Origin of the sequence: Candidatus Phytoplasma luffae, assembly GCF_018024475.1 — a bacterium.
GTDB classification, from domain to species: Bacteria; Bacillota_I; Bacilli_A; order Acholeplasmatales; family Acholeplasmataceae; genus Phytoplasma; species Phytoplasma luffae.
Genome location: NZ_CP054393.1, coordinates 1 through 57,671, shown reverse-complemented (window position 1 = coordinate 57,671; position 57,671 = coordinate 1). Strand labels below are relative to the sequence as shown.

The 57,671-nt window shown below is 22.7% G+C and carries 51 protein-coding genes and 1 pseudogene (1 of these 52 running past the window's edge); 10 read left to right on the top strand and 42 right to left on the bottom strand.

Translation table 11 applies throughout. The annotated features are described in order from the left end of the window. The 4 genes from LFWB_RS00260 to LFWB_RS03975 form a co-directional block, all read left to right on the top strand. Window positions 1-865: the 3' portion of an IS3 family transposase gene (locus tag LFWB_RS00260; RefSeq protein ID WP_210954511.1), read on the top strand. The gene continues 80 nt to the left of window position 1, outside the view; only the last 865 of its 945 coding nucleotides appear in the window; its start codon lies off the left edge, out of view; it ends in the stop codon at window positions 863-865. A 732-nt stretch (window positions 866-1,597) separates the two neighbouring features. Beyond that, complete coding sequence (locus tag LFWB_RS00255; RefSeq protein ID WP_210954722.1) at window positions 1,598-3,634, top strand: ABC transporter ATP-binding protein/permease; 2,037 nt, start codon at window positions 1,598-1,600, stop codon at window positions 3,632-3,634. A 462-nt stretch (window positions 3,635-4,096) separates the two neighbouring features. Next, window positions 4,097-4,321, top strand: coding sequence for a hypothetical protein (locus LFWB_RS00250; protein WP_210954721.1), 225 nt, complete (start codon window positions 4,097-4,099; stop codon window positions 4,319-4,321). A 112-nt stretch (window positions 4,322-4,433) separates the two neighbouring features. Next, window positions 4,434-4,754: a DUF2963 domain-containing protein gene (locus LFWB_RS03975; RefSeq protein WP_210954911.1), complete on the top strand. Its 321-nt coding sequence runs from the start codon at window positions 4,434-4,436 to the stop codon at window positions 4,752-4,754. Between the two features lie 1,190 nt (window positions 4,755-5,944). On the opposite strand, the gene LFWB_RS00240 is transcribed toward LFWB_RS03975, so the two are convergent. Then, window positions 5,945-8,677, bottom strand: coding sequence for a cation-translocating P-type ATPase (locus LFWB_RS00240; RefSeq protein ID WP_210954720.1), 2,733 nt, complete (start codon window positions 8,675-8,677; stop codon window positions 5,945-5,947). A 39-nt stretch (window positions 8,678-8,716) separates the two neighbouring features. Next, a complete protein-coding gene (locus LFWB_RS00235) occupies window positions 8,717-9,988 on the bottom strand; it encodes a hemolysin family protein (protein ID WP_210954719.1) in 1,272 nt (423 codons plus the stop codon). 668 nt (window positions 9,989-10,656) lie between these two features. Between LFWB_RS00235 and LFWB_RS00230 the strand changes: the two genes are divergently transcribed. Next, window positions 10,657-10,803: a hypothetical protein gene (locus tag LFWB_RS00230; protein ID WP_210954718.1), complete on the top strand. Its 147-nt coding sequence runs from the start codon at window positions 10,657-10,659 to the stop codon at window positions 10,801-10,803. 493 nt (window positions 10,804-11,296) lie between these two features. Here LFWB_RS00230 and LFWB_RS00225 read toward each other — a convergent pair whose 3' ends face one another. The 27 genes and pseudogenes from LFWB_RS00225 to hrcA all read right to left on the bottom strand — a co-directional run bounded on the left by LFWB_RS00225 (window position 11,297) and on the right by hrcA (window position 36,202). Further along, entirely contained in the window at window positions 11,297-12,241 is a 945-nt protein-coding gene (locus tag LFWB_RS00225; RefSeq protein ID WP_210954511.1) for an IS3 family transposase, read from the bottom strand. A 530-nt stretch (window positions 12,242-12,771) separates the two neighbouring features. Further along, the gene (locus tag LFWB_RS00220) at window positions 12,772-13,407 is read right to left on the bottom strand and encodes a phase variable surface lipoprotein (RefSeq protein ID WP_210954510.1); all 636 of its coding nucleotides are present in this window, start codon (window positions 13,405-13,407) and stop codon (window positions 12,772-12,774) included. A gap of 36 nt (window positions 13,408-13,443) precedes the next feature. Continuing rightward, window positions 13,444-14,772 (bottom strand): toprim domain-containing protein, encoded by a 1,329-nt coding sequence (locus LFWB_RS00215; RefSeq protein WP_210954509.1) that lies wholly within the window; start codon window positions 14,770-14,772, stop codon window positions 13,444-13,446. 11 nt (window positions 14,773-14,783) lie between these two features. Beyond that, complete coding sequence (locus tag LFWB_RS00210; RefSeq protein WP_210954508.1) at window positions 14,784-16,265, bottom strand: replicative DNA helicase; 1,482 nt, start codon at window positions 16,263-16,265, stop codon at window positions 14,784-14,786. Further along, window positions 16,255-16,884, bottom strand: a complete 630-nt coding sequence (locus tag LFWB_RS00205) for a hypothetical protein (protein WP_210954507.1) — start codon at window positions 16,882-16,884, stop codon at window positions 16,255-16,257. The genes LFWB_RS00210 and LFWB_RS00205 overlap by 11 nt, the downstream gene beginning before the upstream one ends. Before the next feature lie 173 nt (window positions 16,885-17,057). Continuing rightward, a pseudogene (gene tmk / locus LFWB_RS00200) lies at window positions 17,058-17,705 on the bottom strand (dTMP kinase); the annotation flags it as partial. Between the two features lie 47 nt (window positions 17,706-17,752). Next, complete coding sequence (locus LFWB_RS00195; RefSeq protein ID WP_246454243.1) at window positions 17,753-19,111, bottom strand: hypothetical protein; 1,359 nt, start codon at window positions 19,109-19,111, stop codon at window positions 17,753-17,755. 445 nt (window positions 19,112-19,556) lie between these two features. Next, on the bottom strand, window positions 19,557-20,156 hold the full coding sequence (locus LFWB_RS00190) for a hypothetical protein (protein WP_210954528.1): 600 nt from the start codon (window positions 20,154-20,156) through the stop codon (window positions 19,557-19,559). Between the two features lie 23 nt (window positions 20,157-20,179). Next, the gene (locus LFWB_RS00185; protein ID WP_210954529.1) at window positions 20,180-20,650 is read right to left on the bottom strand and encodes a Panacea domain-containing protein; all 471 of its coding nucleotides are present in this window, start codon (window positions 20,648-20,650) and stop codon (window positions 20,180-20,182) included. Window positions 20,651-20,685: 35 nt separating this feature from the next. Next, entirely contained in the window at window positions 20,686-21,246 is a 561-nt protein-coding gene (locus LFWB_RS00180; RefSeq protein WP_210954530.1) for an SVM family protein, read from the bottom strand. A gap of 22 nt (window positions 21,247-21,268) precedes the next feature. Beyond that, window positions 21,269-22,054, bottom strand: coding sequence for a hypothetical protein (locus LFWB_RS00175; protein ID WP_210954531.1), 786 nt, complete (start codon window positions 22,052-22,054; stop codon window positions 21,269-21,271). 99 nt (window positions 22,055-22,153) lie between these two features. After that, window positions 22,154-23,779 carry a DNA double-strand break repair protein Rad50 gene (locus tag LFWB_RS00170; RefSeq protein WP_210954590.1) on the bottom strand — a complete coding sequence of 542 codons (1,626 nt, stop codon included), beginning with the start codon at window positions 23,777-23,779 and terminating at the stop codon, window positions 22,154-22,156. 3 nt (window positions 23,780-23,782) lie between these two features. Then, window positions 23,783-24,979 carry an AAA family ATPase gene (locus LFWB_RS00165; protein ID WP_210954909.1) on the bottom strand — a complete coding sequence of 399 codons (1,197 nt, stop codon included), beginning with the start codon at window positions 24,977-24,979 and terminating at the stop codon, window positions 23,783-23,785. 68 nt (window positions 24,980-25,047) lie between these two features. Further along, window positions 25,048-25,653 (bottom strand): hypothetical protein, encoded by a 606-nt coding sequence (locus LFWB_RS00160; protein WP_210954488.1) that lies wholly within the window; start codon window positions 25,651-25,653, stop codon window positions 25,048-25,050. Continuing rightward, a complete protein-coding gene (locus LFWB_RS00155; protein WP_210954487.1) occupies window positions 25,653-25,949 on the bottom strand; it encodes a hypothetical protein in 297 nt (98 codons plus the stop codon). The genes LFWB_RS00160 and LFWB_RS00155 overlap by 1 nt, the downstream gene beginning before the upstream one ends. Before the next feature lie 114 nt (window positions 25,950-26,063). Beyond that, on the bottom strand, window positions 26,064-26,699 hold the full coding sequence (locus LFWB_RS00150) for a YqaJ viral recombinase family nuclease (protein WP_210954501.1): 636 nt from the start codon (window positions 26,697-26,699) through the stop codon (window positions 26,064-26,066). After that, window positions 26,700-26,924, bottom strand: coding sequence for a hypothetical protein (locus tag LFWB_RS00145; protein ID WP_210954908.1), 225 nt, complete (start codon window positions 26,922-26,924; stop codon window positions 26,700-26,702). Beyond that, complete coding sequence (locus tag LFWB_RS00140) at window positions 26,917-27,357, bottom strand: hypothetical protein (RefSeq protein WP_210954485.1); 441 nt, start codon at window positions 27,355-27,357, stop codon at window positions 26,917-26,919. The genes LFWB_RS00145 and LFWB_RS00140 overlap by 8 nt, the downstream gene beginning before the upstream one ends. A 12-nt stretch (window positions 27,358-27,369) precedes the next feature. Next, window positions 27,370-27,660, bottom strand: a complete 291-nt coding sequence (locus LFWB_RS00135; protein ID WP_210954484.1) for an HU family DNA-binding protein — start codon at window positions 27,658-27,660, stop codon at window positions 27,370-27,372. Between the two features lie 15 nt (window positions 27,661-27,675). Then, window positions 27,676-27,999: a single-stranded DNA-binding protein gene (locus tag LFWB_RS00130; protein ID WP_210954483.1), complete on the bottom strand. Its 324-nt coding sequence runs from the start codon at window positions 27,997-27,999 to the stop codon at window positions 27,676-27,678. A gap of 4 nt (window positions 28,000-28,003) precedes the next feature. Continuing rightward, window positions 28,004-28,624, bottom strand: coding sequence for a sigma-70 family RNA polymerase sigma factor (locus tag LFWB_RS00125; protein WP_210954482.1), 621 nt, complete (start codon window positions 28,622-28,624; stop codon window positions 28,004-28,006). Continuing rightward, window positions 28,625-29,023: a hypothetical protein gene (locus LFWB_RS00120; protein WP_210954717.1), complete on the bottom strand. Its 399-nt coding sequence runs from the start codon at window positions 29,021-29,023 to the stop codon at window positions 28,625-28,627. 1,220 nt (window positions 29,024-30,243) lie between these two features. Beyond that, the gene (locus tag LFWB_RS00115) at window positions 30,244-31,236 is read right to left on the bottom strand and encodes a lipoate--protein ligase (protein ID WP_210954716.1); all 993 of its coding nucleotides are present in this window, start codon (window positions 31,234-31,236) and stop codon (window positions 30,244-30,246) included. A 95-nt stretch (window positions 31,237-31,331) separates the two neighbouring features. Next, window positions 31,332-32,441 (bottom strand): molecular chaperone DnaJ, encoded by a 1,110-nt coding sequence (dnaJ, locus tag LFWB_RS00110; protein ID WP_210954715.1) that lies wholly within the window; start codon window positions 32,439-32,441, stop codon window positions 31,332-31,334. A gap of 104 nt (window positions 32,442-32,545) precedes the next feature. Beyond that, window positions 32,546-34,414, bottom strand: a complete 1,869-nt coding sequence (gene dnaK / locus LFWB_RS00105) for a molecular chaperone DnaK (RefSeq protein WP_210954714.1) — start codon at window positions 34,412-34,414, stop codon at window positions 32,546-32,548. Then, window positions 34,398-35,144, bottom strand: a complete 747-nt coding sequence (locus tag LFWB_RS00100) for a nucleotide exchange factor GrpE (RefSeq protein WP_246454222.1) — start codon at window positions 35,142-35,144, stop codon at window positions 34,398-34,400. The genes dnaK and LFWB_RS00100 overlap by 17 nt, the downstream gene beginning before the upstream one ends. Before the next feature lie 32 nt (window positions 35,145-35,176). Continuing rightward, the gene (gene hrcA / locus LFWB_RS00095) at window positions 35,177-36,202 is read right to left on the bottom strand and encodes a heat-inducible transcriptional repressor HrcA (protein WP_210954713.1); all 1,026 of its coding nucleotides are present in this window, start codon (window positions 36,200-36,202) and stop codon (window positions 35,177-35,179) included. A gap of 222 nt (window positions 36,203-36,424) precedes the next feature. Between hrcA and LFWB_RS00090 the strand changes: the two genes are divergently transcribed. After that, the gene (locus LFWB_RS00090) at window positions 36,425-39,238 is read left to right on the top strand and encodes a S1 family peptidase (RefSeq protein WP_210954712.1); all 2,814 of its coding nucleotides are present in this window, start codon (window positions 36,425-36,427) and stop codon (window positions 39,236-39,238) included. A gap of 220 nt (window positions 39,239-39,458) precedes the next feature. Here LFWB_RS00090 and LFWB_RS00085 read toward each other — a convergent pair whose 3' ends face one another. Continuing rightward, window positions 39,459-40,184 carry an ATP-binding cassette domain-containing protein gene (locus tag LFWB_RS00085; protein ID WP_210954711.1) on the bottom strand — a complete coding sequence of 242 codons (726 nt, stop codon included), beginning with the start codon at window positions 40,182-40,184 and terminating at the stop codon, window positions 39,459-39,461. A gap of 332 nt (window positions 40,185-40,516) precedes the next feature. Continuing rightward, window positions 40,517-41,983: a leucyl aminopeptidase gene (locus LFWB_RS00080; RefSeq protein ID WP_210954710.1), complete on the bottom strand. Its 1,467-nt coding sequence runs from the start codon at window positions 41,981-41,983 to the stop codon at window positions 40,517-40,519. Between the two features lie 256 nt (window positions 41,984-42,239). Between LFWB_RS00080 and LFWB_RS00075 the strand changes: the two genes are divergently transcribed. Next, entirely contained in the window at window positions 42,240-42,728 is a 489-nt protein-coding gene (locus LFWB_RS00075) for a hypothetical protein (protein ID WP_210954709.1), read from the top strand. A 100-nt stretch (window positions 42,729-42,828) separates the two neighbouring features. Here the strand turns inward: LFWB_RS00075 and LFWB_RS00070 are convergent, their stop codons facing one another. The 7 genes from LFWB_RS00070 to LFWB_RS00040 form a co-directional block, all read right to left on the bottom strand. Continuing rightward, window positions 42,829-43,512, bottom strand: coding sequence for a hypothetical protein (locus tag LFWB_RS00070; protein ID WP_210954708.1), 684 nt, complete (start codon window positions 43,510-43,512; stop codon window positions 42,829-42,831). 117 nt (window positions 43,513-43,629) lie between these two features. Next, entirely contained in the window at window positions 43,630-44,367 is a 738-nt protein-coding gene (locus LFWB_RS00065; protein ID WP_210954707.1) for an ABC transporter permease subunit, read from the bottom strand. 70 nt (window positions 44,368-44,437) lie between these two features. Next, entirely contained in the window at window positions 44,438-45,421 is a 984-nt protein-coding gene (locus LFWB_RS00060; RefSeq protein ID WP_210954706.1) for a type 2 periplasmic-binding domain-containing protein, read from the bottom strand. Window positions 45,422-45,502: 81 nt separating this feature from the next. Further along, window positions 45,503-46,606 (bottom strand): metal ABC transporter permease, encoded by a 1,104-nt coding sequence (locus LFWB_RS00055; protein WP_210954705.1) that lies wholly within the window; start codon window positions 46,604-46,606, stop codon window positions 45,503-45,505. 2 nt (window positions 46,607-46,608) lie between these two features. Beyond that, a complete protein-coding gene (locus tag LFWB_RS00050) occupies window positions 46,609-47,679 on the bottom strand; it encodes a metal ABC transporter permease (RefSeq protein ID WP_246454221.1) in 1,071 nt (356 codons plus the stop codon). 53 nt (window positions 47,680-47,732) lie between these two features. Continuing rightward, window positions 47,733-48,449 (bottom strand): metal ABC transporter ATP-binding protein, encoded by a 717-nt coding sequence (locus LFWB_RS00045; RefSeq protein ID WP_210954704.1) that lies wholly within the window; start codon window positions 48,447-48,449, stop codon window positions 47,733-47,735. A 16-nt stretch (window positions 48,450-48,465) separates the two neighbouring features. Then, entirely contained in the window at window positions 48,466-49,551 is a 1,086-nt protein-coding gene (locus LFWB_RS00040; protein WP_210954703.1) for a metal ABC transporter solute-binding protein, Zn/Mn family, read from the bottom strand. A 957-nt stretch (window positions 49,552-50,508) separates the two neighbouring features. Here LFWB_RS00040 and LFWB_RS00035 point away from each other — a divergent pair. The 3 genes from LFWB_RS00035 to LFWB_RS00025 all read left to right on the top strand — a co-directional run bounded on the left by LFWB_RS00035 (window position 50,509) and on the right by LFWB_RS00025 (window position 53,158). Beyond that, window positions 50,509-50,679, top strand: coding sequence for a hypothetical protein (locus tag LFWB_RS00035; protein ID WP_210954702.1), 171 nt, complete (start codon window positions 50,509-50,511; stop codon window positions 50,677-50,679). Between the two features lie 275 nt (window positions 50,680-50,954). Further along, window positions 50,955-51,548, top strand: a complete 594-nt coding sequence (locus tag LFWB_RS00030; RefSeq protein ID WP_210954701.1) for a hypothetical protein — start codon at window positions 50,955-50,957, stop codon at window positions 51,546-51,548. Between the two features lie 35 nt (window positions 51,549-51,583). Continuing rightward, a complete protein-coding gene (locus LFWB_RS00025) occupies window positions 51,584-53,158 on the top strand; it encodes an ATP-dependent metallopeptidase FtsH/Yme1/Tma family protein (protein ID WP_210954700.1) in 1,575 nt (524 codons plus the stop codon). A gap of 99 nt (window positions 53,159-53,257) precedes the next feature. Here the strand turns inward: LFWB_RS00025 and trpS are convergent, their stop codons facing one another. The 4 genes from trpS to dnaA are packed head-to-tail and all read right to left on the bottom strand — an operon-like array spanning window position 53,258 to window position 57,671. Beyond that, window positions 53,258-54,277, bottom strand: coding sequence for a tryptophan--tRNA ligase (trpS, locus tag LFWB_RS00020; RefSeq protein WP_210954699.1), 1,020 nt, complete (start codon window positions 54,275-54,277; stop codon window positions 53,258-53,260). Continuing rightward, window positions 54,250-55,089, bottom strand: coding sequence for a hypothetical protein (locus tag LFWB_RS00015; protein WP_210954698.1), 840 nt, complete (start codon window positions 55,087-55,089; stop codon window positions 54,250-54,252). Before LFWB_RS00015 ends, trpS begins: the two co-directional genes overlap by 28 nt. 54 nt (window positions 55,090-55,143) lie before the next feature. Then, window positions 55,144-56,280 (bottom strand): DNA polymerase III subunit beta, encoded by a 1,137-nt coding sequence (gene dnaN / locus LFWB_RS00010; RefSeq protein WP_210954697.1) that lies wholly within the window; start codon window positions 56,278-56,280, stop codon window positions 55,144-55,146. A 38-nt stretch (window positions 56,281-56,318) separates the two neighbouring features. Then, the gene (dnaA, locus tag LFWB_RS00005; RefSeq protein ID WP_210954696.1) at window positions 56,319-57,671 is read right to left on the bottom strand and encodes a chromosomal replication initiator protein DnaA; all 1,353 of its coding nucleotides are present in this window, start codon (window positions 57,669-57,671) and stop codon (window positions 56,319-56,321) included.

Genomic DNA, 57,671 nt, shown 5'->3' with positions numbered 1-57,671 from the left:
TAATTTGGTTAAAAAATTTAAAAATAACTTAAATCTTACTACCATTTTAAAAACTATCCAAATCAAAAGAAGTACTTATTATTACTGGTTAAAAATTAAAGAACAATTAAAATTAAAACAAGAAAAATACCTTTTGCAACAAAAAAGAATCGAAGCTTTATGTTGTAATCATGAATATTTTTTCGGTCATCATAAAATTACTGTTTTATACCAAAAAACTTTCAATGAATCAATTACTAAGAAAAAAGTTTATCTCATTATGAAAGAAAAAAATATTTTTTGTCGGTTAAGAATTAAAAAAAATAAACATCATTATAAAAATAATTTACAAAATAAAATTAAAATAGTACCTAACTTAATCAATCAAGAATTTATTTCATCTCGACCCCTACAAAAACTATTCACTGATATTACTTATTTTAAAACTCCTCAAGGTTTTTTATATTTTTCTTGTGTTATAGATTCTTTTAATAATCAAATTATCGCTTCACATACTTCTAATTGTCAAAATAAAGATTTAGTATTAAAAACAATCCAAAAATTACCTAAATTAAAAAAACCTTGTATTATTCATTCTGATCAAGGTTCAGTTTATCAATCTCTAAAAGTTCAACAAATCCTAACTAAAAAAGGTTTTTTAATCAGCATGTCCCGCAAAGCCACTCCACGTGATAACGCAGTAATTGAAAATCTGTTCGGCCAAATGAAAAGTATTTTATATCATCGTCATCCTTTTTTATTTCAAAAAACAATTCCAAAAATCACAAAAATAATTAATCAATTTCCTTCTTTTTGGAATCATAAATGGCTTTTAACTAAATTAAATAATTTATCCCCTTTACAATATTTTCAAACTCTTAGATAAATTATTAGTTAAATTTACATAAATAATATAACCTTATAAAAAAGGTTACTTTTCTGCACCCTTTTTTTAAGAAAAATATTAAAATTATATAAAAGATTATTTTCTTTTTATTTTGTAGACACCTTTTTAACTTTTTTTACCTAACTATATATATGGAAGGGTAAAATATTGAAAAAAATATCTTTTGAAACTAGCAAATTATTAAAAAACTTTAGACACTTTTTAATTTAATTAAAAACAACTTTGTTAGTTTGAAAAGATATGAAATTATCTACTTAATTTTAAGTTTTAAAGAACAATTTTAAAATTAAAATATGTCCAAAAAAATGGAACAGCGCAGTGAGCACGATGATAGTCAAGTTTTATTTTGGTCTTGATTTAACATTAAAGGTTTAAGTTTAAAAGAATTAAAAAAACAAATTGATGTTGGTAATTTGGATTTTCAGTTAATAAAATTTTATTTAAAAATAAATATTAAATATGATTTTAATTTAAATAATATAAATACGATTATGTTAAAAAAATATTATTCTTTTTAATGTTAAATATTTAAATAAAATTATTTTGTTTATATAATTATTTAAAAATCAATCATATTTAATATAGTATATTTAATATATTGAAAAAAAAGAAATATTAATTTTTACTTTTTAAAAAATATGGTTTTTTAAATTTAAATATAAATTAAATTTATTATAATTAAAAATATCAGAATAGGATTTTTAAAGGTTTATGTTATTTATTAAAAATTTATCTAAAATTTATTATAATAAAAAAACAAAAGAAAACTTTTCTATTTTAAAAAAAATTACTTTTTCATTACCTAAAAAAGGGTTTGTTTTTATTTTAGGGAAAACAGGAAGTGGAAAAACCACTTTAATGAATATTTTAGGTGGTTTAGATAATTATAATCATGGAGAAATTATATTTAAAAATAAATCTACTAAAGAATTTAGCCAAAAAGACTTTAATGCTTATCGTAATACATCAATCGGTTTCATTTTCCAAGATTATAAATTATTAGAAGATTTTACAGTATTTCAAAATATTAGTATTTCTTTAGAATTACAAAATCAAAAATTTGAGCAATCGCATATAAAAAATATTTTAAAAAAATTAGATTTAGAAGGTCTTGAAAATAGATATATTAAAGAATTATCAGGTGGCCAAAAACAAAGAGTAGCGATCGCAAGAGCTATTATCAAAAATCCAGAAATTATTCTTGGAGATGAAGTTACAGGTGCTTTAGATAGCCAAACAGGAAAAAATATTTTAGATATTTTGAAAGAAATTTCCAAAGAAAAATTAGTAGTTTTAGTTTCTCATGATATAGAAAATACTTATGCTTATGCTGATCGTGTTATCGAGATTCAAGATGGTAATATATTTTCTGATAAAGTAAATAAAAAAGAAAATATTTTTCAAAACGATTTAGCTTTAGATAATGCTGATTCTTATCTCGCTATTAAGTCTCGTTTACCATTCAAAATAGCTTTGCGAATCGCTTTGAATAACATTAAAAGTAAACCAGTTAATTTATTTTTTAATATTTTTTTAATGGTTATGTCTTTAGTTTTTTTAGGTGTTTCTTTGTGTTTTTCTTTTTACAATAAATCTGATATCGCTAAATATACATTTAAAAATAATACATATATACCTTTAATTATTTCTCCAAAAAATAAAGATTTTTATAATAAACCAAATTATCCAGATTTTAAAAATGAGAATGAGGTGGAAGAATTTAAAAATAAATATCCTAACGCTCATTTCCAAAATGTATACACGTATAAAAATAATGCTGATTTATTTATGTCAAAAAACCCAGATTTAATTTTATACTTAAATCCAAAAATAAATTTTGTTGTAATTGATAAAAAGGATATAAATTTTTGGAATAATATAGGAGTTATAAAACCGAAAGAAGAAGACCTAAATACAGATTATAATTATTTTGTTAGTAAATATATTTTTGATAAAATTCCAGAAAGTCTTCGTTATGAAAAACTAAAATCATTTGCTTTATCAAAACCTGATAATCGTTTTGATGATGTCTTAAATTTATCTGAAGAAGAAATAAAAAAAATAGGAGAAGATTTTATGAAAAATATTGTTAAAATCGTTTCTTTAAGTTTAAATAGATTGGATAAAGATGAAGGTATAAATAGTTTATGTTTTATAGATGAAAAACAATTTACAAAAAATAAAGCAAAATTTAAACTTAAAAGTTTAATAGGGAATGCAAAAGACTTAAAAGAGCAACAATTAACAGAAATTGTTAAAATGCATTACGATAATGTTTATTCTAACTTATCATTACAAAACATACCTGCTATTTCTTTTATTGATGGTTCAGAACCTATATTTAAAAAATTAAGTTTGTTTCTTTTATTTTTGAGTATAAATTATAGTATATTTTCGTTTATTTTAATATTTAATTTCATTTCAAATAGTATCCAAAAAAGAATAAAAGAAGTCGGAATCTTAAAAGCTCTTGGAGCGAATAATTTTGATATATCTACTATTTTTACAATTGAAGTTTGTATTCTTGCGATTATTAATTTATTATTATCTTTTGGTTTAATCAAAACAATCATTTGGTATGGTAATAAAATGATATCTAATTTAATTTGGGTTAATTTAGTTAGTTTTAATTTTACCGTTATGAAAATTATTTTTTTAATTACTTTTTTAGTGATGTTTTTGGCTACTTTTTTTCCTATTTGGAAAATTTCTCGCAAAAAACCTATCGAAATTATTATTCAAAGATAAAAAATTCCTAATCACAACAGTAATTGTGTTTGAATGAATAATAAAGTAGTTTATTTGAAAGGTTATTTTTAATATAGTTATTAATATCTTAAACGAATATATAATATATTTCAATTTTAAATTAAACTAGTTAAATATATTTATATAAAATTAAATAATATTTAAAATTTAAAAAAAGATATTATTAATTGTTTTTTTATAATTTTTTTTATTTTTTTATTAAAAAAAGACTCAATTAATTGAGTCTTTTTATTTTTATATTTACTTTTTTATTTAAAAATCTTTTGTTTAAAAAAATAAATAAATTTATAACTTTATGTATTTTAATTAATATCTTCATCTACTTAAATAAATAACTTTAGTATCAAAAGGTATTATTTGTTTTTTTTTTTTTTTTGTTAAAATTAAAGCGTTCTTATTTTTTTACATTCGATAATAAAAGAAAAGGAATTCATTTTATATATGTATAAAAATAATTATCCACAATCTAAGAAAAATAAGAAAAAATTAATAATAATATTTTCTATAATTATTTTGATCATTGTTGCTGAAATAATAATTAAATTGTTCTTTTTTTCTAAAACCAAAGAGGTAAAAGATTATCAATGTCAAATCAATAAAATTTTTTATCGATCTGATGAACAAATTAATCATATAGATGTTTATGATTCTCAAACAAAAAAATAATTAAATTAGTTTTTTTACAATATCAACGATTCAATGAAAGATTACACTCCTGAAGTAAGAAAAGAATTAGAAAAAATATACTGAAAATAGAAAAAAATAATTCAATTCATCCATTATATACGATACAGATGGTAAAATAAATAAAACAACATTTTATAATAATGAAGAAATTAAACAAACCTTTAAAAATACTTATGATTCTAGCGTAAAATTAATTAAAAAAGATGATTACAAATATGAAAGTGACAAAATTTCTTCTTCTCTAGAATATGATTCTAATGAAAAATTAATTAAAAAAACATTTTGTAAAGATGATGGTACAAAAATTCAATATATCCAAGAATTTAACCTTCAAACAGGAAAATTAATCAAAATGACAACATACAATCCTACAAGTAGCCAAATTTTCTTCTATCGACGAATACGATCTTAAAAGATACAAATTAATCAAAAAATAACTTTAAACATAGATGGCACAACATTTTCTCAAACACAAACATTTAATTTTGTAACAAGAAAACTAAACCCACCAAAAAAATAATACAAATATTATTATATAAAAAAGACTCATTTATTGAGTCTTTTTTATTTGACGAAAAAAATAAAATATTAAATTAAATAAGATTTGATTTGTTTAATTTTGTAGCTAATAATACGAAATCATTAGCTCTTTTTAAAAGGTTTTATTTTTGATTCTATACTTTTAGGTTAGGAGTCGCTTGGCTGTTTCAAAAGTTTAGACACTTTTTTAAAAAAATATTCTTTAAGAATAACTGAATTTTTAGTCTTTTTTTAAAAAAAGATTAAAATAATTTTTTTATTTTCGTATATTTTAGAAGGTTGCCGAAGTTTTAAATAATAATTATTTATTTTGGGTTCGTAAGACTCTAGTAATATTAAAATAACAGGTATTATTGCTGCGAAAATAAGACTTAATATACCTCCCCCCAACAGTCTTTAGTTACCTAGTTGATATTTCCCTTGATATAAAATAATTAACGAAATAGTTATTATCATTGTAATGATAGTAATGATAAAAATACTAAAAATATATTCAGGGATAAGTATCAAAATATAACCTATTTTCGCAGTTATGATTGATAGAAATGAGGTTAATATATTATGGGTATTATGGGTATGATGATATTGAGTTGTTTTTTGCGGGTAATTGAGGATGATAATTATTTTTTTATATTACACATTCTTTTTTCTTATTAAATTATTAAAAATTTAAATACATTATAATAAAATAATAATATTTAAATTCATTTGAATTTTAACAAAAAAGCAAATAATATTTTTATATTAATTATCAAAATATAACCAAAAAAATGTTGATATATCAACATTTTTTATTAATAAAAAAAAGACTAACTTAATATTTAGTCTTAAATAATTTTTTAAAAATAAAAAATATCTAAACCGTTGTAACATCGCAACTTTTTTAAATAACACTAATTGATTTGTTATTGATTCAGGTTCAAATTATTTATGTTTATTTTTGTTTTAGAAAAATGAAAACAATTTAAGTTATTATTTTGAGTTTTTTATAAAAGTTTTTTATATCTAAAAATATTATGCTTAAAAATATTTTATTTATCAATATTTTTTTATTAAAAAAAATTATAAAAAAGATTTTATCTTTTTTATAATTTCCATCAAAAATAAAGGCATTACAGAAAAAATAAAAATAATTAAAATATTGGAATAAGATAAATTAGGAGATAAATTAAAAATTTGTTTACCAAAAGGTATTATAATAACAATTATTTGTAAAAATACACTTATAATAAAAGAAAAGATTAAATAAAAATTAGTTTTTAAAAGAAAAATAGATTTATTAAAACTTCTTAAATTAAAAACATGAACCAATTGAGATAAAGACAAAACAATAAAGGCAATAGTTTGTCCATCTTGGTTATTATTATCATTGTATTTATAACCTATAAAAGCAGCTAAAAATGTTAAAATACCAATTATAAAACCTTCTATTAAAATTTTTTGAATATTTTGTTTATTCAATAAAGCATTTTTTATAAAACGTGGTTTTTCTTTCATTAAGTTGTTTTCTGGATGTTCCATTCCTAAAGATATGGCCGCTAAAGAATCAGTTACTAAATTAATCCAGAGAATTTGCGCAGTGTTTAAAATAATAAAATTTTGATTAAAAAATAAATGTCCTAAACAAGTATTTAATAAAATAACTATTATTTCGCCTATATTACAACTTAATAAAAAAATAACGCTTTTTTTAATATTATTAAAAATATTTCTTCCTTCTTTAATAGCGTTTGTAATAGTGGCGAAATTATCTTCGACTAAAATAATATCTGATGTTTGTTTTGTTATATCTGTTCCTGTTCGTCCCATAGATATTCCGATGTCTGCTTTTTTGATACTAGGAGCGTCATTAACTCCATCACCTATCATAGCTACGATTTTATCTTTTTTTTGCCAAGTTTTAATAATTTTTAATTTATGTTCAGGATTAGTTCTAGCATAAATTTTTATTGAATTTAATTTATACGCTAATTCATCTTCACTCAAGAGATCTAATTGTTCGCCTGTTATAGCTAAATCTATTTCAGGATTAAATATTTTTAAAGAAGAGGCTACTTTGATAGCTGTTTGTAAGTGATCACCAGTTATCATTATAGGCGTAATAAAAGCTGTTTGCAATTCTTTCATAGTAGGAAAAATTTCTGGACGTATTGGATCTTCAATACCTACTGCGCCTAAAAAAATTATTTTATTTTTTATTAATTTTAATATTTCATCTATATTTAAATTATCAAAATCAAGATAATTTAAGTTTATTTCCGTATAAGCTATCCCTAAAACTTTATAACCTTCGGAGGACATTTTATTCAAATCATCTTCCGTTTTTTGAATATTATTTTCTTTTTTAAGAATATTTTTTTGATAGCGATTAATATAAGAAGATAAACCTAAAATAATTTCATATGCCCCTTTTATAATTAAATATTTTTTTGTATCTTTTTGATGAATGGTCAACATCAATTTATAATTACTATCAAAAGGAAATTCTTTGATTTTAGGATTTTCTTTTTGAATTTCTAAAATATTTAATTTCCATAAATAACCTAAATCAATAAAAGATTGATCGATTGGGTCGAATAAGAATTTATTATTAACAATTGTTTTATTTTTTTGAGAACTATAATTACTATTACATAAAATACCAAAACAAATTAATTTTTCTATATCGGGTTCAGAAATTAAATCTGAGGAACTGACATCTTTAATAGAGTTATTTAAATATAACTTTTTAATAGTCATTTGGTTTTTGGTTAAAGTTCCTGTTTTATCCGTACAAACAATATTAACAGCTCCTAAAGTTTCTAAAGTTTTCAAATTTTTAATAATAACTTTTTGTTTTATTATTTTTTTAACTCCATAAGCTAAAATAATTGTTATTATCGCTAATAAACTTTCAGGAATAACAGCCACAGCTAAAACAAAAGAAGATAATAATAATTTTTTTATTGTGTCAAAATCTATTATCTTCTTAAAATAATAATGTTTTAATAAATTTAAAAATAAATTTATTAAAACAATCAAAAAAATAATAATGGTTAAAAAACTAGATAATTGTTTTATATTTTTTTCTAAAGGTGTTTTATATTTTTTTTCTGTTTTTATCAGATGATGAATTTTTCCTATTCGAGTATATTTTCCTGTAGCGATAACAACACCATAAGCTTTACCTGAAATAACAGTAGTATCCATAAAAACTAAATTAGAAAAATTTGTGAAAACGGCTTCATCTTCTTTAGATGGAGTATTTTTAAGAACAGGCAAAATTTCTCCTGTTAAAATAACTTCATTTGTTTTTAAATAATTAGCTTCAATTAATAATAAATCAGCGGGAACAACATCGCCAGCTTCTAAAGTAATAATATCGCCTAAAACTATTTGTTCCTTAAGTATAAATTGTAATTTTTTATCTCTCAATACTTTAGCGTAAGGTTTAGTTTTTTGTTCAACTAACAATAAAGAGTTTTCTTTGCGATTTTCAAAAAAAACGCCTAATAAAGCGTTTCCTAAAATTACTATTAAAATTAAAAAACTTTCGAATAATTCTTCTTTTTTTTGTTCAATGATACCAATTATTAAAGTAAATAAAAAAATTATTAATAAAATATAAACAAAAGAATTATGTAACTGATATAAAAATTTAACCCAAAAATTTGGTTTTTTAATTTCTTTTAATTTATTAAGGCCATCTTTGACATATTGTTTTTGAACTTGTTTTTGCGTTAATCCTTGGGCAAAATCAATATTTAATTTTTGTTCTAATTGTTTTAAAGAGCATTGAGGTAATGGTTGATCCACAATTATGTGACTTTTTCTAATTTGAATTTTAAATAATAATTATAAAGACGGTTCCAACTTAGGAACTTTAGTAACACGAACCATTTTAATAACTAAACCATCATATTTTTCACTTTCAAATTTCCAATCATTATGAATTATTTGAATTTTTTCATTAGGTTCAGGCATTCTTTTTAATTTTCCTAAAATAAAACCATTTAAAGTATCGTAATTATCCAAAGGCAAATCAATTTGTAAATTATTTTCTATTTCGTCTAGATGAGTTGTTCCTTTGATTAAATATTCTTTATCAGAAATTTTTGTAATATCTTTAGATTGTTGATCATATTCATCTTGGATATCTCCTAAAATTTCTTCGATAACATCTTCGATAGTAACAATACCAGAAGTTCCACCATATTCATCAATTACGATAGCGATATGATTTTGTTTTATTTTCATTTCTTTAAATAATTCGCTAATATGTTGAAATTCTAATACATAATAAGGTTTTCTTAAAAATTTTTTGATATTAAATTTATTATTACCGTTTGTTAAAAGTCCTTTAAAAATATCTTTAACATGAACAATACCGATTATTTTATCCATATTATCTTCATAAACAGGAAATCTAGTATATTTTTCGTGAGAAATAAATTCAATTAATTCTTCTTTAGTGATATCTGAATTTATAGCTGCAATTTCTTTTCTATGACGCATAATATCTGAAACTAAAGTGTCATCAAAATCAAAAACATTTTGAAGCATATTTTTTTTACTAGTGTTAATAACACCTGTTTTATAAGAAGAATTTAATAAAAATCTAAGTTCTTCTTCTTCTATATTAGAACCTTTAACATTAGTATCTATTCTTAAAATAAATAATATAAAATCACTAATTTTATTTAATACCCAAACAAAAGGTTGCATAAAAAAACAAATAATATTGAAAAGACTAATAAATAAATAAGCAATTTTTAAAGGAAAAGCTAAAGCAATTCTCTTCGGTAATAATTCACCAAAAATAAGAGAACATAAAACAACTGATACTTCTATATAATAATGATTGTAATGATCGTTTTTTTGTTGAAAATTATTTATTATAATACCTTGAGAAAAAGTTAAAATATGAATTATTATTTGTACAACAGATAAAAAAAGATTAGGTTTTTCCTTTATTTTTTTGATTTTTAAATCTTTTTTAAACCCTTGTTTAACTCTTAACTCTATTTTATTTGGATTTAAAGAAATTAAAGAAACTTCAATAAAAGATAAAAAAGCATTTAATAAAATCAAAATAAAGATAATAAAAATAATTGTAATTGTTTCCATTTTATTTCACAACCTCTTTGTTTAAAATAAACAAAAAGAGATTATTCATATTCGTATCAAGATAATCGTCTGATTCCTTATGTCCATGTCCCATAAAATTATTAATTTAATTAATTCTCCTTTAAATTATTTTAAAATTATTTTAATTTATTTATTAACTATCTTTATTTTAACATATTTTAACAACAAACATAAAATTTAATATAAAAAAATAATTTTAATTCATTATTTAATCAAATAACGATTTAAAATTATTTTTGTGTTATTTTGTTGTTATAATAATAATTATTACATTATAAATTTGATTTTCAATATTTTATATAAATAACAACTATTTTGCATTAAATAATCAAATATCAAAATTATTTTTTTATATTTTTAAAAAAAGAAAGGATATTGTGATAAGTTTGGAAGAAAAATATTCAAAAAAAATGTATTTCAAATTATTTTAGGTTTTCTTATTTTAAATTTCGGTATTTATTTTTTTTGTTATCCCTTTAAAATTAACCACTGGTGGCTTAGAAAATTTTTTACAATTAATAGGTCGTTTTTATCAAATATTCAATTCTAAGTTTGATATTAGTAAATTAACAACAACTTATATTATTATTTTAACTCATTTTATAATTGGTTTTTTGGGAAAAAAATATTTAAAAAAATCAAAAATTATGTTCAACACATTCTTGGTTGTTTTTGTTTCTATAATTATTATTTTTGTGTTAGAGAAAAGTAGTATAGATAACAACATGATAATCAATTCAATAAAAAAATTATTTAAGGAGAAGGAAATATTAGGTAAAAAAATGAAATATTAAGTAAAATTTGTTTTTTTTTTATAATAGTATTTTCTTTAGTTTCAGGAATTGTTTTAATTTTGATAAATCAATCTACTTCTGGTGGAATAAGTATTATACAATTGATTTTAAAGAAAAAAACTAATCTTTTATTTTTTTATATCTTCTTAATGACTGCGCTGTTCCATTTTTTTGGACATATTTTAATTTTAAAATTGTTCTTTAAAACTTAAAATTAAGTAGATAATTTCATATCTTTTCAAACTAACAAAGTTGTTTTTAATTAAATTAAAAAGTGTCTAAAGTTTTTTAATAATTTGCTAGTTTCAAAAGATATTTTTTTCAATATTTTACCCTTCCATATATATAGTTAGGTAAAAAAAGTTAAAAAGGTGTCTACAAAATAAAAAGAAAATAATCTTTTATATAATTTTAATATTTTTCTTAAAAAAAGGGTGCAGAAAAGTAACCTTTTTTATAAGGTTATATTATTTATGTAAATTTAACTAATAATTTATCTAAGAGTTTGAAAATATTGTAAAGGGGATAAATTATTTAATTTAGTTAAAAGCCATTTATGATTCCAAAAAGAAGGAAATTGATTAATTATTTTTGTGATTTTTGGAATTGTTTTTTGAAATAAAAAAGGATGACGATGATATAAAATACTTTTCATTTGGCCGAACAGATTTTCAATTACTGCGTTATCACGTGGAGTGGCTTTGCGGGACATGCTGATTAAAAAACCTTTTTTAGTTAGGATTTGTTGAACTTTTAGAGATTGATAAACTGAACCTTGATCAGAATGAATAATACAAGGTTTTTTTAATTTAGGTAATTTTTGGATTGTTTTTAATACTAAATCTTTATTTTGACAATTAGAAGTATGTGAAGCGATAATTTGATTATTAAAAGAATCTATAACACAAGAAAAATATAAAAAACCTTGAGGAGTTTTAAAATAAGTAATATCAGTGAATAGTTTTTGTAGGGGTCGAGATGAAATAAATTCTTGATTGATTAAGTTAGGTACTATTTTAATTTTATTTTGTAAATTATTTTTATAATGATGTTTATTTTTTTTAATTCTTAACCGACAAAAAATATTTTTTTCTTTCATAATGAGATAAACTTTTTTCTTAGTAATTGATTCATTGAAAGTTTTTTGGTATAAAACAGTAATTTTATGATGACCGAAAAAATATTCATGATTACAACATAAAGCTTCGATTCTTTTTTGTTGCAAAAGGTATTTTTCTTGTTTTAATTTTAATTGTTCTTTAATTTTTAACCAGTAATAATAAGTACTTCTTTTGATTTGGATAGTTTTTAAAATGGTAGTAAGATTTAAGTTATTTTTAAATTTTTTAACCAAATTAAAAACTATTTTTTTATCAATTTTAGTTATTTTTTCAATCATTTTTTGCAATAATTTGAATTTTTGTTTTAATTTTTTCATTATTAAACACTATTTACCTTATTTTTTTTGATTATATTAATAATTATAATTCAAAAAGGTTTTTAAATCAAAAAAATACCATTAATTTGTTTTATTTTTTAGTTTTGCGCTGATGAAATTGGTAAGGTTTGAAAAAAAAGGGGGGCAGCGCAATGGGGGGATTCTTTATTATTTTTCTTTTTATTATGTATTCTTTTTATTTTTGTTAGCGCTCCAGCGCTTATATTATTTGATTTATATTTTTATAAACAATCTTTTTCCAATGGAAAGGGTTTTAAAAAAGAGATGTTATTTATATCGATAATTAATAATAATTTAAAAAAAAGATATATCGACAATATCAAATATCGAATATCATTATCATTATCGATATAAAATATCAAATATCACTTGTTAAATAAGCTTGTTGCAAAAAGGGTTTTTGGGGGCAGTAAAGTGTCAGTAAAGTGTCAGTAAAGTGTCATAAAAGTGTCATAAAAGTGTCATAAAAGTGTCATAAAAGTGTCATAAAAGTGTCATAAAATTGTTAGTTAAATAATTTGTTTTGTTTTAGATATATATTTATATTTGGGATGTAATTTTCTGATGCGATATCCTCGTTTATCTTTGGTAATAAAGAATTTAATGTGTTTTAAATCTTCTAAGCGATAATAAATAATATTTAAACCTTTTTTATAATTGCTTTTTAAAGGTTTATCATATTTATCTTTTTTATGATTATCTAATTTAAATAATTTTAAAGTATCTAATTTATTGATATTGATTTTGCTCATTAATTCTTTTATTTGGTTTTTGGTTTCATTTTTATAATTGATTTGGAAAATATTAAATTGATGTTTAAGGGTATTATTTTGAGTTTTAAGAGGGGTTGAAGGGTTAAGTAATAATTTTGTATTGTCATCTACTTTTATGGCTTTAATTATGTCTATTTTGTATTTTTTAATTTCTTCTAAGATTTTTGGATCTATAAATAAAGTTTGATTTTTAGGGCGATAATTAGCTTCTTGGTAGGTATTTTTCTTTTTGGAATGATTAATAATGGTGAGGTTAATTAAATCTTCTTTTAAAGTTTTCAAAAAGTGTTTGATTTGTTCTAAATCAGTGGGAGTATTTTGTTTATTAATTTCACCTCCGATTCTAATTTCTTGATTGGTATTGTTTTGCATTATTTTATTTCTCCTTTTTTTAAATTAATTAATAAATTATTCGTTAATTACTTCTACTTTATCTTTGCCAAAGTAATATATAGCTAAATCTACTATTTGTTTCTTTTTGGCCGCTTCGTAAGAAATATATGGGTCTAAGAAACATTTTTGATAAGCTTGGATTCCATATTGTTTAAATAAATCATCGACATCTTTACAAGTTTGATTATAAGGTGGTAAAATGTGTCTAATTTCATAGATAATATTTTCTTTTTTTAATTGTTCACCTAATAATTCACTACGTTTTTTTCCTGTTTCGTCATTGTCTAAGGCAATAATGATTTTAATATTTTCTTTTTTAAGAATGTCTATTTGTGTTTGAGAAAATAATTGTGTGACACAAATTAATCCCACAACGTTTTTAATTCCATTTTGCCAACAACTAATGACATCAAAAAAGCCTTCATGAACAATCATAATTTTAGTTTGTTTAATGCAAGGGAATGCTTCAAAGAAACGATAACTAAAATGAAAAGTGGGGGTTTGGCTGAAATTATTAAGAGATTGATATTTGGGTTGAAAATAGCTAGTATCGCAAAAATGGTTTTGATAAAAGTGAAATGTTTTAGCATATCCATTTTCAATCGGGATAATGATAGAACCATGAAAAGTATCATGATAATATTTTTTTCCTTTGAAATTAGTTTTTTCTTTGATAAAACCATATTCTACTAATTTATCAATATTAACATTTTTCTTTTTTAAGAAATTGATTAATCTAAAAGATAATGGTTTATTTGATAATGGAGCATAACCTAATTTAAATTCTTTAATTGTTTCTAAATTTAATTGGCGCTTTTGTGTTAAATAATCTAATCCTATTTTCCTTTCATCATTTTGATTGGATGTTAACAAATAATTATAATAATCTCTTATTTGATTAAATAAGGGAGATATTTCTTTGAATAATTGTGTTTTTTTGATATTAATTTCTGTTTCATCTATTGGGTTATGGGGTTTGGGAGGATGATATTGTAATTTGAAAGGGTTGGAGGATATTGAGGTGTTAGTTTTTTCTTTATTTGTTAAGATTTCAAATTTTTGAGAATGCATAAAATTTAAAATCTTTTTGACTGCATCGTTAAAGTTTGTGATTCCACGAATTTCTTTATAAACATCAATAATGTCAAAATCGCGACAACATTTCCAACAGTGAATGTTATTGTTATCATTTATATGACAAGTTGTTGGATTTAGACCTTGATGGATGGGACAAGGAAAACGATATTTGCTGTTGAAGTTTGATGGGAGGATGTTTAATTTTTTTAATAAAACTATCATGGGGAAATTAGTTTTGATGTAGTTAATTTTTTCTTGATTATTCATTTTTTTACTCCTTAAAAATCTTCTATTTGGTAAGGTAAAACATAACCTACTTCTTGAAAAGTTTGAGTTGTCATTTTAAAATGATAGACTAAAGTTTTTTTAGTTCCGCTGCGATTTTTTTTAATATTTACTTCAATTATTTTTTGATTATCATTGTCATCAGCTTCTAAATATAGTTGATTTAAGGTTGAAGTATAGATATTTAGGGGTTTGGTGGTATTTTTTTTAATATTTGGGTTAAATTCAGACATAATTAATACTATGTCGGAATTGGTTTCAATTCCGCCAGAGCCTTTTAGTGCGGTGATTTCTGGGGATTTTCCGTTATAATTAGAATAAGTATCTCTTGAAAATTGAGATAAAATGATAATGACAATTTTTAATTCGATGGCGATTTCTTTAATTTTGGTCATGATTTCATCAATGGCTAAACGGTCATTATCCATTTTATTACTCGCTTTTGTGATTTGAAGGTGATCAATGACTACAATTTCTATTTTGGATTCTAAATGAAGACGATACAATAAATCAACAATATAATTAATATTTTTTTCTTGGTCATAACTAAAAGATAAGTTGATATTAGTAAAAAATTGTTTTGCTTGTATCATCTTTTTCGTATAGTGTTGTTGTGTGATATTATCAAAATTTTTATCTAAAATAACATCTAAAGGAATTTGAGTTTGATTAGATAATAAACGATTTAGGTTTTCTTCTGAAGTCATTTCAAAAGAAAAAACCAACATATAAGGATAATGTTGGTTTTCTTGGTATTTAGTTTTGGCTAAATCTAAAAGAAGATTATAGATAAAAGATGTTTTACCTAAACCAGTATAGCCTCCAATGGTGATGATTTGACCTTTTTTGAACCCTTTAGTGGCTTGGTTTAATCCTTTGAAAGTGTCTGATAAACGATAATATTCTTCTTGGATTTTTTGTTTGGAAATGTTGTCGGTTTCAAAGACTTCGGGATAAAGTTTTGTCATTTGGTTCAAGGTTAATAAAGTTTTATCTTTTTTGTTTGGGATAAGATTAATAAAATTTCTTAATTTATCAAAGATTTCTTGGTAGTATAAATGCTTATGATAAAGATCTTGATTATCAAAAGAAGGGTTGATTGTTTTTATTAATTGTTGAAATAAAGTTTCTTGGGTATAAGTATGTTTTAAATTTTCTAAAAGATGTTCATTATGGATATTATTATTGTTTAAAAACATCAAAGATTCATTATTAAAATTTTCTTGAGGATAATGAGTTTGAAGATAAGTTAGTAATTCTTTAATAATTGTCTCTTTGGTTTTGATTTTATCCCAAGGATGAGTTGATTTTTTTTCTAAATATAAATATTTTAAAGCGTTATATATTTTTTGGTGATTGGATTTGGTTAAATATTTAGGGTTGATTATTTGACAATAAAGTTTTAATTTGTTCCACTCCCCTTTTTCGATGTAATTAATAATTTGAATTAAGGCTTGGTGTTCGTTAGTTAACATTTTTATTTAACTCCTTCTTTTTAATTAAATTAATATTGGGAAAAGTGATGAATTCATTCATTAGTAAGGTTTTTAAGAAGAGATTAGCATTATCAGAAAATAAATTAATTACTTTATTAATTGACTGTACTTTACCGTTTTTAATTTTATTATTGAGTTTTTGAGTTTCAACTTCATCGTTTGTTAATAAATAATATTCAAAACGAGTGTCTAGTTTTTTTAGTTGTTGTGCTTCAATGATGGCTTGTTTGTATCGTTCACGAAGGCAAGTTTTGAAATTGAAGGCGATAATGCGTTTGGTTTGTGTGAATAAAACCAAGTCGAATTTGATGTCGGGGATGAAAAATAAATATGATTTAGGATATAAACATTTAATTCCTTTATGGTTTAAATAAAGCAAAATCAGGTATTCGTTAATTTTTCCGCGAATTGATTTTTGGGATTGGGAACAAAAGTTGTTGGTTTCGAAATAATGATTTAATTGAATGTGATTACTTTTCATATATTTATCAATAGTAAGATTCAAAGTTGCTTTGTTGAAAATAAGCTTTATGATTTGAACTGATTTTGAGTTGGTATTTAATTGGTTGATATTAATAAATTCTTGGTTAGTTAACATTTTTAAATTCCTTTCTAAATAAAAAAGACCCTTTTTGAGGGTCTTTGGTTTGTTTTAATAGATTTTTTTAGTACGCCAAGTAATAATTCCATCTTTATGAATTGTTTTGATTTTGCCGTTGCGAAAATAGATATATAAATTACCGTTTTGACATTTTTTCTTTATGATTTTTTTCATTTTATATCTCTTATTAATTTCATAATTTTAGTAACATTTGATTGAAGGGAATCAATACCATTTAGAATTAATTGTTTATTGTTTTGATAATGAGTTAAATAATGATAATAACCTTTATGGACAGTTTGGTGATAAGTTAAGGATTTTTGTTCGATAATATCTAATTGATGGTTTTTTTGGGTTTGTTTTCTTTCTTTACCAATAAGAGGATTAATATCTAGATAAATTAATAAATGAGGTTTAATAAATAATTTTTTATGAGTGATATCAAAAATTTCTTTTAAATCGAAACAAGATTTTGTTTGTTTAAGATAAGGAAATAATTGGTAGGCATATGTTGATGGTAACCAACGGTCTAAGATTATGAGTTGATTTTGTTTTAAATGAGGATAGATGAGTTCTTTTTGGATTTGAGCCATATTAGTGATGCTAAGATAAAAACGAGTAATGTAATCAACTTGGTTATAATTTAAAAATAAATTTCTTATTTCTGTTCCAATAGAACTACTTCCTAAACCTTGATAAATTTTATTATTTATTTTTTGTTTTTTTAGTTTTTGTTGTAATTCTTGAATTAAAGTTGTTTTGCCGCTACCATCTAGTCCTTCAAAAACTATAAGTTTCATTTTTTTCTCCTTTAATTGGGTTTTAGATAATAAAAAAAGACTCTACAAGAGAGTCTTTTAAATTGTTATTTAAAGCTTAATTCAATTCTTTTGGGTGGGGGAGTGGTGTTATAAAAATTATAAAAAATATTAGAATTACCAACACAATTATGACCATTAACAATCCAATCATCAGAGAAAAAACCTGGGACATATTGATACCAACATGTATTTCCGTTTTCATCATAAATAATTCTCGATGTTTTTCCAAATTTATTTCTTATTTCTTGAGCTGAATAAGAACATCCATATTGAATGTAACATTGCTTTAACCAATTTATATAAGCATTACGATATTGTTCGGCGAGTTTAATTTGGAGTGTATCATTACAAACTACAAAATAAATACAATCATCAGTTTCTAAACATTGGAATATTTTTTTAATTTGAAAAGGAATATCTATTTTTTTATAAGAAGGAGAAGTTATTTCAATATCCCAATTTCGCTTTTCTGTTTCTTCTTTATATTCACTTTCTTTTATTAAAGGAGGGAAAGTATAAAGGTTGTTTTCTCTTTTCCAATCTCGGATAGTTTGATAAGGGTCTAAAGAGTCAGGGAGTTCAATAATTTTTTTTCTTTTTTGAACATTAAGGAAGAAAAGATAGATGTTTTTGGCACCATTTGAGAGTTTTGTTAAGTCTTCGATAGTATATGATTGAGATTTAATAATATCTTCTTTTATTTGATTGATGCTTTCATTAATTTCATTAATGCTTTCTTGATAGACAGTTTTGAAATGTGTATCTTCACATGAATTTTGTTTTATTATAACTTCTTGTAGAAATTCTTGTTTCCATTCTAATCGGTTTCTTAGAGATTGTATATTTCGATTTTCAGATAATAACCTTATGCCGTCATCAAAATAAATGGCATCAATTTCAAATTCAAATAAAAATTTTCCAAAAGGTAAAGGCAATACTAATCCAGTATGAGGTGTTGCGTTATAACAACCTAGTTTAATTAGTTTTGGTTCTTTAATGATGTTGTTTTTGATTAAATAATTATTAATTGCTTCTTCTTTGTTTTGGTCAGCAAACATTTCAATTATTATTAATTCTATATTTACATTTTCTTCTTGAGGTTTTTGTTTTGTATCCCAAAAGACAAAGGCTTCTTCGATGGCTATTCCGTAATCAAGGAGTTCTTCTAAGGTGAATTCATCATCTTCATCAGGATATTTGATATTAAAAGGGTTATGTCTTGGTTTGAAATAAGCCCCAATTAAACCTGAAGGAGGGTTTTTGAGTTTAGCGTCGAAGAAAGTGTAATCATAAGGATTGTAGGAGGGAGTTGAAATATCATAAAGATAAGCTTTGATATTAAAATATTTTAAGATATCAGGGATGCTTTCTTTAGATAAAACAGGAATGTCATATCTTTTCATTTTGGGTTGGGTCGCTAACCATTCTTGTTGAAGGGTTTGGTAGTCAGATAGTTTTATTTTTGATTTAGATTGATGATGAAAATAAGGATGAGCGGAGATAGAAGGACAACAAATCAAAAATAATAATAAATAAATAATGATGAAATATTTAGATAAAAGGAATTTTGATTGATTTTGACATAATTGTTTACCTCCTTTTTTTTGTGATTTGGGTATAAAAAAATACCCCTCAACTAGAGGGGTGGTTATAAATTAGGTTTAAAAATGATCCGTTTTAATTTATGCCAAAATTGTAAAAATTAAAAATACGTATTTACAAGGTTTTTTGAAGGTCACTTAGAGGCTAAATTGGATTTAAGGGTGTATAAATCAATCCCTAAGGTTTAAAAAATTAATTGTAATTTAATCACAGCGAGAGGAGCAAAATAATGCGTTTTAGAGGAATTTATTTTTGAATTTTAGAATATTTCTCATCATAAAAAAAATTATAAACCCCAATATGAATATAAAAATCTATTTCAGGGAATTGTTTTACTCTTGTTTTTATAATCCAATCACTATTTTTATATTTTATTTGTTTATTATGAAAATTATTATTATTGCTTTGTTTTTTAATAATTTTTTCAATTTCTTCTAAAATTTGATTAGGTTTAAATTCTCGTTTTAAAACAAAAAAAATTAATGAAATTTTGTTATCTTTTTCTGTTGTATTATAAATTAGTTGTTTATATTTTTTTTCAATTTTATAACCACAATCTTTTTCTTTTAAAGTAGCACATTCTGCTATGTACTTTTTTTCATTTTTAAAAGGTATTATAATATCTGTTTTGCCATGATTATTGTTAGCTTCACAATTAACGAAATTTTCGAACGAAGAAGGATAACTGTTTAATTGTACAAAAATATTATCTCTATAAATAGCTTCAGTGTCTTGTGGATTAGAATTGTTATTTTTTCTTAAGTTTTTAGTTCTAGAAATACTAACACAAACACTATGAATTGTTTTGATAATTTCTTCAAAATTATCTTTATTTAAATTTTTCAAACAGCAATTTACCCCTTACACAATTAAATTATATTATCTTTAAAAAATTTTTCTAATAATTGGTGAGTAATGATGTTATTTTGCCATTTTTTACGAGGATTATAAGCCTCTTTCCATGGAACTTCTTCATGAGTTTTAACACTTAATTCTCTGGCACTGAAAGAAGAATATTTATTAATTACTTTTTCAATAATTTCTTTAGCTTCTGTAGTTAATTCGTTTTTACTAGCACCTTTACAAACATAATCATTAGGAATTGGATTATCAACAAAATTGAAAAATTCACTGTAAATATTTAAAATAACAGGACCAAACAACCATGCTTCAATTTTTTCTGGAAAAAGTGTTTTTCCTGTTTGGGCTATATAATGACCTTGAATGTAATATAATAATTTATTAATTTTCATATTGGAAATTTTATATTTATTAGTATCCGTTTGGCTAATTAAATAATTAGCAATATCAAAAACATTAATTTGATTATTATTTTTCATTTTTTAAACCTACTTTCTAATTTTTTTTATTTCTTTTATCGTCTTCGATTGTTATTTGGTGGATTTGGATTATTTTGTAATTGTTGAATTATAATATTTATTTGTCTTCGGTTTTGGTCCATTCTTATTTGAATATTTCTTAGCACGTTAATTTGTTCTGTTGAAGCATAAATGGGTATATTATTAATAGCTGTATTCATTTCTTGTATTAATGATAAATGTTCTCTTTCAAGTTGAATTTTTGTTATATTGCGTTCAAAATTTATCATAAATTGATGCTGATTATTGAGTTGTCTTTGTTGATGAGTTATTATTTGTTGGTGTATTTGTTCGCTTTGATTTAACAAAGTATTAATTTCAACTTCTGAATTATGATTTCTAAGAGCATTAATAATTTGTTGAATTGTTCTTTCTTGTATAGATAATAAATTTTGAAAAATCCTATACTCATCTATATTATTATCGCCATTTGAATTATTTTGGGATGGATTATTATTCATACCCATAACCTGTTTGTTATCAACAATAAATAATAATCCTAAACAAATGATAAAAAATAGACTAAACAAAGATAATTGTTTTTCTAATTTAATCATTATTAACGACTCCTTTTATTTTTTATCCCTCAGTCGAGGTGATTGTGTAGATGGAGTTGAGGGAAGATTCAGCTGTTTTTTTATCTTGTTCGATATCCCTATTTAAACTTTTAATTGAATCTTGTTTTAAGTCTTCCATATGTCGGATTTGTTCGGAGTACAAACTGTATTTACTTTCTAGTCCTTCGATTTCAGATTTGATTTCTGAGATTTGTTTGGTTATATTACCTTCTTGGGTTCGCAGTTCTTCTAATGCAGGTCTTTGAGTTTCATCCCACAATTGAAAAACTGATTTTTCTTTTTCTTTTTTTTCACTTGCAACTATTTTTAATTGTTGTTCTAATGATGTTAATTGTTTTTTTAGTTCTTCGATTTGAGAAATTAGGGGTTGGCGTTGGGATTCTAAGTTGTTTATTTTTGTTTGGTATTCGTCAATCCAAGGCTGACGACAATCTTTACAAAATTTTAAATTATTAATTAGTTTTTGTTTTATTTTTTCAATCTCTGTTTTTTCTTCTTCAGAAAGGTCATTTGGTAGTAAGGTATTGTCATCGGATTCTGAGAAAACATAAGTTTTAATTTGGTCGAAACGAGCAGCAGTGGTTTTAATTTTCGGTTGGGGTGTTTCTTCCGTAGAACGTTTTATTTTTGAAGGGATTTGTTGGGGTTTGTTCTCTAAAGGAGATAAATAATTTTTTTCGTTTTGATAATCATTAAATCCTTGATAAAAACCAATTATAATCGCTATTCCAAAAAGAGATGTGATAATAATAGTTACTAAATGTTTTTGAAAAAAATTATTATTCATAAATTTCATTTCCTTTCTGATAATAGTGATTATTATCAAATATTGAAATATGAATATATCACTATTATATAATTTTATGAATAAAATGTTTAAGGAAAATTATTTTTTATTTGGTATCATAACCATTTCAGGGATTTTACCAACTCGTCTAGCTTGAAGGCGTTGTTGGGCGCGGGCATAGTTGGGATTTCTTTGTCTAAAATATTCATCTTCAATTATGGCTTTTTCATCTTGAACTTTTTCTAAATCTAAGGTTAAATTGTATTCATTTTTGTTTAATTCGTTTATTCCTATTATTTTTTTTCGTTGTTGGATTAATTCATCGGTAATTTTTTTATATTCGATGATCCAAGATTTGAATTCATCTTTATTATTTTTAATTAATTTTTCAGAATTTTGTAATTCTTGACCTAATTTATCTTGTTCTATGCGATTATTATATTCTTCTAGCTTTTTTTCGTAATCTTTGTAGTCGGCGTCAAGTTTGGCTAAATCACGGTCGATGTCTTGAGTATACATTTTTAAAGCTTCTTCGGTAATCATTGGTGGATGTTCTTTGTTTTCTTGCGCGACTTCATTATATAAATGCCACAAACGGTGGCCTTCGTGAAGAACTAAAGTAGCTTTTGACATACCTTGAGCGAACTTACGTGTAAAAGTAACTGCTTTGCCCATAATTTTCATACCATATTTAGCGGGGATTAAGTCAGTTACTTTATCAAAAGCTTTGAATCCCCATTTTACTATGTTTCCAGCTGATGCTTCATGTTCTTTTTCATAGGTTTGCATGCGGTTATGCATTTCGCGATATTTTATTTTTAGGGATGTATATAAATCTTTTTCTAATTTGATTTCTTCAAGTTTTTTGGTGATTTGATAAATGTTGGTTTTGATTTCGGATTGTATTTTTTCTTTGGATTTAATGCTATTAAAAAAAGACTTTTCATCATTATTTAATGTATCGTATCTTTTTTCTAAATCTTGTTTTAAGTCTTCCATATGTCGGATTTGTTCGGAGTACAAACTGTATTTACTTTCTAGTCCTTCGATTTCAGATTTGATTTCTGAGATTTGTTTGATTATATTACCTTCTTGGGTTCGCAGTTCTTCTAATCTTTTTCGCAATTTTTGCATTTCAACGTTGTCAGTAGTATTTTTTATTTGTTCTTCCGTTGCTTTAATATTTCTTTCATTATCTTCTTTATCTTTTTCTAACTGAGTTAGCTTGCCTTTTAAGATAGTGATGTTACCTGTTGTGTTTTTTAATTGTTCTTTTATTTCTTTAATTTTTGTTTCATTTTGTTCTAACAATTCATGGATTTGTTCTTTTTGTTTTTGGGAGGATTCTTGGGCATTGTAAAGTTCTTTTAATTCATCTTCACATTTTTTTAATTCACTTTCCCAATTAGTTTTTAATCCTTTGTAATTATTTATTGTATTTTCGTATTTATCGATGGCTTTGTCGATTTTATTGACTAATTGCCCTGCATATTTAGATGATGGTTCTGTTTTATGAAAGAAACATAAATAAATGAAACTTAAAATACCAATTATAATTAAAAAATAAGTTAAATAGCCTTTCCATGATGTTGTTGATTGTTGAGTGGGTGAAAGTTTTCTTTTAAAGAAAACAAATAGACCAAAGATGGTAGTGGCTATTAAAAAACAGGTGAAATAAGATTTAAATGATAAAAATCCTTTGATTAAGTCAAATGGTGTTAACATATATTATTCATCTCCTTTTTGGTTTTTTTCTATTTGGTCTAATATATTTATATTAGGAGAAATTATCATTTTATATGCTTGTTTTAAATCTTCTTTGTTGATTTCATTTCTTCTAGTTTCACCTTGACCTCTGTTTTTCGCAAAGATTGTTACTGTTGTTTTTAAGAGGTTTTCCAAAGTACGATTGGCTTGTTTGAATTGATGGTTTGGCGGTAATATTTCTAAAGCTTCGTTAATGACTTCATATAAGTATTGTTTGGCTTCTTCACTATAAGGGTTTTTACGTTTGTTGATTAAAAATTCTAGGAATTGTTTTCTTTCTTCTTTGTTGCCTGGTTTGACTTCGATATTGTAAGTGAATCTTGATTTGATGGCATCATCGATTTGGTTAATGTGGTTTGTAGCTCCAATGATGAAAATAGGTTTTTCAGGGTTGTTTTTAAAAGATGTCAATTCAGTTTTGAATTGATTCACAACATTGGCAATTTCTGAATCAGTTTCTAAAGTGCTTAAATCAGTAAAGATAGTTTCGCATTCATCTAAAAAGATGATTGCGCCATTGTTTTGGGCTGCTTCTTCGCGAGCTGTCATAAATAAATCTTTGACTAATTGAGGGGCGATACCTTTGTATTTTTGTGAGAATAAAGAGCTGCTTACTTCAAAGAAGGGTAAATTAGTTTCTTTGGCTAAGGATCTTGCGAGAGTGGTTTTTCCTGTTCCAGGGGCTCCATACATTAAAATACCTAGAGGAGATTCGATTTCTCCAATATTTTGGTAGTTTTCTTTGTTGTTGAGATAATCAATAAATCCATCTAATGCTTGTTTTTCTTCTTTGAAACCGATTAGTTGGTTGAATCCTGGGAATTTATTGTTGTTAGAAGGTTTAAATAATAATTCTTCTTGGTTATCGTTCGGGATTATTGTTTTTTCTTGTAATTCTGATGAAGAAAAAGTTTGAATTTTTTCTGGTGATGAATTATTTTTAGTTATTTGGTCTTCTAAATATTTTTTAGTTTCTTGGTTAGTTTTGTTTTGGGTTTCTAATCTTTTATGATGATTTAGGATTTGGGTTTGATTTTCGATTAAAGCTTGATGGTGGATCCAAACTTGAATTCCTAAAAATAAAATGATAGATGTTATAATGATTATTATTAAATTAGTTGGATTTAAATTTTTATTTTGATTTTTTTTAATATTCATTTTCATATTAATACCTTTCTGAAAAATAAAAAAAGACTAATACAAATTTTGTTTAGTCTTTTAATATTTTATTTTGCTAATTGAGCAATTTTGTTTTCGATAGTTTGATTTCCGCCTTCGAAAGATTTACCTTGGGAATCGACTAATTCGTAATCACAAATTAATTCTAATTGAGGGTTTTTGGAATTGATGATTTCTTTTTGTTCGATGCTAATTTGAATTTTAATAATTCCAATACCTTTGTCGTTTAATATCATTTGGGGACGTTTTGTGTCGTCATAATCATTGTTATTAACTTTGAGGCTTATGTTTAAATATTTTTCTGGGTTGTTAAAGGATTGGTTAGTGTTATATTGGGTTGATAATTTTAAATATAAGGGTATTGAAATATCTATTCCATTTGAGTTAAGGATTGCTTCGTGTTCGATAGTAATTAAGTGATTGTATTTTTTTTGGCTTAAGTTAGGAATTGAAATCGGCAAAAGTATTTGATTTTCGTTGTTGCCACCCGTTCGTTCAACAGTGAAAATAGGAAAATCATTTATTAAATTTATTTTTTCTTTTCTTTGTTTGTTAAAGTAATCGTTTAAAGCATAAATTGAGATAATTGAGAAAAATAGAACAATTACAAATGTTATGATAATTAATATTTTATTTTTATTTTGTGTTTTCATTATTTGTTTCCTCCTGAAAAAATTGTTTTAATTAAATCGATAAAATTATTGATTCCTGTTGTTAACCAAGGGATTTGGTTTTGGTAATAAATAACGTTGACATGTAAAATAAAATATAAAATGATAGTTAAATAAGTAATTATTTTTAATAAATTTAGTTTATTGATATTAGGAGTTGGGGGTGAAATGTGATGATTGAGTTTTTTTGTTTCTGGGATTGATATTTTTTGATTTGGGTTTTGGGTTTTGGTTAATTTTTTATTTGGTTTTTTAGTGATAATTATTTTTTTTGACATGTTTTTTCTCCTTTGTATTAATTATTTATTTCTTTGTTACTTTCTAAATTGTTTTTTTCTTAATAATTATTTTTGGTTTTTTTGGATTTTCATTTTTAGTTTCCTTTCTTTTTTTTATATTTTAAATTTACTTAATTTTTTTAAATAAGTTGTCTGTTGTAATTCTTGTTTATTGAGTTTTAATAATTCTAAATACTTTTTGCCGTCTGCAATCATTTGGTTAATAAAATTATTATCTTGATAAACCCTAACAACATGATAATTAGTGTCATTAAAATAAACAAAGAAATAAGCGAATTTAGATTGAGAACAATATAATTGACATTGAACTTGCGCCCAGTAATTAGAAGGGATTTTTTTATGTGAAAAGAAACCATTCCAAGTAGAGGAGATGTTGTTATTTTCATCTACATAAGGACATTTAATTTCTAATAAAGTGTTGGTTTGTTCGTTATAACCGTCAAGACTTGCAGAAAACATATCTAAAGTATCATCAGTAAAGATGGTATCAGGGAATTTTAGATTAGTTATTTTTTCAAAAAAAGTTCTCGCTAGGGGTTCGGTTTTGTTGCCGTGTTCGGTGAATTTATTGCTTGTAAATGTTGTTCCAAATATTTTGTCATGTATTAATTGTTCTAAACTTCTAAATTTGTCATTTCCTGTAATACTTCCTATTTCAGAGGCATTGATATATTTTTTGCGATGATTATACCACTCAGAAGTTCGTTGGTTTAAATTATTAATTTTCATTTAATTATTTTCACTTTCTAAATTATTTTTTTCTTTTGAATTGTTATTTGGGTTTGGAATAATTGAAGATGATTTATTGGGTTTGTTATCTTTTTTAGTTTCATCTGTTTTATTAATTTCTGGTAATGGAAAAAAATTAAAAAAGATTTTTTTGATAATAAACATTAAAGCAGTTGCGAATAGGGCGCCAACGATAAATCCAATGGCGAAATTAAGTTCATTCATTTTCATTTTCCTTTCCGTGAGGTTTGTTGTTGTTTTTTAATTTTAGTATTTTTTTTCTTGCTTTTTTCTCTTGCCAATGAGCAACTTTTACTTTTTGCACTTCTAATTGGGATTGGAGTTTTTCTTGGTTTTCATTTATTTTATCTAGTTTTTTTAATAACTGTTTTTCTAAATATTCTTGTTTGGCGTTTTGGATTTCTAAATTTTGGAGTTTTTTGTTGGGGAAAAAGAGGCCTAAAATCAAATCTTTGACGAAAATCAAAATATTTGCAATTAATTTAAAAATAGGTTTGAAACCAGAGACAATAAGAATAGTGAAAATCGTTGTTTGGATTCCGTCTATTCTTCGTTCAAGGATTTCGGTAGTGCTAAATCCTTTAGAGTAATTTAAGATAAAATTGCTAATTGTTGCAAATAATGAAAAAATAAACATAATTTATTCTCCTTATTTTAATTTAAGGTTTTTGACTTCATCTTTAATAGTTTTAGAAAGTTTAAAATTTACCACAGTTTTTGTAGGGATTTTGAGTTTTTTACCTGTTTGGGGGTTTCTTCCCACGCGGGCTTTTCTTGATTTTAAGATGAATTTGCCAATTGAAGGTGATAATACCACTTCTTCGTTGGATGTGATTGCTTTGATTAAAGCATTTTCGAACGAGTTGTAAAAATCTTGGGTTTGAGTAACCGAAGTTTTATGCATTACTGCGATAGTTTTGATTAATTCTTTTTTTGTCATTTTAGTGACTCCTTTTTAATTTTGGGTTGGGGGGTTATTATCTAAAAAGATAACATTGTTTAAAATAACTTTAGTATTGGTTTTGTTTTGGTTTTCGTTATTAGTGTATTTTTGAATAGATAATGTTCCTTCTATATATATTTTTGAACCTTTGTGTAAATATTTACTCATGTTTTCTGCTTGATTACGAAAGGCAACACAGTGGATGAATTGAACTTTATCTTTATTGTTGATAGCTAAGTTGAAATCAATTTTTGTGATTTGTTCATTATTAATATGAATGTATTGTGATTCTAGGGCGTTAGTGATGCGGCCGATTAATTGAACTTTATTTAACATTTTTTTATTTCTCCATTGGTTTTTTAGGTTTTAATTTTAGAATAGCTATTTTTTTGATGTTGATTATTGTTTGAAGTTTTAAATTTATTTTTAGCGCGATCTCTTGGTTGGTATGAGGTCGTTGATAAGTTTCGTTGATGTTGTCTAAAGTGATACCAAAACTTAAACAAATAATATTAAATCCTGTTTTACTTAATTTCTTTTTTAGTTTTTTTAACAAACATTCGTGATTTGTTTGTTTTAACCATAATTGATGAGGATTGGGGTTGCTGATTTTATAAGGTTGATATTTTTCTTCTTGAAAACTAATATTGTTTGGTTTAGTAGATTTTTGTGGGATTGAAGGAGAATAACTTTTTCTTATTAGTTCATTGATTTCAGATTTAATTGTTGGTTTTGCATAGGCGATAAAGTCATAACCTAAATCTTGGTAATTACTTAGGGCTTTCGTTAATCCTAAAACTCCTTCTTGATATAAATCTTGTTTTTGGAGCAATTTAGGATAATATTTAAATTTACCAACAATTTTATTTATTAATGGCAAATGAAGATCAATTAATTGATCTCTTATTTCTAAATTCTTTTTATTTTTTAAAAAATCTTTAAATAATTTTTTTCTTAACATTTAATCCCTTTCTAAAAACGTTTTTAGAAAAGATATGAAAATTAATTTTATTCTTAGAGAATAAAAAAAGACTAACTTAATAGTTAGCCTTAAAGAAATTTTAAAAAACAAAAAGTGTCTAAAGTTTTGGAACACCTCATTTTGTCCTACTAAATGTTTATTTTGGCGAATCTTTGTACCTTTAAATTCTTCTGAAATGTCGTAATAAACTGAATATGGTGAAGAAGTGTTGTTGGAAGGATTTTTAAGAAAACGAAAAGAAGATGATTTATCAGGAGGATAAGAAGACATTCTAGAAGGAATCATTGTTTTTGGCCGATTATAATACTTTATATTCAAAAAATCATCAACAAAATGTATACTCTTAATATTTTTTTCATCTTGATCAAAAACATCCAAATCATGATGATAATCGCTTTCTATATATAATTTCGCTAATTTATTATTAGGGGTTATTTCTATCTAAGAATTTTCATCTTGATAAGATATTTTATAATTACCATTAGTTAATTTTTTCTTTCTTTTTCTTGTAAAGGAGGTTTAGGTGTTCCATCTGGATTTTCTCTATTTGATTGTATTATACTTTCGGCTATTTCAATAGAAGATTCTTTATTAACTTTCCTATCAGAATATTTGTAAATAAAATTAATAGCGATAACAAAAATACAAAAACCTACGCCTATAATGGATAAATATTTTTTGAGATTAGAGTTTTTTGGTTAGAAAAATAATACATATTGATATTTCTTTTCCTTTATTATTGTTAAATTATAATTTTAAAATTATCAAGGCTTAAAACCGTTTTATAGTTAATTTAAAATTAGATTTTTTTAAAAAATCAATCTTATTTGTTTTTATTATAACATGTAGAAATAAAAAAAATAAAAAACCAATAAGTTCAGTCCTTTTTTTAAGAGGGTGTTTTTAATATATTTCATATTTTGTATAAATATTTAATTAAAAAATAATTAATGTTTTTTTATAAATTAGAATTTAAATAATTATTTTTTTCAAAATAATTATTTAAAAAAGTGTTCGGTTTTAAATATTTATTGTATTTTATTTCTCTGTAGTTATTGTAATAATTAATATAGAGTTTGATAATGATTCTTGTTTCTTTTTCTGTCAGTTCTTTTATGTTTTCAAATCTAAAAGTTTCTAATTTTTGAATGCTCTTGTAATTAAAAAAATTTATTAAGTTTTCGATTGTAATTTGTTATTGTTTCTTTTTTAATTAAAATAATATTGAAATTGTTAACGTCTTCTAAATATTGAATAATTTTTTTAAAATCAAAAATAAAATCTTCTAAACATTTTTTTAAATATCTTTTTTTGTTTAAAAATTTAATTTAAGATTTAATTATAAAACAAACCAAATCTTATTTAATTTAAGATTTGGTTTGTTTAATTTTTATAACTAATAATACGAAATTAATAGTTTGTTTTAAAAAGTTTAATTTTGATTTCTATACTTTTTGGGTCCGAACTAGGAGGAAACTGCTGCTGCTAATCCAAGAGAAGTGCCACTTTATAGACTAAATTAATTTAGATTATTTATATTTTTTATATTTAATTGAGAAAAAAATAAAAAAAATATAAATAAAAAAATTTATTTATATTTATAAATCTAAAATTCCTGTTTCTAATAAATCAAAAAAATCTTTGTTATTAGAGTTTAAAATATAATCACTAATATCTATTTTTTTTGAAATTTCTCTTAAACTTCTTTGAGTATAAGGAATATTTTCGAACTGAGCTAAAAATTCTAATGAATTATCTTTTTTATGAAAAAAATCACCTTTTAAAAACATTTTTTCAATCTTACCTTTTGAAAGAGATAATAAAATTTCTAAACAACCCCAATCAAAATGTTTTTTTAATTTTTTATTATATTGAGGATGTTCTCCGAGAATCCATTCTGAAGAAGAATATTTTTTAGATAATTCTTCTATTTCGTTAGTTTCTTGATTGTTTAAAATATATTGTTTATTAGTTAAATAATTATTTAAATAAGCGCTTAATTCTGCTTTTGTCATACCTTTTAAATGTTGTTGTAAATTGACAATTCTAGAAGAAACACTTTGAATACCTTTTGAAATTAATTTTTCTTGATCTGGGGTGATACATCTTACCATAGTGTCAACGTTACAATTATAGAGTATCGTTCCATGAATAATAATACCATTTTTATTTTGTAAAAAGGCATTCCCAGAAACCTTTTTATCCCCTAAAAGGATATCATTTCTAGCACTCAAACATAAATTAATCCCTATTTTTTCAAAAGCTTCTACAATTTTAGATAAATATTTTTTAAAATTAAAATTTTTATCTTGTTTTTTAACAATAATACTAAAAATTAAAGTGCCTGAATCATTATAAACGCAACCGCCACCTGTTGGTCTTCTAAAAACATCAATTTTGTTTTTACGAACAAAATCTAAATTAATTTCATTTTCTATAATTTGATTTTTACCAATAACTATACCTTCAATAACCCATTGAAAAAAAAATATCTCATCTTTTTTTAAAAGATTATTTAAAATATATTCTTCGAGAGCAAAATAAAAATAAGGTTTTAAATCATTTCTTTTATCATATTTAACTAAAATCATTATTTTATTATTAAAAAAATCTTTCTTTTGGGTTTTAAAAAAAATAATAAACAAGTTATATATTAAATTATGATATATTTAAAATTAAATAATAATTAAAAAAACCAAGATTTATCTTTTTTAATATTTTGTTTTGAAGAATCAATTTCTTTAATTTGTTCGATAAGTTTTTTTTCATGACTAGTTAATTTAGTAGGAATTGTAACTTTAACAGTAATATAATGATCACCTTTACGATAAGAAGAATTTAAATAAGGAATACCTTTATTTTTTAATTTAAATTGAGTATGTGATTGTGTTCCTGATGGTATTTTTAAATAAACTTCTCCATAAATAGTATCGACAACAAAAGTATTACCTAAAATAGCATCATAATAATTAATAAAAAAAGTTGAAAGAATATTTTGATCTTCTCTTATAAAGGTTTTATGTGATCTTACTGAGATATTAATCAATAAATCGCTATTTTTAGCACCTAAATGTCCAATATTACCTTGATTAGGAACTTTTAAAGTCATACCATCTTCTACACCTGCTGGTATAGAAATCTCTAATTCTTTTTCATTAAAAACTCTTTTAGAACCTTTACAACGAGAACATTTTTTATTAATTTTTTGACCTTGACCTCGGCAATAAGGGCACATTTGTTGAGTAGTAATATTATTAAACAAAAATTTTTGATTTACTTTAATATATCCTAAACCATTACAATGAGAACAATTTTCAACATCTTGTGGATTTTCAGCGCCTATACCATGACATTGCGAACAATCTTCTTTAATTTGAAATTTAATTATTTTTTTAACCCCTAAACAAGCTTCTAAAAATTCAATTTCAATTCTTATCGTTGTATCTTCTGCATAATTTTGTCTTTGACGTGTTTGACTTTGTCTTTGATTACCAAAAAAATTTTCAAAAATATCTCCAAAATCAAATCCATCACTAAAATCTTGAAAACCGCTGCCTCCACCAAAATTATTATAATTATCCTGATGCCCGAAACGATCATAATTACTTCTTTTTTGGCTATCATTTAAAATTTGATAAGCTTCTTGAACTTCTTTAAATTTTTCTGAAGCATTTGCTTCTTTAGACACATCCGGATGATATTTTTTGACAAGTTTACGATAAGCTTGTTTTATTTCATCTTGGCTAGCATTTCGAGAAATTCCTAAAATTTCATAATAATCTCTTTTAACGTCCACGTAATACAACTCCTATAAATTTTAGATAATTAAATTAGATTAATAAAATTAAACCAAAAAAAGAAATAAATCTTTTTTTGGTTTATCTTTTTTTATTAAAGAAATTATTTTTTTTCTTTAATTTCTGCATCTACTGTTTCTGATTCAGAAGATTGTTTTTTTTGTTCTTTATCATCATTAGATTGTTGATTTTTATTTTTTTCTTGTTCTTTTTGATAAACTCTTATAGCGATGGCTTGAGCTTCTTTTTGTAAAACACTTATTTTGTCTTTTATAACTTGAACATCATCTTGTTTCATAGCTTCTTCTAAATTTTTAATTTGTTCTTCTATTTTTTCTTTTTCTTCTGGTTTAATTTCATCTTTTAAAGAATCTAAAGATTTTTTTGTTTGAAAAATCAAATTATCAGCTTCATTTAAAGTATCAATTTTATCTCTTTTGATTTTATCAGCTTCAGCATTTTCTTCAGCTTCTTTAATCATTTTTTGAATTTCTTCTTCTGTTAAAGAACCTTGACCAGAAATAGTAATTTGTTGTTCTTTATTAGTACCTAAATCTTTAGCTTTTACCGAAACAATACCATTTACATCGATATCAAAAGTAACTTCTATTTGTGGCACTCCTCTTGGAGCAGCAGGGATATTATCTAAACTAAAACGACCTAAAGTTTTATTTTCTCTCGCTAAAGGTCTTTCTCCTTGTAAAACATGAATAATAACTGAAGGTTGATTATCTTCTGCAGTAGAAAAAACTTGTTTAGCAGTTGTTGGAATTGTTGTATTTCTTTCAATTATTTTAGTAAACACATTTCCTAAAGTTTCTATCCCTAAAGAAAGTGGAGTAACATCTAAAAGAACGATATCTTTAACATCTCCTGTTAAAACGCCGCCTTGAATAGCAGCACCCATAGCAACTACTTCATCAGGATTAATACTTTTATTCAAAGTATCTTTATTTAATTCTTTTTGTACTAATTCTTGAATAGCAGGAATTCTAGTTGAACCACCTACTAAAAGAACTTGATGAATTTGTTGAGGTGTCATATTAGCATCTTTTAAAGCACGTTTTAAAGGAATTAAACAACGTTCGACTAAATCTTGAGTTAATTCATTAAATTTATTTCTTGTTAAATTATATTCAAAATGAATAGGTTTTTGAACTGAATTTCCGCCTTCTTTAGTTTGAACCATTGTTAAGAATGGTAAAGAAATTTGAGAAAATGTAGCGTTACTTAATTCTTTTTTAGCGTTTTCAGCGACACTTTTCAATCTTTGCATTACAGATTTATCTTTGCTTAAATCAACTAAATGTTCTTTTTTAATTTCTTTAAGTAAGAATTCGATAATCTTATTATCAAAATCATCTCCACCTAATAAATTATCACCTGCAGTAGATAAAACATCAAAATTTCCTTCTGCTAAATTCAAAATAGAAACGTCAAATGTTCCGCCGCCTAAATCAAAAACTAAAATATTTTGTTCTGTATTTTTTTTATCAAAACCATAAGCTAAAGCAGCAGCTGTTGGTTCATTAATAATTCTTTTAACTTCTAAACCTGCAATTTTGCCTGCATCTTTAGTAGCTTGTCTTTGAGCATCGTTAAAATAAGCAGGCACAGTAATAATCGCGTTACTTACTTCAGCTCCTAAATAATCTTCAGCTTGTTTTTTTAAATTTCTTAAAATCATCGCGCTGATTTCTTGAGGAGTATATTTTTTACCTTTAACATCAACCTTATAATTTTTGTCACCCATATATCTTTTAATAGATACTATTGTATCTAAATTAGTTAACATTTGTCTTTTAGCAACTTCACCTACTAAAATCTCTTCGTTACGAAAAGCTACAATAGAAGGAGTAGTTCTTCCACCTTCCGAATTAATAATAACTTTTGCTTCTTTACCTTCTAAAACAGAAACACAAGAATTAGTAGTTCCTAAATCAATACCAATAATTTTATTTGTTTTCTTCATTTTTATCACTCCATTCATTAACTTTAACCATAGCTGGTTTTATAACTAAATCTTTATAAATAAAACCTTTTTGCACAACATCTAAATTAACTCCGTTAGGTTCGTTTTTATTTGAAGTTTTTTCTATAGCATGATGTTGTTTAGGATTAAATTGTTCATTTAAAGCCTTAATTTCTTGAACACCTTCTTTTTTTAAAACATCTTTTATCTGTTGATTGATCATTTTAAAACCTGATAAAAAATTCTTTAATAAAGGTTCTTCATAAGACATTTGTAAAGCTTGTTCTAATTGTTCTAAAGGAACTAAAAGATTAGTAATAAACTCTACAGATGAATATTTTAAAAAATTATCATTTTCTTTTTTTATTCTTTTTTTAAAATTTTCTAAATCTGCTTGATGTTTTAATTTATCATTTTGTAATTTTTGTTGTGCTAAAACTAATTCTTCTTTTAATTTATTAAATTCTTTTTCTAATTTCGAAATATTTGTTTGTAAAACTTCTTTTTCTATTTCTTCCACAGAAGGAGAACATGTATCACATGTTTGCTTTTTATTCACATTTTGAGAAAAAGAAGTTTTACATTCTTTATCACAAGATTGTATACAATCTTTTTGAGAACATTTTTCTTTTTGAGGGCATTTTTTTGAACAATTTTGAGTAAAACATTCTTTGGAATTCATTTCTTCTGAATTATTTTTGTTTTGATCTTTATTTTTTTTATCTAACATAAATACTCCTTTTTTTTAAAAAATAAAAATTTTTATTTTTTTTCATATAAATGAGATATATGAGCTGATAAATATTCTAAAATAGGGATAAGCTCTTGATATTTCATTATATTAAAATTTAAAACAGCTAGAAAACCTTTTTCATTTTCATTAATATTATAAGGAATAGATAAAAGGATAAATTTTTGATAAGGCATTAAACTAATTTGATTAGCCAACTTACAAATAACTTCAGGCGGATTGCAAAAAAAATTAATCAATTTCTTTTTGTCTAACGCTTCATAAAAATCTTTTATAACGATATCCGTTTTATGTTCATACGAATCTAAAAAATTAGATAAACCATAAATAGAAACATTACTCAATAAAAACTTATAAAAAGAATCTAAAAAAAATTTAATAAATTTTTCTTTATATTCGATATATTTTGAAATTTTTGTTATAAAAATATCACTTTGGATAATATCTAAAACTTCATATAAATATTTATCAACTAAAAAATCATTAAAAATAACAACAACTTTTTCTAAATTCTCTAAAACTAATTCTTTCCCTTCTTCAAAAAAAATATTTTTATATTGTAAATTACCTTTATCAGTTACCGTTAAAATAACTATTTGTCGAGAATTAATAAAAATTAAATCAATTTTTTTTATTTTACTTGTTTGTAAAATATTAGGTCTTATATTTATAATTACATTATTAGTTAATTCAGAAACCAATTTTAAAATCTCTTTAATTATTTTTTCTTTATTTAAATTATTTTTGTGACTGATTTGTTCAAATAAAGAAAAAATTTCAATAGTTTCTTGTTTCCTAGTAATTAAATTATTAAAATAAAAAATATACCCTTTTAAAGAAGGAATTCTTCCGCTAGATGTATGAGTTTTTTCTAAATAACCTTTTTTTTCTAATTGATTCATATCATAACGAAGAGTAGCACTAGAAAAATTTAAATAAGGTATTTTAGATAACAATTCAGAACCTATCGGTTTTTCATATTTTAAATAATTTTCCACTACAGCTTTCAGAATTAATCTATTACGATTAGAAAGCAATTTAACACCTCTAGTTTTTATTATTTATTTATTCTAGCACTCATTAGTTATGACTGCTAATATTATTTTATTATTTTTTTAATTAAATGTCAATAGAAAAACAAAAAATTATAAAAAAATACATATTTCAAATTAAATTAATATATCATTATAATAGTTAATATTGCTGAAATTTATATTAATATCGGATTTAAAATTTTTATAGAAATGAAATAAAAAAAATTGAAAATAAAAAATATTAATTTCTTATTCAAAAATAAAATCACAAATTTAATTTTGTTTTATATTTTTTTATTTTTTTTACTTTTTTATTATATATGTTTATTCCAAATAAATAAAAAACAAATTTTAAAAAATGATTTTCCTAAAAATAAAAATACAATTGAAAAAAACGCAATAATAAAAGACAAAGCTAAAATTATTGAAAAAATACAAAAAGAAATCAAACAAATATTTAATAACGAAAAAAAAGAAAAACCATGTTTTGATATAAATCCTTATTATTTTGAAAAAGGAGAAACAGTATATGCTTTTAATTTAGATGTTCCTACCGATACACAATCTTTCCAAGAAGGAATTATAAGTGAATCATATAACATTGATAATATAAATAAATTACCAATTTCTATTAAAGGAGAAAATAATAAAATTTTTTTTAATCAAAAAGGAAAATTTATAGGTATTTCACTGCCGGAAAAAAACACCAATGAAGACATTAATTATATAATAACCTCTAATTCACTATTTTATTTTGTTAAATGTAAAAACCACAAAATAGATAATAGTGTTTCAAACGAAGAACCATATTATTTTTGGATCCGAACAGAAGATTCTCCTGAACAAAAAAATAAAATTTTATTGAATGAAAAAGGATTATTTACAGGATTTAACCAAAAAAATATACAACAAAATCAGATACAAAATGTGATATATAATCAAATAAAAGAAATAATTGAATATCATCTTTGTTTGGATTATAAAAGACAACTTCAACAAAAAATTAAACAAAAAATACCAAAAACAAATCACCGAAACAACGATCAAATAGAAAAAATTAAAGACATAGATAAAATAACTTTCGCAATAAAAATAGAAAATAATAAAGATGATTCTATAATTCTAGGTTCTGGTTTTATATTCGAACAAAACCCAATAAATATTAATAATAACGAATACAAATATTATTTTGTAACCAATCGTCACGTCATTGATAACAAAAAAAACAATTATGATGATAAAAACACTTATATAACAATTTATAATAAATTTTTAGAAAAAATAAATAATGTAAAAATAATAGGAACATTAGATAATGATGATATATACGACGATATAGCTATTTTAACTTTTACAAAAAAATTTGAAAACAACAATAAACCAACAGAAATAACAGAAATTTTAAAAAAAGCTTTTCCTGAAAAACAAATAGACATCCATCAAGGTGAAGTTATTTATAGTATGGGTTCGCAAAGAACTAAAACATCAGAAAAATTTCCAGAAACAACTTCAGAAAGAGTTTATAATAAATTTAATTTGTTAAAAAAAGGGAATATTATATCTTACCATGATAAAGAAATTAATTTTGATATCACTATTGATTCAGGTAATAGCGGCGGCCCTGTATTTAATGAAGAAGGTGAAATAATAGGTATAAATAAAAGTACTATTAAATCTGAAAATAGTTTTTACGATAAAATTTCTCAATGTATCAATATCAAACATATTAAAAAAACATTAAATAAAATTTTTGAAATTTTAAATAATAATAATAATAATAAAATTAATCCTTTTTTAACAGAATTAAATAAATATGATCCTTTTTTAGAACAAGAATTAAATTCTTTTCCACCTTTTTCAACAAATTCTCCATCTAATAATGAATATATAAATGATATAAATATATCTATATCAAAATTCATAAATTATTTGAATTGGCAACCTAACCAAAAAATAAAATCCAAAATTATAAAATCAAATATCCCTGAAATAATATTTAATATGGATTTAATTATATTTTTTCAAGAAAAAGATATAACTTTTTCTATTGATCCTACCGAAGAACAAATAGAAATACATTTAAATAATAAAAAGAAAGAAATTATTTTTACAAAATACTCACAAAATAATCAAAAAGGAGAAATTATTAAAAAATATAATATAAAAGATATAAACGATTTTGATTTTTTTTCTTTAAAAATAATTGAAAATCCAAATAAAAATAATATAATTACTGATAAAAAAACCAATTTATATAAATTAAATAAAATAAAAAACTCTTTAATAGTTTGGGAAACGAATCACAAAAAAAATAGTAAAAACGGAAATGGAATTATTTTTCACAAACAAAAAATTTCAGAAAAAAAATATTTATATTTTGTTATATCAACTTTTAATATTGATAAAAATAATTTAGAACATTTAACAGAACCTATAAAAAATATATTTGAAAACAAAATCAAAATAAATACTTATTTTAATGAATATCATAAAAAAGAAAAAGGAGAAATAAAAAGTTTTTTATTTGATAAAAATGATTTAGTTCTGATCACTTTCGAATCTGAACACAACTATGATGTGATTAAACACAGACCTATAGAAGATTTAAATTTAGGAGAAGAAATATTTTTTTTAATTAATGACGATAATGATGATTATATTCCTCAAATGTTTAAAAGTGCTATCGGAAACAAACAAGAAAATCATATTCTTTGTGATTCTGTTTTTAATTTAAAAAACAAAAATAAAAAAATAAATAAATATAAATTTATTTTTTTCTATTTTGATTCGGAAGGTAATTTAATAGGAATGAATAATAATTCTGAAAGCTCTAATAATATTCCTGAATATTTTAACAAAGTTTTTTCTTTAGAAAAAAGCACTATTGAAAAATTAATTTTAAATAGCCAAATTAAAAAATTTTTAAATATTGGTTTTTCTATATTTTTTATCAATAGTATTTTTTTTATTTTTATCACATCTAAGAATTATAAAAAAAATTATAAATTATTTCGAAAAAATTATCATATATTAAATTAAATTTTTTTAAAAAAATATATATAAAAAAAATGATTTTCTCAAAAAAATAAGAAAAATCATATGGTGTTCAATTCAATTAATTAAAATTTTATTAAAAAACTGTTTTTTATAGACAGTTTTTTAATATATTAAAATTTTTTTAAAAAAATTTAAATAATTAGATTTAATAAAATTATTAAAATATAAAGAAATTTAATTTATTTAACAAAAAAAAAATATTTTAATCAATAATTTCTGATTTTTTATTTTTATTTATAAAAATATCTTGATAAGAATTAAATTCAAAATTATAACTAGGCTTTAAATCAATAACTCTTTCTATAGTACCTTTATTTAAAACAGCTACTAAATCACATAAAGTCTTTATTACTGTAGAATCATGAGAAATAATAACAATAGTTGTTTTTAATTTTTTATTTATTTCATAAAATAATTTTAAAATATTTTTACTAGTTTGTTCATTTAAAGATGAAGTGGGTTCATCACAAAAAATAATTTTAGGTTCATAAACTAAAGTTCTAGCGATAGCTACTCTTTGTTTTTGACCTCCTGAAAGTTGTCTAGGGTAAAATTTAATAAAGTCAGATAACCCTACAAAACGAAGAACTTCTAATACTTTATTTTGAATTTTTTCTTTTTCCCAATTTCTAATTTTTAAAGGTAAAGAAACATTATCAAAAATATTTAAATTATACAAAAGATTAAAACTTTGCCAAATGGTGCCGCTTTCTTGAATTTTAAATTTTTTTTCAATAATTGTATTTTCTTTTTTATCTGGTTTAACCAAACCATTCATAATTTGTAATAAAGTGGTTTTGCCAGAACCAGTAGCTCCTACTAAACCAAAAATTTTATATTGAGGTATTTCTAAATTAACTTTATTTAAAATGGGAATAGGTTTTTTATTTATAAAAAAAGTTTTATATAAATTAGTGATTTTCAACATTATTTTTCAAAGAAGCCTTTCTCATTTAGATAAAAATTTAATTTATCCTTGTAAAGAAATACTAAATTGTAACAAAAAAATAATTAAGATTATTATAATATAAAAAATTTGAAAAATCTTATAAATATTAATTTTAAAAAATACCTACTAAAATTATAAAACAAAAGATATTTTTTTTTATCAATAAATTATCGTTATATTTCTTTTATTTATAAATTTAAAATTTTAAATTTATAAATAAAAGAAATAAATTAATAAAAAACCAAATTCTTTTTTTAAATAAGAATTTGGTTTTGAATATTGATTTATTTCTTTTTATAATATGAAAATAATTATAATTCGTAATTATTTTTTATAAATTCATTCAACAAACGTACTCCAAATCCAGAAGCCCAAGATTTATTAATAGAATTAGCTTTTGTTCCGAAGGCTACACCGGCAATATCTAAATGAGCCCAAGAAACTTTTTGAATAAAACGTTTTAAAAATTGAGCAGCAGTAATAGAGCCAGCAGAACGACCGCCTGAATTTTTTACATCAGCTATATCACTATCAATTAATTTATCATATTCTTCGTTAATAGGCATTTGCCAAACTTTTTCACCAGTTTTTATTCCTGCATTAAACAACTTTTTAGCTAAATCATCATCATTAGAAAAAAGACCAGCATAACTTTGCCCTAAAGCGATAACACAAGCTCCTGTTAAAGTAGCTAAATCAATAATCGCTTGAGGTTTGAAATTGTTTTCGCAATACCATAAAAGATCAGCTAAAACCATTCTTCCTTCTGCATCAGTGTTAATTACTTCAACAGTTTGGCCTGACATTGTTCGAACAACATCGCCTGGACGTTGAGCTGTAGAACTTGGCATATTTTCAACTAATCCTATAATACCAACAACATTAACTTTCGCTTTACGAGCTGCTAAAAGATGCATTATTCCAACTACAGATGCTGCGCCGCCCATATCACCTTTCATTTCTTCCATACCAGAAGAAGGTTTGATAGAAATGCCTCCGCTATCAAAAACTACTCCTTTGCCAACAAAAGATAAAGGAGCTTCTTCTTTGTTGGCTCCTAACCAACGCATAACAACTACATAAGGAGGTCGAACAGAACCTTGGGAAACTGCTAAAAGAGCTCTCATTCCCATTTTTTCTATTTCTTCTTTATTTAAAATATTTATTTCGACACCTACATCTTGTAATTTTTTCACTTGATCAACAAATTCTTCGGTTCCTAAAAAATTAGCTGGCTGATTAATTAAATCTCTGGCGATATTTACACTTTCAACTATATTTTTACTTTCTTCAAAAACATGTTCGCATTCATTAGCTATGTCAGTGATTATAAATATTTTTTTATCAACTGATTTAGTTTTTTTTGTTTGATAACGATCAAAAATATAATCTTTTAACATTGTCCCCGTAACAAAATCTTTTAATTGTTGACGATTCACTTTAAAATCTTTTATTTTGAAAAAAATAACTATTTCTTTTGAATCTTGAAACATATCAAAAACATTACCACCTATATTAACCCAAAAATCATTATCTTCTTGCATAGGGGAACCTAAACCTACCACAGAAAAACGATTAAATTCAGAACCATAAGGTGCTAAAATATTTAATTTACTAAATTTTTCACCATCAAATTTTTCAACAACCATTGCTTTTGAAATATTTTGTTTAGGATCTACTTTTTGAAAACAACAAAGCTCATGCTCTTTAGTTTTTAAAAAAACCGCTAATTCACCAGATAATATAAATTCAGTAGAAAAAAAAACTTTAAAACTCATTATAAATCAACACTACTCTTTCTTTTTATTTATTTATTATATATTATCAATAATAACATATTTTTTTATTAAAAATAATCTGTTTAAAATTACACAATCTATTATTTTTAATAAAAAAATATTTTTGATTTAAAAAAATTCTTTTATTATATAATTTGGTTGTATTCTAATATATTAAAATTTATTTATATTATAAAAAAATAATTTATTTTACAAATGAAAATAAAAAGGAGTTATTTTTTTTAAAAAAAAATAAATGATAAATAAAAAAAAAATAAATATTTGTATATATTTATATTTAATTTGTTTTTTTATATTTTTTTTATTTAAAATAAATCAAATTTTAGCAGATAATAAAAAATTACAAGATATTATCCCTGATGATAAAAAAACTATTCATATTGATGCATCAAAAAAACATGATAAAAATGAAATTTTAAAAATTATTAAAACAATAGATCAATCTTTAAATAAATTAACTGTTGACTCTTTAACAATAGAAGACAATAAAGTGAAAATTAAAGTTACTCAGGAACAATCACAACAAAATAATATTGTTGCTGGTGAAATAGAATTAACTTTAAAAGACGATGCTAAAAAAGCGGATAATAAAGTGCCACAAAAACAAAATGAAAATTCTAATCAAAATAACGAAGACAAAACATTAATTATTATTATTTTAATAGTAATTATTATTACAATAATAGGATACTATTATTACGATAAAAAAAGAAAATCAGAATAAAAATAAAAAACCAAATTAATTTATTATAATTATAAATTAATTTGGTTTTTTTATTTCTTGAGATAAAATAATTAAAAAATTTATAAAAAAAGATAAAAAATTATTTAAATTTCTTTTTTAAAAACAAAATAAAAAAAGATAAAAAATAAAAAACTAAAGTTAAAACCGAAATAGATAAAAATAAACCTAAATAACCTTGTTTTTGACCAAGTTCAAAAATTCCTTTTTTATCAGGGTTGATAAAATCATAAGGATAATATTTTTCACTTTTGAAAAAATTTAGAATTAAAAAAAATAAAAAATAAAACAAAGGATAAATTATCCCTAAATAAGATTTTTTAACATCGATACCTTTATTTAATGAAAAAAAATAAAAAATAATATATAAAATAGGAATAAAAGTATGTTGAAAATGAATTAATCCTGGAAATTCAAAATTAATTATATTTTGAAATAATTTTCTTTTTTCATCAGGCGCAATAAAAGAATGATTCACAATAAAAGTCAATAAAATATTAATTAAAGTAATAAAAGTTAAAATATGGAAATATTTGTTTTTAAAAAAAGGAGTGAAAAATAAAATAAGTATTATTAAAATGAAAAAATTACTTTGTGAAGTGAAATGTTTAAAAGTATTACAAAAATTCTTACCAAAACCACTTTTTGTTAAAAAAAAATTGTTTTTGAGATGAAAAATAAAAACAATTAAAGAAATTATTAATAAAATTAAAGAATATATTTTAAAAAATGTATTCTTTTTTTTATTTATAAATTTTTTTTTCATAATTTGAAACATATATTTGATTTTATTACAAAAATTATTTTGTAAAAATTAATTCAATCTAATAATTTATATTTAAACCGAAGATAAATTTAATATATCATTAATATTTAAATAAATTCAACTTTTATCTAATTTTTTAGCTATAAAATTAGTAATTAAATTAAATATTTGAACAATAAAAACAAGAATAACAATACAAACCCAAATAATATTTTTATAATGGAAACCTTGTTTATGAAAACTTAAATTACCTTCATATCCGTATGTATAAGCTATAAAAAAAATACTTTTTACACCTACAAAACTTAAAACACTAGTGTAAGATAAAGCAGAAACAAAAATAGTATTCAATTTTAAAACCAAATAAGGTAAAGATTCTCGTAATAAAAAGAAAATTATAAATTGTTTTTTATTAGCGCCTAAAGTATAAGCAGTATTATAAAGTTCTGGATTAACTTGTAAAAAAATTTGTTCACAATGACGAGCAAAAATAAAACCCAAAACTAAACTAAGACAAATAATAGCTACCTTTATACCTGAGTACATTTTGAGATAAGGTTCTATAAAGTATTTTAAAAGAAAAATAATTAATAACAAAAAAGGTATAGAAATAATAAAATTAATAATAAAATTAATAATAAAATAAGTTTTATGATTATTATTTTTTTTTAAAAAATATAAATAAATACCAATAGGAAAGCCAATAAAAATCGCTAATAAACAAGATAAAAAAGAAATTATCAAAGTTAAACTTATTCCGTTTAATATCAAAAAATCTTGTTTTTGAAAATCATCACTAAAAGAAGGCTCTTTACAAAACAAAACTTTAAAAAATATTTGAAACAAATTAAACATTATAACAATAAATATTCCTTATTTGAATTAATTAAAAAAAAATAGTTTCATTTAATAATTCCAAAATATATTATAAATAACTGTTTATTGTTTCAGTTATTTTTTTAATATCACAATCCTCAAAACCATAAGCAAATTTGGTTTGTTTATTCCAATATTTTTTTAAATTTTCTTTATCTGAAAAAACTTTTTTTAATTTTTGTATTTTGTCATTGTTAACATTATCTTTTTTTACTATTAATGAAATGACATAAGCCCAAAGAGGATCTTTATAATTATCTTTAGATGGTTTATTAATTTCTTCGATAGTGTTAATTGAATCACCTTCTAATTCTCCTTGACCTATTACCGCTGGATAATTTATAAAAATATTTGCTTTTGTATATTCTTTAACTTTAGAAAACATTGTTAAAAAATTTTCCTTATGAATTTTTAAATTATCTCTTATTTCAAAACTATCTTCGTTTAAATCAAATAATTTCGATTTATCTTCCATTAATTTTTCATCTGTATTCTCTGGTTTTCTTTCAATTAATTTAATTTGTTCTAACAAACGAAAAGCTAAATTTTTTTGTGTTTTCTCTGATGGAATAAAAATATCTAATACATTATTATTATTCTTATATTCCTTAACTTCTTCTAAATTTTTTGGATTTTGTCCACTATCAAAGCTATAAATACTAAATTTAGGAAAATAAAAAGGAGAAAGGACTTCTATTTTTGAATCTGAGTTATTTGTTTTTTTTAATTCTTCAAGTAACCAAGGGATATGGCAATCTAATTTAGCATCACATTTGTCTTTTATTAAATTTTCATTAGTTTTTGTATAACCTTTATCAAAAAAAGATGATTCCAAATCCACATTATCTTTTTTTAATTCTTCTTTTATAACATCTCTCAAAAAAACATCAGCCAAAGGTAAAGCTGTATTTATAACTACTTTTGGAACATCTTTATTTCTTATTTCCAATAAAACCAAAATAACCAAAAATAAAGATAATAGAGGTAAGACAATATATATAATTTTATTTAAAATAACTTTATTAATATTCATTATTTATTTTTAATATCCTTTTGATATTTGTATTTTGAAAATATTTAATAATTAATCAATTAAATTATAATAAAAATAATATTAATTAATAGAAATGCCAAAATTTTCATTTTTTTGTTTTAAATATTTTCTTCCTAAATTGGTCAAAAATAATTCTTTTTTTTGTAATTCTATATATCCTAATTTAATCGCTTTGTTTAAACATGAATTATATTTTTGTATAGACCATTTTAAATCGCTTCTAACTTCTTCTATATAATTCTTATTATTTTCTAAAAAATGATTTTCTAAATGCATTAATAAAATAATCATCATAAAATATTTTTTTTGAAAATAATTTGTAATAACTTTTGTTACAATGCCTTTTTTAGGTTCTAAAAATAAAACAATTAAAAAAACAACTAAAATCAATATAGAAATCGAACCAGATATAGGAATATCCAAATAATTACCTATCAAACAACCAAAAACAGTACAAATATATGATATCCATAAAGATAAAAGCCAACATTTAAAAGTTTTTTTAGTTAACAATATAGCTATAGATGGGGGCCCTATTATACAAACAATAGTCATAATTATACCTGCTATATCCAAAGCGGCAACAGTTGTGACAGATAACAAAAGCATCAAAACAAAATTAATCAAAACAGAGGAAAAACCTAAAATATTAGCTAAAACAGGATCAAAAATAAAAATTTTTAATTCTTTATAGAAGAAAATAACAAAAAAAACATTCAATAATAAAATAGGAATAATTTTATATAATTGCCCAATATAAGCGAATTCTGGATTCCCTATAAAAACAACATCAGCATCCATATGAACTTTTTTAATTGAAGTACTAATAATAATAACCGATAAAGAAAAGAAAAAAGCAAAAACAATTCCGATAGCTGAATCTTTTGAAACCCTGGGTTGTTTAGAAATAAAATCTGATAAATAAACTACTATAATTCCTACAACAAAAGCTCCTACCATCAAAAAAGGGGAACCTAATTCTTTTACTATTAAAAAAGCAACTACATTACCTAATAAAACACTATGACTAATAGCATCTACAATTAAAGATTTTCTTTTTAAAACTAAAAAAAATCCTAAACTAGACAACATTAAAGAACAAAAAACCAAAACAATTTCTGTTTCTAATGTTGTTGAAACCGTTTTAATAAATCCCCATAGCATAATCAAAATTTTCCATTAATTAAATTTTCAACTAACTCTGAACCTTTTTGGGACATTAAAATTTTATCACATTCCATATATAAATACCCTTTTTTAAATAAAAAAAAATCTATTTTATCAATTGAATAATATTTTTTTGTATTATAAAAATGAATTAACTGTCTGAATTTTCTAATCTTTTTTTTATATTTCATTTGTTGAAAATATTTTTTAACAATTCCTTGTTTAGGACCGAATAAAAAAACCAAAAAAACCAAAAAAGTAGTGATTACTGTGATAACAGGACCAGTAGGTATATTCTTAATTAAAATACTAATTATAACCCCACTCAAATTAACAAAAAAAGAAATAAAACAAATAATAATAATATTATTAAATAATTGATCACTTATTTGTCTAGAAATAACTCCAGGTAAAATTAATAAAGCACTAGTTAAAATAATACCTGTAACTTTTAAACTAATAATAATAACTCCTATTAATAAAATATTAAAAATAAAAATTATAAAAACATTATTAAAACCAATACTTTGAGAAAATAAAGAATCAAAAGTAAACATCTTTAATTCTTTATAAAAAATAATAATAGTAAAAATAGTTAAAAAAGTTATTATTTTCACTATTAAATGATCATTTGAATTCATTAAAGCAGCTTGACCTAAAATAGTTTTTTCTAAATTAGCAATCGAGCTATCTTCATTATTTGAAAGAATATATGACATTAAAACATTTCCTAAACCAAAAAAAGAAATCATCACAAAACTTAAAATAGCATCTAATTTAATTTTTGAATACTTTTTAATAATTTCTATCAAAAATAAAGTCAATAAAGAAGAAAAAATAGCCCCTAACCAAATTACCCATAACTTATTTTGGCGAAATAAAATATAAGAAGTAGCAATACCTGGTAAAGTGGTATGAGCTAAAGTATCACCTAATAAATCTTTTTTTTGTAAAACCATAAATAATCCAGTAATCCCTGCAGCGATACCTAAAAGAAAACAACTAATAAATATTTGAGAAAATCCCGAAATATTCATTAATAAATATTGAAATTTATTAACTATATCCACTGATAAACTCCCTTTCTTTTGAGAATTGTTATTTATTAAATTTATTTTTGATATTAAATTTTTTGATAAGTTTTTTCAATATTTTTAGTAATAAAGGTTGTTTTGGTCAGACCACTTGATATTATTTTAACATTTAATAAAATGACATGATCAAAATATGATTTAACAGTTTCTAAATCATGATGAACCACGATAATTGTTTTTTTTTCTTTTTGTAATTCTTTTAATACAGAAATAATTTTACGTTCGGTATGAATATCTATTCCTTGAAAAGGTTCGTCCATTAAATAAATATCACCTTCTTGCGCTAAAGCTCTAGCTAAAAAAATTCTTTGTTGTTGCCCGCCAGAAAGTTCTGAAATTTGACAATTTTTTAATTCAGCCATTCCTAATTTTTCTAAACATTCTAAAGCAATTTTTTTATCATTAATTGTAGGCCTTTTAAACCAACCTAAATGTCCATATCTCCCCATCAAAACAACATCAAAAACAGTAGTAGGAAAATCCCAATCTATTGAATTTATTTGAGGAATATAAACTATCTTTTTTTTTATTTTATTATATCTTTTATTATTAAACAAAATTTCGCCAGAAACTTTAGGAATAATTCCTATCAAAGATTTAATAAAAGTTGATTTTCCTGCTCCATTTGGGCCTAAAATAGCTGTTAAAGAACTTTTATAAATATCAACATCAATATCCCATAAAACAGGTTTTAAATGATAAGTAACAGTTAAATCCCTTACTTTAATACAAACTTCTTTTTCCATTTTAAATTCCTTTAATTTAAATTTTGTTCAATAATTCAATAATATTAATATTATTCAAAAAAGCCCCTATATAAGTAGAATGTTTATATGAAATATTGTTTAATGTTTCGCTTTTATAATCGTTACCTAAAGAATCGGAATATAATTCTATATTTTCGGGTATTTTAATTTCTTCTATTTGTTTATTTTTTTGTCTTCTTAAATAATTCACTCGTTCTCGTAAACCATCTAAAATTCGTGGAGAAGTAGAACTTTCTTTGAAAAAAGCTTTTGCTTCATCAGGTATTTCTTTTGCTATTTGATTAATAGTAAACAAACTCACTTCTTCTTGAGTGGAAATACCTTGCAAACACTTAAATTCAAAAGAGCAATTGTTCTTTTCGCAAAATTTTTGCCAATAAGAAAAAGCATCATGTGAGGTAACTATTATAAATTTATTACCTAATGTTTCTTTTAATTTTGTAAATTTGTTTATATTTTCTATTTTCAATTCTTCCAATTTTTTTTTAAAACAAACAAAATTATTTTCTATTTTTTCAATATCTTCATGAGAAGAAGGTATTAAACTTTTAATTTTTTCTTTCAACCCTTCTACTGAAGACAACCATAAATCGATATCAAACCAAATATGTGGATCGTATTCTGTAGAATCATCTTCATCTTTTATCAAACTATTTTGATATTTTTGTTTTAAATAATCGCCTGTATTCCAAATTTTATCAGAATCTTTTATTTTATTAAAAGTACTAACCATTTGGCTTTCTAAATGTAAACCGTGATATATAACAAAAGCTGCATCTTTTATTTTCTGACGATCACTTGGTTTAGCTCTATAATTATGCGGGTCCGTCCCAACCCCCATTAAAGAAATAACTTTATTAAAAGAATCTATTTTTTGATATTTTTTATCTTTATCTTCTTCGAAGTCTACTTGTCCAATTAAATGTTTAACTGCATCTCGTAAAATTGTAGTCGTTGTTACAATTGTTTTTGAATTTTGTATTTGAGATTGTTCCGCTTTAACTTGAAATAAAAAATATAAAGAAAAAATAGATAAAAATAATAAAAAAATATTTAAAAATAAAGAAGAAATTTTTTTCATATAGTTAATTTTATATAAACTTTCTTTTTCTATTAATTTTAAACATTATAATAAATAAAAAATATGTAAATTATTTTTGTGTTATTTAAAAATAAAATTAAATAATTTGTTTAAGTTTTAAAAATTAAATTTAATTTCAAATTATATGAGTTTTTTTATTTAAAATATATTTCGAGATGAAATATTATATTAATTAAGAATAAAAAAGTATATCTAATAGATTTTGAATATAAATCTATTTTAATAATCGTTTAAAATAAGATGATATTACTAAAAAAAATAAAAATAAGAAAATCTAATCATGTAAACAAAAAAATATAGAATTATAGAAAATTTTTGAAAGTTCAACAAAAATAATAAATAGTCAAAAATTTATAACAAAAAATAAATTATAAAAAGATAAAAACCTTTAATTATTCCTTTAAATTGAAAAAAATTATAGTAATGAATTAATATTGTTTTAAAAAATAATAAATAAAATTTTGAAATTTAATTTTTACGAAAAAATTATTAAAAAAATCGTCTTTTATATTTATATTATACATAAAAAAATAAATTAAAATTAAAATTTATATCAATCAAAAAAATAGAATATTTTAATTAATTAGATATAATATATAAATTTTGCAATACTTAATACTAAGTTAATATAATAAGTTAATCAATAATAAAAAAAATATAAGAATTTAATCTTTTTTTTTCATGATTCACTTAATCTTTTAAAAAACTTCTTATTATATTTATTTAAACTAAATTTACTTTTAATACCTAATTTTATCCTACATTCTTTCGATTTTAAAAAAGTTAATTTTTTTGATTTTTTATTAATATTTTATTAAATAAACCGAGATTAAAAAAATATTAATTGCTTTTTTTTTGTTAAAATCTAAGTTAATATTCGTTTTATATTTAAAGAATAGATATAAAAAAAATAAAAAGAGAAAGGTTTTTAAAAAAATGAATATTAATCGAAAGTTTTATCAAAATAAGAAAAAAATTTTAATAATATTAATTACATTTTTCTCAATATTAGCAATTGGAATATATTTATGGAATGATTATAATTACTCAAACAACGAAGAAAATGAAAAATTAAAACAAAATAACACAAATTTAGAAAAAAAGTAAAATTCAAAAAATGTTACGATAGCAAATCTAATTCTTTATAAGGAGAAGATGGACACGCAATTATCAAATATGAATACAACGATCAAAACAATTTAGTTAAAAAATTATATTTTAATGAAAAAGAAGAAATCATAGGCAAAAAAAATTATGAATATTAAAATAATTTATTAGTTCGCAAAGATTATTTCGGAATAAAACAATCAACCAATGAAAACGGAGAAACTGCTAAACCAATCATGCGTGAAGATGATCTAGAGTGAATAAAATTTAAAACTTTGGAATACAAGACACAAAATGGAGTCCAAGGAGAATTGTTAGATGTTAAAAAAATATACAATCCTTTATTTTTAGAAAGTATAAGAGAACCTGAAATTGCTGAAAAACACGTTAGAGAAAAACATGATTACGAATATGATAACGAAGGACGCCTGTTTGAAATCAAAAAAAGCAAACCAATAACAAAAGATCAAAACATCCAATATACCGCAACAGGAAAAAATAAATATAAATATAATGATAAATCTAAAAATTGGTCTGAATTTGATTTTTATGATAAAGAAAATAAATTAATATATGCCAAAGTAAGAGTTTATAATAAGGATAATCAAGAAAAAATAAATAGTTATATTGAATATTTTAAATATCCTAATAAAAAAGAAAAAACCGAATTTTGTTTGATTTCAGAAGATGGATATTCAGAAGCTTTTTATATTGCTATCACAAATTTATCATATAACCCTCAAAAAGAATTAATATTTGAACAAACAGCACAAATGGCAGTGACTCCTGAAGAAGAAGATGAAAAAACAAACATTAAAAATCCAAATATTATGTATGATCCGACTTCTCATTTTGTTTATGAATATTAAAATCCAAAACAAGAAAGGATATAATTTTTATTAATATGGGGTTTTTAACAAAAATTCAAAAAATCAAAAATAAATATTTTTCAATTACCAAAATATTTATTTTTACTATTTTTTTTATGACTATATTACAAGTTTGCGATTTTTATATACCTCAACCCAATTTAGCCAAAAAACCAAGTTTTATTTATATTATTTTTAATAAACTTTTAAATTTTAAAAAATTATTATTAAGTGTTGTTAATGAACAATTTACGCTTATTTTTTTGTTTCATATATTTTATACTTTTCGTCTAACAGAAGGTAATATAGGTAAAAATAATAAAATGAATTCTTATCATAAATCTCAATTTACCTTCGAAGATGTTGCCGGCAACGAAGAAGAAAAAGAAGAAATGAAAGAATTAATTGATTTTTTGAAACAACCTCAAAAATATTCAAAAATTGGCGCTTCAATTCCCAAAGGTGTTTTATTGGAAGGCCCGCCAGGAACTGGTAAAACCTTACTCGCTAAAGCCTTAGCTGGTGAGGCAGGAGTTTCTTTTTATTCTGTTTCTGGTTCAGAAATAGATGGTATCCTAGTAGGGTTAGGTGCTAAAAAATTAAAAAATTTATTCAAAGAAACTAGATATAACGCGCCTTGTGTTTTATTTATTGATGAAATTGACGCTTTAGGTAAAAAAAGAGGTGGAGTAGATAATAAACATGAACAAACTCTCAATCAACTTTTAACTGAAATGGATGGCTTCACCAAATCTCAAGGAGTAATTGTTGTGGCTGATACAAATAGAATAGATATTCTAGACTCTGCCTTATTACATCCAGGAAGATTTGATCGTAAATTCACAGTAGGACTTCCTGATGTTAAAGCTCGTGAAGCAATTTTGAAAGTACATACAAAGAATAAAAAAATTGATCCTAATGTAGATTTCTTACAAATCGCCAAACAAACTCCAGGAATGAGCGGTGCGGAATTAGGAGCCATTTTAAATGAAGCTTCTATTTTAACAGTGAGAAATCAAAAAGATTTTATCACAATGACTGAATTAGAAGAAGCTGTTGAAAGATTTTTAATGGGGGCTGCCAAAAAATCAATTAAATACAATGAAGAAGAAAGAAAAATGGTTGCTTATCATGAAGCTGGCCACGCAGTTATTGGTTTAAAATTAAAACATGCTCAAAAGGTACAAAAAATAACTATTATTCCTAGAGGTAACTCAGGCGGATATAACTTAATGATACCTGAAAAAGAAACTTTTTTTTCATCTAAAAATAGAATGAACGCTAATATTAGTTCTTATTTAGGTGGCCGCGTCGCTGAAGAATTAATTTTTGATGATATTTCTTCAGGCGCTTTTGATGATTTTAAACAAGCTACACGAATAGCGCGTTTAATGATTACTAAATACGAAATGAGTGATTTAGGAGTTTCTCAAGATTCTGAATTTTCAGATAAAAAAGCTATAGATCAAGAAATTAAAAAAATCATTGATAAATGTTATAAAGAAACACAGTTAATCATCAAAGAAAATAAAAATTTACTTGATAAAATCACTTTTAAATTATTAGAACAAGAAACAATTACTAAAGAAGAAATAGAACAATTAGTATAAAAATTAATTAAAAAAGAGACCTTCTAAAGTCTCTCTTTTTTTTATATATATTAAAAAAAATAATAAATAAAATAATAACAAAAAAAATATTCTTTCATTTTATAAATTAATATTTATTCCTAACTTTTCATTCACTTCTTTGATTTTATTATTAGCTATAATTGAAGCTTTATATGTTCCTTTTTTTAAAATTTGTTTTAAATCAATATTTTTTTTAAAATAATAATATTTTTTTTGAATATTACTTATTTCTTCCACCACTAAGTCGGCTAAAGTTTCTTTAAATTCTTTATAAGAATAATTTTTAAAATATTCTTCTGTTTTTTTTAAATCCCAATTTTTAAAAGAGGAATAAATATTTAAAAGATTACTAATTCCTGGTTTTTTATCAAGGTCATATTTAATATTATTTTCTGAATCAGTTACCGATTTAAGGATTTTTTTTCTAATATTTACTAAATCCTCTAAAATATAAATACAACCTTTATCATCTTTATTATTGTTAATATTACTTTTACTCATTTTTTTTTCAGGTTGATCTAAAGATTTAATTATAGAATTAAATTGTAATAGTTTAGGTATAATAAAAGTTTTTCCATATAAATTATTAAATCTCGTAGCTAAAAGACGAGTTAATTCTAAATGTTGTTTTTGATCAGAACTTATAGGGACAATATGCGCATCATAAATCAAAATGTCAGAGGCCATTAAAAGAGGATAAGTCAAAAGTGATGCTCTTGTATTTTTTAAAAAATTTTTCTTTTCTTTAAATTGAATCATTCTTTGCAACTCGCCTAAATAAGAAGTGGATTCTAATATATAATTCAAATAAGCATGTTGTGGTATAGATGATTGAACAAAAAAATTATTTTTTTCTAAATCCAATCCCGCCGCCAAACAAATATATATCATTTTATTAATTTTTTCTTTAAAAGAAGATGGTTCTTGAAAATTAGTTAAAGCATGTAAATCAGCAATAAAAAAATAAAAATCATACTCTGAAGAAAATTTTTCTTGAAAAAAAATTAAAGGTTTTATTATTCCTAAATAATTTCCTAAAGTTAATTCGCCTGTTGGTTTTATTCCTGTGATTAACCTTTTTTTCTCTTTAAATGACATAATTTATTATTTATAACCTTTGTTTTGAAATAAAAAATATAAATAAAAATCAAAGAAAAACCAGCACCCATAATTATTATTCTTATAAAAACTAAAAAATTAGATAAAAAATATCTTTCTTGAGGATTTATAAATATTTTTTTTGCATCAAAAAAAACACGTCCATGAATATGACATTGTATATTAGGATAAGGTAAATAACATTTGTTTCCATCAACTTTACAAGTTATATCACCGTTATAACTATAAAAAATATTAATTAATAAATAAATAAATAAATAAATAAAAGGATGTAAAAAAATTAAAAAAAATTTCTTTATTCTATTTATAGAAAAAGGGATAAAAAATAAAAAAAAGAAAAAATATAACAAAGGTAAAAAAATATGTTGCAAATTATTAGAAATAAATTTTATATGGTGAGGATCATCTTTATAAGACTTCTGAAAAATATTGTTTTCTGTATAAATAGGAAATAAAAAAAAATTATAAACTAAAAAAGTTAATAAAGAATTCACTGCCGATGCATAAATAAACAAAGAATATATTTTTTCTTTTTTTATTTTTAAAAAAAAGGAAATTAAAGTTAATAAAATGAATAATATTGTCTGATTAGTGAAATAAAAATACATTTTTTTATACCACCAAATGGTTTCTAAATTACGATAAATATCCATTCCTAATGTAATTATTGATAATATTAATAAAAATAAAAAATATATTTTCGTTTTAAAACCGAATGTATTAAACAAAGAAACTACTTCGTTATTTTTAATCTCATTTTTTTTTATTCTATTTTTTTTTGTGATTAACATAATTTTAAAAATCTTTTTTTAAATATTAATTTTGCATTTTTTATACATAAAATATTATTTTATATATAAAGGTAAAATTAAATATGAAAGGGTCCTTTCTTCTTCACTATTTAAAAGAAATGGTTTAGAAGAGTTTTCGAAAAAAAATGTAATTCGTTCTGTTGAAAAAACTTTTAAAATTTCTTCTAAATGTTTTATATTAAAAAAAACATTAACTTTTTGAACAACAGATAATTGTAAAGTTTCTATTTCTTCTAAAGCGTATCCTATTTCTTCACTAAAAGAAGAAATTTTTATTTTTTTATTAGGTTCGATTTTAAATTCGACAACATTATCTAAAAAAATCTTATCTTTGGGAAGAAATAAAGAAACTCTTTCTAAAATTTTAATCAAATTATTCCTATTTAATTCAAAAAAAGAAGACAATTTTTTTCTTTCTATTAAATTAATTTGGGGATAATTCCCTTCCAAAAGAGGAGATTGAAAATCTAAATAATTTGTTTTTAAAAAAAATTTTTGTTTAGTGATAGATATTTTTGCATCATTATCTTTTTGCTGTTCTAAAAGTTTTATTAATTCTTCTAAACTTTTTCCGGGAACAACAATATCAAAATCAGAATGATTTATTTTTAATTCTAATTCTTTTCTACCTAAACGAAAAGAATCAGTGGCAAAAGCGATTAAAGAAGACGCTTTATAAATTAAATTAACACCTGTTAAAATATTTTTTTGTTTATCTTTTGACGCGATAAAACTAACTTCTTCAATCATTTGTTTAAATAAATTTATTTTAATTTCGAAAAAATTTTTTTCATCAAAAGTGAAATCACCTGAGGGAAAATTATTTAATTCAATTAATTTTAATTTATATTGAGAATAATCAGTATTAATGATAGCGAATTTATCTTCTAAAGAAATTATTTTAATCAAATCATAATCTATTTTTTTAACAATATCAATGAAATTTCTTCCTAATAAAACTAAAATTCCTTCTTCTTTTATTTTTAAACTTTCATCTTTAATTTTCATTTTAATAATAAAATTAGAATTATTAATTTCTAAAAACAAAACATCTAGATGAGTTGTAATTTTTATATAATAATAAACAGGGAAAAAAGTTTTATTAGGGAGTATTTTTTGAATTTGATTTAAATAATGTAAAAATACTTCTTTTTTAATTTCAAAATTCATATTTTAATTTATTATTTCCTTAAAATAATCCATATCTTTTAATTTTTCATTTTATTCAAAATAAATTCTATAACTTTTTTTAATTCTTCGTTTTTTTCAATTTTTTTTTCAATCAATTTATAAGCTTTAAAAACAGAAGAATATTTTTTATCTAAAAGAAAAGCTATTTTTTTATAAGAAACATTATTTATTTTTTTTAAAAAGTAAATAATAATATGTCTAGGTAAAGTATATTTAATTTTTTTATTTTTACTAACTAAATCTTTAACATTAATATTATAAAAACGACTTACTATAGTTTTTATTTTTTCGGAATATATTTCCTCTTGAGTAATATTTTTTTTATTTTTTAATAAAGGTTCGAGAGCTTCTTTTGTATTTTTTAAATTAATATCTAATTTATAAATTTGGATATAATTTAAAAGCCTAGATAAAGCTCCTTCCATTTCTCTTATATTATCATAAAAATGAGCAGAAATAAAATTTAAAATTTCTTTTTTTAATTTAAAATTATTTCCTTGAAGTTTTAAAATCTTTTTTTTTAAAATATCTAATCGATGCTTAGGATCAGGTTTTTGGATATCAACCACCAATCCAGCTTTAAAACGATTAGTTAATCTTTTCATAATATTGCTTAATTCCGAAATAGTTTTATCACTCGTAATTACTATTTGTTTTTTGTTAAAATTCAGATAATCAAAAATTTTAAAAAATTCCATTTGAGAACGAGTAGCTTCAGATATTGTTTGGATATCATCTACCAAAAAAACATCGATACTTCTATATTTTTTATTAAAATTATCCATTTGACCTTTTATTAAATTATTAGTAAAATCTTCAATAAATTGATCAACTTTTATATATAAAACTTTTTTATTAGGTTTTTTTTTTATAATAAAATTGCCAATCGCTTGCATTAAATGGGTTTTGCCTAATCCAACTGAACCAAAAATATATAAAGGATTTATTTCTACTTTGTCAGAAGAAGCGATTTTTTTAGCCATTTCAAAAGCAAAAATATTACTTGAACCAGAAACAAAATTATCAAAAGTATAATCTTTATCTAAATTTTTTTCATCATTTTCTGAATTCAAAAAAACTTCTTTTTTTTGTTCTTTTTCTGGTTTATTTTTTTTTTCTAAAATGAATTCAAAAAATATTTTTTTTGAAGAATATTTTTCAGCAATTTTTTTTATTTTTTTTAAATAAATATTTAAAATTTTATTTTTGATAAATTCATTATCAACCGAAATAAAAAAAACTTCGTTTTCTATTTTATACAATTGGAGATTAGAAAAAGTTTCTTCAAAAACTTTTTCATTATATATAAGAGATAATTCCTTTAAAATATTTTTCCAAATCTCCTCTTTTGAAAATTCTTTTTTTTCCAT

Bases quoted from the DNA above. Each gene is read 5' to 3' on its own strand.
- LFWB_RS00255 (WP_210954722.1), top strand. From the start codon at position 1,598: ATGTTATTTATTAAAAATTTATCTAAAATTTATTATAATAAAAAAACA.
- LFWB_RS00250 (WP_210954721.1), top strand. From the start codon at position 4,097: ATGTATAAAAATAATTATCCACAATCTAAGAAAAATAAGAAAAAATTA.
- LFWB_RS00235 (WP_210954719.1), bottom strand. From the start codon at position 9,988: ATGGAAACAATTACAATTATTTTTATTATCTTTATTTTGATTTTATTA.
- LFWB_RS00230 (WP_210954718.1), top strand. From the start codon at position 10,657: ATGTTCAACACATTCTTGGTTGTTTTTGTTTCTATAATTATTATTTTT.
- LFWB_RS00225 (WP_210954511.1), bottom strand. From the start codon at position 12,241: ATGAAAAAATTAAAACAAAAATTCAAATTATTGCAAAAAATGATTGAA.
- LFWB_RS00220 (WP_210954510.1), bottom strand. From the start codon at position 13,407: ATGCAAAACAATACCAATCAAGAAATTAGAATCGGAGGTGAAATTAAT.
- LFWB_RS00215 (WP_210954509.1), bottom strand. From the start codon at position 14,772: ATGAATAATCAAGAAAAAATTAACTACATCAAAACTAATTTCCCCATG.
- LFWB_RS00210 (WP_210954508.1), bottom strand. From the start codon at position 16,265: ATGTTAACTAACGAACACCAAGCCTTAATTCAAATTATTAATTACATC.
- LFWB_RS00205 (WP_210954507.1), bottom strand. From the start codon at position 16,884: ATGTTAACTAACCAAGAATTTATTAATATCAACCAATTAAATACCAAC.
- LFWB_RS00195 (WP_246454243.1), bottom strand. From the start codon at position 19,111: ATGAAAAGATATGACATTCCTGTTTTATCTAAAGAAAGCATCCCTGAT.
- LFWB_RS00185 (WP_210954529.1), bottom strand. From the start codon at position 20,650: ATGAAAAATAATAATCAAATTAATGTTTTTGATATTGCTAATTATTTA.
- LFWB_RS00180 (WP_210954530.1), bottom strand. From the start codon at position 21,246: ATGATTAAATTAGAAAAACAATTATCTTTGTTTAGTCTATTTTTTATC.
- LFWB_RS00175 (WP_210954531.1), bottom strand. From the start codon at position 22,054: ATGAATAATAATTTTTTTCAAAAACATTTAGTAACTATTATTATCACA.
- LFWB_RS00170 (WP_210954590.1), bottom strand. From the start codon at position 23,779: ATGTTAACACCATTTGACTTAATCAAAGGATTTTTATCATTTAAATCT.
- LFWB_RS00165 (WP_210954909.1), bottom strand. From the start codon at position 24,979: ATGAATATTAAAAAAAATCAAAATAAAAATTTAAATCCAACTAATTTA.
- LFWB_RS00160 (WP_210954488.1), bottom strand. From the start codon at position 25,653: ATGAAAACACAAAATAAAAATAAAATATTAATTATCATAACATTTGTA.
- LFWB_RS00155 (WP_210954487.1), bottom strand. From the start codon at position 25,949: ATGTCAAAAAAAATAATTATCACTAAAAAACCAAATAAAAAATTAACC.
- LFWB_RS00150 (WP_210954501.1), bottom strand. From the start codon at position 26,699: ATGAAAATTAATAATTTAAACCAACGAACTTCTGAGTGGTATAATCAT.
- LFWB_RS00145 (WP_210954908.1), bottom strand. From the start codon at position 26,924: ATGAATGAACTTAATTTCGCCATTGGATTTATCGTTGGCGCCCTATTC.
- LFWB_RS00140 (WP_210954485.1), bottom strand. From the start codon at position 27,357: ATGTTTATTTTTTCATTATTTGCAACAATTAGCAATTTTATCTTAAAT.
- LFWB_RS00135 (WP_210954484.1), bottom strand. From the start codon at position 27,660: ATGACAAAAAAAGAATTAATCAAAACTATCGCAGTAATGCATAAAACT.
- LFWB_RS00130 (WP_210954483.1), bottom strand. From the start codon at position 27,999: ATGTTAAATAAAGTTCAATTAATCGGCCGCATCACTAACGCCCTAGAA.
- LFWB_RS00125 (WP_210954482.1), bottom strand. From the start codon at position 28,624: ATGTTAAGAAAAAAATTATTTAAAGATTTTTTAAAAAATAAAAAGAAT.
- LFWB_RS00115 (WP_210954716.1), bottom strand. From the start codon at position 31,236: ATGATTTTAGTTAAATATGATAAAAGAAATGATTTAAAACCTTATTTT.
- dnaK (WP_210954714.1), bottom strand. From the start codon at position 34,414: ATGAAGAAAACAAATAAAATTATTGGTATTGATTTAGGAACTACTAAT.
- LFWB_RS00100 (WP_246454222.1), bottom strand. From the start codon at position 35,144: ATGTTAGATAAAAAAAATAAAGATCAAAACAAAAATAATTCAGAAGAA.
- LFWB_RS00085 (WP_210954711.1), bottom strand. From the start codon at position 40,184: ATGTTGAAAATCACTAATTTATATAAAACTTTTTTTATAAATAAAAAA.
- LFWB_RS00080 (WP_210954710.1), bottom strand. From the start codon at position 41,983: ATGAGTTTTAAAGTTTTTTTTTCTACTGAATTTATATTATCTGGTGAA.
- LFWB_RS00075 (WP_210954709.1), top strand. From the start codon at position 42,240: ATGATAAATAAAAAAAAAATAAATATTTGTATATATTTATATTTAATT.
- LFWB_RS00070 (WP_210954708.1), bottom strand. From the start codon at position 43,512: ATGAAAAAAAAATTTATAAATAAAAAAAAGAATACATTTTTTAAAATA.
- LFWB_RS00065 (WP_210954707.1), bottom strand. From the start codon at position 44,367: ATGTTTAATTTGTTTCAAATATTTTTTAAAGTTTTGTTTTGTAAAGAG.
- LFWB_RS00060 (WP_210954706.1), bottom strand. From the start codon at position 45,421: ATGAATATTAATAAAGTTATTTTAAATAAAATTATATATATTGTCTTA.
- LFWB_RS00055 (WP_210954705.1), bottom strand. From the start codon at position 46,606: ATGCTATGGGGATTTATTAAAACGGTTTCAACAACATTAGAAACAGAA.
- LFWB_RS00045 (WP_210954704.1), bottom strand. From the start codon at position 48,449: ATGGAAAAAGAAGTTTGTATTAAAGTAAGGGATTTAACTGTTACTTAT.
- LFWB_RS00040 (WP_210954703.1), bottom strand. From the start codon at position 49,551: ATGAAAAAAATTTCTTCTTTATTTTTAAATATTTTTTTATTATTTTTA.
- LFWB_RS00035 (WP_210954702.1), top strand. From the start codon at position 50,509: ATGAATATTAATCGAAAGTTTTATCAAAATAAGAAAAAAATTTTAATA.
- LFWB_RS00025 (WP_210954700.1), top strand. From the start codon at position 51,584: ATGGGGTTTTTAACAAAAATTCAAAAAATCAAAAATAAATATTTTTCA.
- trpS (WP_210954699.1), bottom strand. From the start codon at position 54,277: ATGTCATTTAAAGAGAAAAAAAGGTTAATCACAGGAATAAAACCAACA.
- LFWB_RS00015 (WP_210954698.1), bottom strand. From the start codon at position 55,089: ATGTTAATCACAAAAAAAAATAGAATAAAAAAAAATGAGATTAAAAAT.
- dnaN (WP_210954697.1), bottom strand. From the start codon at position 56,280: ATGAATTTTGAAATTAAAAAAGAAGTATTTTTACATTATTTAAATCAA.
- dnaA (WP_210954696.1), bottom strand. From the start codon at position 57,671: ATGGAAAAAAAAGAATTTTCAAAAGAGGAGATTTGGAAAAATATTTTA.